We start from the raw sequence: 56,284 nt of genomic DNA, 5'->3' as shown, positions 1-56,284 counted from the left end.
AGCCTTCTATGGCGGTGTATTCGGCTGGAATTTCGTCGACTACGGCCCGACCTACACCGAATTCAGCGACGGTCGCCTGACCGGTGGCTTCACGACCGGCGAACCGGTGCGCCCGGGCGGCCCGTTGATCATCCTGTACGCGGATGACCTTGAAGCCACTCAATCCAGGCTCGAAGCCGCAGGGGCGACCATTTGCCGTGAAGTGTTCGCTTTCCCGGGTGGCCGACGTTTCCACTTCATCGATCCGGATGGCTATGAGCTGGCGGTGTGGTCGGCTTCCTGAACGGCTGATCGACAGGAACGGCCCCTTTGCCACGTCAGGTCAATCAACCCAAGCACCGCATCAGCTACCGACATCCGCCAGCATAAACGCCAAGCGAGGGTCGGCCTTGGATGGGGTCACCGCCACGATGTCGGCCTGCACAACATCTTCCACGACGAAAGGGTCGCTTTTGACGCGTTCTTCCAGCTGGGCCAGCGTCACCCCTTTGGCCAGGATCATCCCTCCAGCCTGTGGTTGGATGCTGCCAGCCAAAAGGAAAACACCCTCATCGAACCCGCGCTGCAGCCACTCTTTATGCGCCTGCATCAGTCGGTAGGCTTGCTCGCGTCCAGCTGAAAATCTTAGAAAAACGACGTACATGGTTGTCCTCCTCGAGAATCATTGTGGTTGTCTGATCTAAACCCTTACTTCACCAGCGATGTCGTCAAGCCATGTACACATGCGAGCGGCCTCGCGCTGGATGAAATGCTCGTCTTGAAATGCTTGTGCAAGCAAGGCAGTACCCTGACTGAACGTCAATACATGCATCGCCAGTGAATCCGCGTTCGTTTCATACCCGAGCAGGACGAACTGTTGGTACAACCAAGTGCGAAACAACGCGAAGAGCTGGCTGGATTGGGGCTGTGCTGGATGAACGATCTTGGCCAGCTCGCTGCATAACGTGCCAACCGGGCAGCCATGGCGAATGATCTGCGCTCGGTTCGTGACCACGATAAGGATGAAACTTCTGATGCGCTCGACGGGTGAATTACTTTGGGTCTCCCATGCCTCCAACATCCCAGAAGTGCTCATCATGCGTTTCCCTATGACGGCATCCAGAATCTCGTCCTTGCTCTTGAAGTGGTAGTAAAAGTTGCCACGAGAGATGCCAACGGCATCGGCAATGTCCGAGAAAGAGGTCAGTTCAAAGCCCCTTTCATAGAACAGCCTGTCCGCCTCCGCGACAATACGCTCGCGGGTAGTCATGTCAGTCATCCAGATGTGCCCGATTGCATTAACGTGGGATTAGGACAACTGACCTAATCGTTGGGACAGATCGTAGGACGATCATCCTAATCGGTCAAGGGCGGGCAAACTTGTCAGAGAGTGACATCATGCGAAAAAACCACGAACAGGCGTAAAACCTCAATCACGTCCATGATTAAGGGCCTGCGATATTGGCGACGTTGAGATGGCAACGTCATTTCCAACTTCATTGACTTCCTATGGTCCATTCATCAAGGAGTCCCCCTCATGAACATCGACTTCACCGGACGTCACGTCCTGGTCACCGGTTCCACCAGCGGTATCGGCTTTGCGACCGCCAAAGGCTTCCTGGAAGCCGGCGCCCACGTGGTCATCAACGGTCGCAGTGAGAGCAGCGTGGAGGATGCGTTGCAACGCTTGGGCACCCTCTCTTCAAGGGCGACTGGCTTTGTCGGCGATCTTAGCCATGAGTCCGGCTGCCAGGCACTCGTCACCAAGCACCCAAGCTTCGATATCGTCATCAACAACCTGGGCATTTTCAAACAGCAAGACTTCTTCGAAACGCCAGACAGCGAATGGCAGCGCTTCTTCGAAACCAACGTAATGTCCGGCGTGCGAATTTCCAGGGCCTACGCCCAGGGCATGGTCGAGCGCGGTTGGGGGCGGATTGTGTTTATCTCGTCGGAATCGGGCGTGAACATTCCTGCCGACATGATCCACTACGGCTTCACCAAAACCGCCCAACTGTCCATCGCTCGCGGCCTGGCCAAGCGCCTCGCCGGCACGGGTGTGACGGTGAACTCGGTGTTGCCAGGGCCGACTCTTTCCGAAGGCGTTGCCCAGATGCTCCAGGCAGACGTTGAGCGCAGCGGGGAAAGCCTGGAAAAGGTCGCGGCAGATTTCGTCAACGAGCACCGCAGCACCTCGATCATCCAGCGCGCGGCGCGTGTCGAGGAAGTCGCCAACATGATCATCTACGCCAGCTCGGAGCAGGCCTCGGCCACCACTGGGGCGGCGCTGCGCGTCGATGGCGGTGTGGTGGATAGCATCGTTTAGGACTTATGCCACATTGAAAAAAAACGCCGCTTCCTCGTGAGAGATAAGCGGCGCTTTTGTTTTGGAAGCAACATGGGTGGGTTCGACCGGCTTTCGGAGTGGTGAAGGGATCGTTCAGCTCACTCTGTTTTCCATCAGACGATCCGAGCCGCCTTCGGCCACGCGGTTTTCGATCAGTCGATCCGAGCCACCTTCGGCGACACGGTTTTGGATCAGTCGATCCGAGCCGCCCTCGGCTATGCGGTTCTGGATCAGTCGATCCGAGCCGCCTTCAGCGACGCGGTTCTGGATCAGTCGATCGGAGCCGCCTTCAGCGACGCGGTTCTGGATCAGTCGATCCGAGCCACCTTCAGCGACACGGTTTTGGATCAGTCGATCCGAGCCGCCTTCAGCGACACGGCTTTCGATCAGGCGATCCGAACCACCCTCAGCGAACGTAGGTTGAACAAAAGTAGTCGCAAACGCGTTGCTGAGCGACAGAGCCAGAAGCGAGCCAACGAGAGTTTTGCCGAGAGTGTTCATGTCCTGATCCTTTTTATTCGTAGATGAAGTGAGTTAGACGGTGACGTGCAAACGGACGTCGACGTTGCCGCGAGTCGCGTTGGAGTACGGGCAAACCTGATGAGCCGCGTCGACCAGCGCTTGAGCATCGGCTTGATCCAGGCCTGGCAGGCTGATGTGCAGGTCGATGTCCAGGCCGAAACCGCCAGGGATCTTGCCGATGCCGACGTGCGCCGTGATCGAGGCGTCAGCAGGAATGCTGCGTTTGCTCTGGCTGGCGACAAACTTCAATGCGCCGATGAAGCAGGCCGAGTAGCCGGCGGCGAACAACTGCTCAGGGTTGGTGGCTTCACCACCAGCGCCGCCCAGGGCTTTTGGAGTGGCCAGTTTCACGTCGAGAATCTTGTCGCTGGAAACAGCACGGCCATCACGGCCACCGGTGGAGGTTGCGACTGCGGTGTAGAGAACGTTCATGGTGTTTCCTCGCTTGCTGATGGGTTTGATCGATTTAGGTTTGCACTAAATGTTTGCGCGCTAACCAGTTGCGATAAAGTTAACGGATGAATAATTAGCGCGCAAGATAAATTTTCAAAGATTTGTCGTTTTTTGATTAAACAATTGATCTAAAAGGAAATTTATTTTTTAGGCTGTGCGGTATCGCTAGCCCGCGTGGGCCGCGAGGTAAGCCAAGGAGAAGGAGTTTCCAGAGAAATCAGCAGGGCCAGCGCAGTGGCAGGCCTTCCTAGAGAGTAAAATTCATAAAGCAGAATGATGGGTTTTTCGATCGTTCTCACGCTCTACGCAGGAGTGCTGCCAGGGACGCTCCGCGTTCCGCTTCTGAAGGGTGACGCAGAGGCGCCACGGGATGCATGCCCACGCAGAGCGTGGGTACGATCAACGCCCGACCACCACGCCTCCACCAGCCCACACATCCTTGCGCCTTTGCCTACAACCACACCAGAACCCACCTGCTTGTGTGCCTCGCCCACGGACTCTATTGTCTTTTTTGCCCTGTCCATCATCGTATTCACCCCATGAAACGACCACGCATTAGCAACTTCAAGCATCAGGTGTTCCGCTCGACCGCAATGCAGCTCGCTAAAGAGTTTCTGGTGGATGATCCTAAGGCACTGTCGGAGAAAGGTATCGATGCTGAGCGGATAAGGTACGAGCCGATAACCCAAGAGGCACTCAACCAATGCTATCTATGGGGCTCAGAAGCCCAACTTTATCCATGGGAGGAAATACCTGTCTGGAAGAATCGTGACGGGAAAGCGTTTGATCTTTCTCTGTGGTATGACCAGGAGTTATGTGGGCTTTGCTTTGCCACGCCCAAATCAAGCACCTTGTCCATCAAGGTTGTCCTCCTGGAGGGCAAGCCTGACGCGACTCACCCTTTAAAGGGAGAAGTGGCCGGTTTAGTCTTGATCGCGATCAGCCGATATGCGCGAATGCTGAAGCTTCGCGAGATTGAGATTTTTGAGGCTGACCCTGGCGCCGTCCAGTGGTATCGGTATCTGGGCTTCGATTTCGACGACCAGCGGCGCCTTGTTATAGCGGTGAACGAGGCATAACATTAGCCCCAATTATATTGTGAGTTTTCCATGAAGGCTTCCAAGCGCACTCCAAAATCATCGCTTGCAACTCAATACCAAGCGGAGGCCCGCCGTCTGGCTGGCTGCGCGACCACTATTGAGCGCCAGTTCTTGTCGGTTAGCCTTGCCAAGGGTAAGGAGCTTGAACCCGTGGGCCGTATGGCCGGTGCCACAACCTGATTTTCTGCTGATAAAAAAACCGCCGAATTGTCGGTTCTTTTTTGGTTTCGCTCTGGGCAAAGCCAACCCAACTAAGCAACCGCCACTCGATTACGCCCCAACGCCTTCGCTCGATACAGGGCCTTATCCGCATCGTTCATCAAGCTGTGAAGGTCCTTATTACAGGCCCCCGTCGACGCCACGCCAAGGCTGGCGGATATGCCCTGAACAGGCTCGATCATCAAACCCGAAATCGTATCGATGAGCTGTTCTGCAATTTGGGTAGCGACTTCGATGGACGTATCCGGCAGCAGAATGGCGAACTCTTCCCCACCGAGTCGTCCGTGGATATCGGTTGCCCGAAACGATGAACTGATCACCGTCCCCATCTCGCGTAAAACCTGATCTCCCACTTGATGGCCGTAGGTGTCGTTGATGTGCTTGAAGTGATCCATGTCCAACATGACGGCGCACAACCCTAACCGGCTGCTCTTACATTCGTCATAAAGCTGCTGGGCGTGCTCGAAAAAAGCCCGCCGACTCTTCAGGCCGGTCAGTTCATCGGTTTGTGCGGCACGGGTCGAAATGCTGTTCGCCTGTTCCATTTCACGGGTGAGTCGAAAGGCGATTTCCAGTGCCTGGGACATTTTGTGCGTGGCCCGGACGGCAAATGCCGCAAACACCAGGATCGAAAGGGCCATGCCGACTTGTATCGGCGACGGTTGAAACAGCAGCCAGGCGGTGCACGGGAACAGCACCACGCCAATGGAAGCCAGCGTCATGTCGCGGTAAGCCGAATAGCAGGATACCGCGCTGACGGACATTCCGACGGTGAAGAGCATGACCAACGCCTGGGACAACAGATCATCCGCCGGCATGAGCACAAACGCCCCGCCGCCCCAGATGCTGGCGGACAGCACCAGCGTGACCCAGTATCGGCGCTCCCAGCGTTGCGGTGTACGCTCACTTTCGTCGCTGCGGAAATAGGCGACAAACATCGCGATACGCAACAGCGTCGATGCGGTCAGGATGGCAATCCACCAAAGAATGACGCTGTGCTCAAACCGGTCCCAACACAGCCAACTCAGCATGATGGCAGCCAAGTAACTGCCGAAAACCGCAGAAACGGACTGGCGAAACAGTTGCTGCAATCGGTCCGTTCGCACTTGCTCGGCTATGAAAGAAGCCTGGCCGTTCCGAGATCTTGGGCCATCCATTTGATCCACCTGATCGTGACGCAACGAAAACGGCGATTGTGGCACCCTGCCACCAACGCAAACAACTGAATTACACCCAAGGCCCCGATTGAACCGAAACCCCGTGGCGAGGGAGCTTGCTCCCGCTGGGCTGCGCAGCAGCCCCAACCATTCTTACAGACAAACTGCATCATCTTCTTTACAGGAATCAGGCCGGAATCAATCCTGCCTCCCGGTAGCTCAAAATCAGATCATCGAACAGACCGACATCCGCCCGAGTCCGCGCGATTAACTGAGCACCCGCCACAGCGGTGTAAATGGCCAGGGCTCTACGTTCACACTCCGCTGCGCTGCCCATTCCGGCATCCGCCAACACCTGGGCGAGCCACGTTACGTTAACGTCCGCAAATGCCCGGATTTCCCGCAAGACTTCACCGGGAAGGTCCTCGTATTCAGCGGCCATGAAGCTGGACAGACACAGCCTGTTGCCGTCCTCAAGCGATTTTCGAAAAAGGGACGGGTACAGCTGCAAGCACACTTTTGGCTCGGCATTGGCGGCGCGTATCTCGTCTAGCGCCCGCTGCACGTCCTGCCAATAGCGTTCCGCGACCGCAGCAGCCAACCCCGCCTTGCTCGGAAAGTGGTAGTAAATGCTGGCGTTCTTGATGCCTACCTGGTCGGCAATGCTACGGAAATTGATCCCGCTGTAACCGTGCAGTTGGGCAGCGGATTTCGCCGCCGCCAAGATGGCTTCTCGAGCATTTTCGTTCACGTTGCAGCCTCGTTTACCTAGTCGATGCACTCATTTGAATGCGATTCTACGCCCAGATTCGCTTGCCTGCCAATTGTCAGGTAGGGGATTGACAGTGCCAAAATATCGGTCCAGTCTTTTACCTACCAATTGACAGGCAGGTACTACAATCATGTCTTCTTCACATCCACACGCTGACGTTTCCACGGTTCCTGAAATGAAAATCTACGATTGGTTCAACGGCCCCTATCCCGCCCGCGTGCGTATTGCACTGGCGGAAAAAGGCCTGTTGCCAAAAATCGAATTCATTCCAGTGAATCTCTGGACCGGTGAGCATAAGAAACCGGAATTTCTCGCCATCAACTACTCTGGGACATTGCCCGTCCTGGAGCTGAGCGATGGGACGCGGATCGCCGAATGCACGGCGATTACCCAGTACCTGGACAGCCTGGTCGGCGAACCGACGCTGACGGGCGAAACGCCTGTTGAAAAAGGCCTCATCCACATGATGACCAAGCGTGCCGAGATCGAGTTTCTCGACGCCGTCAGCACATACTTCCACCATGCCACGCCGGGCCTCGGCCCAGAGGTCGAGTTGTACCAGAATGCCGAGTGGGGCGGCCGGATGCGCGAAAAGGCGATCAGAGGCATGCGCTATTTCGACAACTTGCTCAAAGACCAGCCCTTTGTGGCGGGCGACAGGTTTTCGATGGCCGACATTACGGTACTGGGCGGCATGATCTTCGCCTCGCTGGTGCAGCTCCCCGTGCCTGATGAATGTGCCGCACTGCGCGCGTGGCACGCCAGGATGCAGGAGCGTCCTAGCGTCCAGGCATGGCGCGCGATGGTCGAGCGTGGCGCTGCGTAGCACGGATCACAAAGAAAAAACCCGACGCTTAAAGTCGGGTTTTTTCTTGGAGTACGACGGCAAGTCCGACGTGCTTATCGGTTACTCGACTTGCGACAGCTTGGCATCGTCGCAACCGGCAGCACGGCACTCGCGCTCGACAGCCTTGAGAATGACGATGCGCGCCTCGGTCTTCTCGTTGGCACAGTCCAGATAGAGCAGGCCATCGTTGGAGCAGGCGCTGTCACGATTTTTGATCCACTGGATTTGAGCGGCTTTCACTTTTTTCTTTTGATCCGGGTTCAGGGCACTCATCGTCTTCTTGTATTGATCGTTGATGTCCTGATCCGACTGAACCATTTTCAGCGACGCGCAATAGGTTCTGTCATAGGCGTTTCTAGGGTTATCGCAACTCATCGCGGATGCCGATGCGGATGCCATTGCCAGCAACGCCCCAACCAACAAAGACTTGATCACTGATTTCTCTCCCTGAATGCCCTCTATCGATTAGAGGTCGCGGCGGGAATTTATCATGAGGGTCGTAGAACAATGAAGCAGATCCTAGGGTTCATTCGGCCCGAACACTGGGCAAATGCGGATAGAGGTTCGGGAGCCAGTGATTGCTGAAAAAGCCTGCGTCGTTCCCGCCGCCCTCGCCGAATTCCCAACCGGTCAAACGTGGCGAGGGAGCTTGCTCCCGCTGGGCTGCAAAGCAGCCCTCACCCACCCCGAAAAATACCTACAGACAAAACCGTATCACTCACTTCGCACCCCAACCGCCAACCCGTCCAGCCCGATTTACGGGCCAAAACCAAGCCCTGTTTATTCCGCTGGCGCGATCCTTCCATCAAGCTACGAATCCTTGCGCCATTGCCTACAACTACGCCAGAATCCGCCCGCTTGTGCGCCTTGACCATGGGTTCTATTGTTTTCCTGCCACTGCCCATCAGTGGTCGGGTTTAGTAGCTCGGTTAGTCATCTACGGTTGCATGAGTGTCATCCAGTCAGGCGTTTGCCTGCACTTGATGGTGGCTGTGCGCGAGGCGCCTTCGGGCGCGCCGGGTTTGGTGACTTTACCGGTCTACTAACTTGCGCACAGCTGCCTCCTTTCGTTTAGTAGCGAGATGGTGGCGGCCCTATATAGGAAAGTCCCAATGTTCAAACCTACTCCGAACCCTCCAGAGACAGGCCACGCCAAATCCAAGGCAAAAAAGCACGACGAAGCCACCAATCGCGCCTTGGATTACTACCTGCTACCTAAACCGGAAAAATCCGAAGATACGTCCCAACCGGACCAGCTCTTCACCGTCACAAAAAACGCCGACAACGAATCCCTCCTCGCCAACCTCAGCGAAACCCTGGCGGCAGCTGATGCGATGGTCAGCAACTTGGCTTTCGACCTGGAAGGCCCTCGCCGTCACATCCTCCTCGGCATCCAGCAACTGATTGAGCTGAGTTCATTGCTGGCGAATCGGGTGTTGGATAACGTTGATCCGCGATAGCCCGTGATCTTGCGGGTCTTTCCGTGACGCCACACATTTCCGAGCATAAAAAAACGGGCCTGCATTCCCACGCAGCCCCGTTTTTTCACCACCTAATCAGCTCAAAACGCCGGCAAAACCGCCCCTTTGTACTTCTCAAGAATAAAAGCCTTCACTTCCGGCGTATGCAGCGCCGCTACCAGCTTCTTCATCGCCTCGCTGTCCTTGTCGTCCGGACGGGCCACCAAGATGTTCACATAAGGCGAGTCGTTACCTTCGATCACCAGCGCATCCTTGGAAGGATCAAGCTTGGCCTCCAACGCATAGTTGGTATTGATCAACGCCAGATCCACCTGGGTCAGCACCCGCGGAATAGTCGCCGCTTCCAGCTCACGGAATTTCAAATCCTTCGAGTTCTCGGTGATGTCCTTGGTCGTCGACAGAATGTTGTTCGAATCCTTGAGCTTGATCACCCCAGCCTTCGCCAGCAACAACAGCGCACGGCCGCCGTTGGTGGCGTCGTTCGGGATCACCACGTTGGCGCCGCCCGGCAGTTCGGTCAGTGCCTTGTACTTGCTGGAATACGCGCCCAGGGGTTCCAGGTGCACACCCGCCACGCTCACCAGGTGCGTGCCCTTGGCCTTGTTGAACTCATCCAGGTACGGCTGGTGCTGGAAGAAGTTGGCGTCCAGGCGCTTTTCCGCCACCTGTACGTTGGGCTGGATGTAGTCGGTGAAGACTTTGACCTTGAGGTCCACGCCTTCCTTCGCCAAGGCCGGCTTGATGAATTCGAGGATTTCCGCGTGCGGCACGGGCGTGGCCGCGACGGTCAGGGTCTCGGCGGCGTGGGCAGAGAACGCTGCGGCGGCAGCGAAGGCAACCAGTAGTTTTTTCATTCAGCTAACTCCTTTTGGGGCGCCTGCTCTCGGCGCCTGCCAGCGAATGGCCGGCTCATGTTTATTGGCCCGAGGGCTTTATTTTCTAGAGAAATGCACAACCAGTTTGTCGCCCACGGTCTGTAGGAGTTGCACCAGCACCAGCAGCAACACCACCGTGACCACCATCACATCGGTCTGGAAGCGCTGGTAACCGAAGCGGATCGCCAGGTCACCCAAGCCCCCGGCGCCGACCACACCGGCCATGGCCGTGTAGGACACCAGCGTAATCGCTGTCACCGTAATCGCGGCAAAAATGCCTGGGCGGGCTTCTGGCAGCAAGGCGTTTACGATGATCTGCCGCGTGGTCGCGCCCATGGCTTGGGTGGCTTCGATGATGCCGCGGTCGACTTCGCGCAGGGCGGTTTCCACCAGGCGGGCGAAGAACGGTGTCGCGCCGACCACCAGCGGTGGAATCGCGCCGGCCACGCCCAGGGAGGTGCCGGTGATCAACACCGTGAACGGAATCATCACGATCAACAGGATGATGAACGGCAGCGAACGCAGGATGTTGACGATCAGCGACAGCAGCGCATAAACGCCGCGGGCTTCGAGCAACTGGCGCGGGCTGCACAGGAACAACAACACGCCCAGGGGCAGGCCGAGCAGCACGGTGAACAGCAACGAGCCGAACAGCATCAGGAAGGTGTCGCCGGTGGCTAGCCAGATTTCCAGCCAGTCGACGTTTGCAAAAAATTCCATCAGCGCAGCACCTCCATGTGGACATCGGCCGCGGTGAAGCGGGCAAACGCCGCCTCCATGTCACCGCCGGTGATGGCGAGGGTCAGTTGCCCGTAGGGGGTGTCTTTGATGCGGTCGATGCGACCGGCCAGGATGCTGTAGTCCACACCGGTTTCCCGGGCGACGGTGCCGAGCAATGGCGCGTAGGTCGCGTCGCCCTGGAACGTCAGACGCACGATGCGTCCTGGGACGTGGGCGAAATCGTCGCGTTGTTCGCTTTCGTCGATCTGCTCGTCTTCCTGGACGAAACGCTTGGTGGTCGGGTGCTTCGGATGCAGGAACACCTCGGCCACCGGGCCTTGCTCGACGATCACGCCAGCGTCCATCACGGCCACTTGGTCGCAAACGCGGCGGATCACGTCCATTTCATGGGTGATCAGCACGATCGTCAGCTTCAGTTCGCGGTTGATCTCTGCCAGCAGTTGCAGCACCGAGGCAGTGGTCTGCGGGTCGAGGGCGCTGGTGGCCTCGTCGCACAGCAGGATCTTCGGTTTGGTCGCCAGGGCGCGGGCGATGCCGACGCGCTGCTTCTGGCCGCCGGACAGCTGCGCCGGGTATTTGCGGGCGTGGTCGGACAGCCCTACCCGCGCCAGCAACTCGGCGACGCGGCGGTCGATGTCACTACGGGACAACTCGCCGGCCAGGGTCAGCGGCAGTGCCACGTTGTCGGCCACGGTCTTGGACGCCAGCAGGTTGAAGTGCTGGAAGATCATCCCGACTTGCTGGCGGAAGCGGCGCAGGCCGCTGGCGTCCAGGGCGGTGACTGCTTCGCCGTCGACAATGATCTTGCCGCCCGTGGAATCTTCCAGGCGATTGATCAGGCGCAGCAGGGTACTTTTTCCTGCACCGGAATGGCCAATCAGGCCGAAGACCTGACCGTTCTCAATCGTCAGACTGGTCGGATGCAGGGCGGGGATATCCCTACCGGCAACCCGGTAGGTTTTATGGACGTTTTGAAACTCGATCACGTAGCGAACCTTGTGGGGCGCGTTGGAAAAGGATCAGCGGTTAGCCGGGCGCGCATTTTAGCCTGTCCGTATAGAGGTTCTTAGCATTTATTTGCGATCGGACCAGTCATTTGGCAATAACGCGATCAAAGGCCATAAAAAAGGAACACAGCCAAACGGCATGGGTCACTCATTAAGCCACTCCAAATGCCCGGGTCCTGCACCTGCGGCATCGAACTCAAGAGTCCTGGCCACAGCGAGGAACGCAAAGAGGAGTCATGCCTGATGAGTATCAACAAGCCCACGGTCGACAAGAGCCAACTGGCCGGGACCGACACCCTGGACCGCGGTAACACCAACGCCAAGCTCGAAAGCCTGGAACAGTTTCGCTCCGACGCCACTGAACAGGCGCTGCGCACCAACCAGGGCGTGAAGATCGCCGATAACCAGAACACCTTGCGCGCCGGCCCACGCGGGCCCTCGTTGCTGGAAGACTTCATCATGCGTGAGAAAATCACGCACTTTGACCATGAACGGATCCCGGAGCGCATCGTTCACGCCCGCGGCACGGGTGCCCATGGCTACTTTCAGGCCTATGAATCCCATGCGGCCCTGACCAAGGCTGGTTTCCTACAAGACCCGAGTAAAAAGACGCCAGTGTTCGTGCGCTTTTCCACCGTGCAAGGTCCACGGGGTTCCGGTGACACCGTGCGGGACGTGCGCGGCTTTGCCGTGAAGTTCTTCACCGACGAAGGCAACTTCGACCTGGTGGGCAACAACATGCCGGTGTTTTTCATTCAGGACGCGGTGAAGTTTCCAGACTTTGTCCACGCGGTAAAACCCGAGCCCCATAACGAAATTCCTACGGGCGGCTCGGCCCACGATACGTTCTGGGATTTTGTCTCGCTGGTGCCGGAATCAGCTCATATGGTGATCTGGGCGATGTCTGACCGGGCCATTCCAAAAAGCCTACGCACGATGCAGGGCTTTGGGGTGCACACCTTCCGTATGATCAATGCGGAAGGCCGCAGTAGCTTCGTCAAGTTTCACTGGCGACCCAAGGCCGGGACCTGTTCCCTGGTGTGGGACGAAGCCCAGAAACTCGCGGGCAAGGACACCGACTACCACCGTCGCGACCTGTGGGAATCCATTGAGATGGGCGACTACCCGGAATGGGAGTTCGGCGTGCAGATCGTTGCCGAGGAGGACGAGCACAAATTCGACTTCGACCTGCTTGACCCGACCAAGATCATTCCCGAAGAACTTGTGCCTATCACCCCGTTGGGCAAGATGGTGCTGAACCGCAACCCGGACAACTTCTTCGCCGAAGTCGAGCAAATCGCCTTCTGCCCTGGGCACATCGTGCCAGGCATCGACTTTTCCAACGACCCGCTGCTGCAAGGACGGCTGTTTTCCTACACCGATACGCAGATCAGCCGACTCGGCGGGCCGAACTTTCATGAGCTGCCAATCAACCGTGCGATTACGCCCGTGCACAACGGCCAGCGTGACGCGATGCACCGCACCACCATCGACAAGGGGCGGGCGTCCTACGAGCCGAACTCCATCGACAGCGGTTGGCCGAAGGAAACCCCGCCCGGCCCGCAGGACGGCGGCTTCGAAAGTTACCCAGAGCGTATCGATGCCTACAAGATCCGCCAACGCAGCGATTCGTTCGCCGATCATTTCTCCCAGGCGCGGCTGTTCTACAAGAGCATGAGCCCCCATGAGCAAGAGCACATCATCGCCGCCTACAGCTTCGAGCTGGGCAAGGTCGAGCGGGAGTTCATCCGGGCGCGGCAGGTCAATGAGATCCTGGCCAACATCGACCTGGAACTGGCCGGGCGGGTAGCGAAAAACCTCGGCTTGCCGGCACCGACCGCTGGAACTGTCGATGTTCCGACGCCATCGCTGGAGCAATCCCCGGCCTTGAGCCAGGCGAACCTGCTGTCCGGCGACATCAAGACGCGCAAAGTGGCGGTGTTGGTGGCCAACGGTGTCGATGGCGCGATCATCGATGTGCTCAAGCAGGCTCTGGAGGCTGAGGGCGCCCTCGCCAAAGTGCTGGGGCCGACCTCGGCGCCGGTCACCACGGCCGATGGGAAAACCCTGGCGGTGGATGCGTCCATGGAAGGCTTGCCGTCGATTGCCTTTGACGCGGTGTTCGTGCCCGGTGGCGCGGAGTCGATCAAGGCCTTGAGTCGCGACGGCGTGGCGTTGCATTACGTGCTGGAGGCCTACAAGCATCTGAAAGCCATCGGGCTTCATGGTGAGGCCCGGCAGTTGTTGGTGGAATTGAAGCTGGAGGTGGATGCGGGGTTGATCGAGGATGCGGATGCGAGCGGTTTTTCGCGGTTTTTTGCGGCGATTGCTCAGCATCGGGTTTGGGCGCGGGAGCCCAAGGCGAAGGCGGTTCCGGCCTAAAGAGGTTTGTTGTCTGGTAGGGCGCTATCGCGGGCAAGCCTTGCTCCCACAGATCAGCTCCACAGGATCAACTCTCACAGGTGTTAGCTCTCACAGGGTCAATTCTCACAGGGTCAGATCTCACAGAGAACACATTGACCTATGGGAATTGCCCTGTGGGAGCAAGGCTTGCCCGCGATGCTTTTAGGGTTTGCGAGGTGTCAGCACCATCTGCGCCGACACACTGCGCAAAATCTGCTTCTGCAGCTTCAGGTCAAACCCCGGATCCAGTTTCTTGACCCGCTTGCTCAGCAACGTCGCCAACCACGGATAATCATCGGTACGCGGCGCCTGGATGCTGACGTCGCACTGATAATTCACCACATCGGCGGCGATAGCGTCCAATTGCCGACGCATTTGCTGGATATCGGCTATGTTGAGCGCAACCGTGGTGCTGGGTGCGCTCGGGTCGATCACCTTGGCGACCGGTTTGGCTTCGGCGGCCTTGAGATCGGCCTCGGCTTTTTCCAGGTCGGCCTTGCGGGCTTCGGCGATGGCGCTGTTGACCTCACCGGTCAGGGCCGGGGCCTTGGGCATCAACGCTCGGGCACGGCTCAGGGCGGTGGCGGCGGCGTTGACATCGCCTTTTTGCAGGTCGATCTGGCTGCGGCGTAGATACGCCTCGGCCAATTGCCGCTGGTAGGGCTCCAGCGTCGGGTCTTCGGGCGACTGGGCCTGCAAGGCGGCCAACTGACCTTCAGCGGTGGCCAGCTCATTGCTGGCCAGGCTTTGTTCGAGCTGCGCGATGGCCGGGCCCCGCGTATCGGGGGCCTGGGTGACCGGCGGAGTACTCTGGCACGCGCCCAGCAGCAGGGAAAATGCGACAAGGAGCAGATAACGGGAGGCGAACGGCTTCATTCCTGCGACTCTCTATTTGCGCAAAAAGCGAGCAAGTCTACACCCCTCGACGGGGCAGGACAAAACTCAGCAGAAACAACGCCGCGGCGCTGACCACGATCGACGGGCCGGCCGGGGTGTCCTTGAACCAGGAAAGGGCCAGGCCACCACAGACCGCGAGCATGCCCAGCAGGCTCGCGCCCAGGGCCATTTGCTCGGGTGAGCGGGCGTGACGCTGTGCCGCAGCCGCCGGGATGATCAGCAATGAAGTAATCAGCAACACACCGACGATTTTCATCGCCACGGCAATGACCACGGCGATCAACAGCATCAGCGCCAAGCGCAGGCTGACCACCGGCAAACCCTCGACCCGCGCCAGTTCTTCATGGACGGTGACTGCCAGCAATGGTCGCCACAGCGCCACCAGCAGCAGCAACACCGCCGCGCTGCCGCCCAGGATCCAGGCAAGGTCCGTCGGACTGATTGCCAGCAGATCGCCGAACAGATAGGCCATCAGGTCGATCCGCACGTCACGCATGAAGCTCAGCACCACCAGCCCGAGGGACAACGTGCTCGGCGCGAGGATGCCCAGCAGCGTGTCGGACGCCAGCGGCTGGCGCTGTTGCAGGGTGACCAGCACCACCGCCAGCAACAGGCAGCCAACGGTCACCGCGATGGCCGGGCTGACATCCAGCAGAAACCCCAGGGCCACGCCCAGCAGTGCCGCGTGGGACAAGGTGTCGCCGAAATAGGCCATGCGCCGCCAGACCACGAACGAACCCAGCGGACCGGCGACCAGGGCGAGGGCCAAGCCTGCGAGCAGGGCGTACAACAGAAAATCAGCCATGCTTGCAGCCGTCTCCATGAACATGATTGGAAGCAGAAGGGGCGCTGACCACCGAGCCATGCAGGTCGTGGGCGTGGTCATGATGGTGGTGATAAATCGCCAGGCTTTGTGCGTTCTTTCCGAACAGCTCGACGAAGGCCGGATCGCCGCTGACCTGCTCGGGATGCCCGGAGCAGCAGACGTGGCGGTTGAGGCAGACCACCTGGTCGGTGGTGCTCATCACCAGATGCAAATCGTGGGACACCATCAACACGCCGCAGCCGTGGCGGTCGCGCAGACGGGTGATCAGGCTGTACAGCTCGGCCTGCCCCGCCACATCGACGCCTTGCACCGGCTCATCGAGCACCAACAATTCAGGTTCGCGCAGCAGGGCGCGGGCCAGCAGCACGCGTTGCATCTCGCCACCGGACACACTTTGCACCGGGCTGTCGATCACCTGTTCGGCGCCGACCTCGTTGAGCGCCGCCAAGGCCCGTGCGCGATCTACTCCAGGCACCAGGCGCAGAAAGCGCAGCACCGACAGCGGCAACGTCGGATCGACGTGAAGTTTTTGCGGCATGTAGCCGACGCGCAACCTGGGCTTGCGCCAGACACTGCCACTGTCGGGCTTGAGCAAACCCAGCACGGCGCGCACCAGGGTGGTCTTGCCGGCGCCGTTGGGGCCGATCAAGGTCACGATTTGCCCCGGCTCGACGCTCAAGTGAATATTGTCCAGCACGTTCTGCCCGGCGAACGTCACGGCCACCTGCTCGAGGCGGATCAGCGCGTTGCTCATCAGGCCCCCTGGCAGCCGGAGCAAAGGCCGACGACTTCGACGGTCTGGGTGTCGACCACGAAGCCGACTTCCTTGGCGCTGGAGACGATGGCATCGCTGATGGATTTCTGTTCCAGCTCGATGGCGGCATGGCATTCGCGGCAGATCAGGAACTGGCCTTGGTGGGCGTGCTCCGGATGGTTGCAGCCGACGAAGGCGTTGAGCGACGAAATGCGATGCACCAGGCCGTTTTCCAGGAGGAAATCCAGCGCCCGATAGACGGTTGGCGGCGCGGCGCGGCGGCCGTCCTGCTCGCTGAGCACCGCGAGAATGTCATAGGCGCCCAGTGGCTTGTGGCTTTGCCAGACCAGTTCCAGGACGCGCCGACGCAGGGCGGTCAGGCGCAGCCCTTGGCGTGCGCAGATGGCGTCGGCCTCGGACAGCGCGCTGTGCACGCAGTGGGAGTGATCGTGGGGACGACTGGCAAGGGGTGTAATAGGCATGGGCAGCGACGAGTTCAGTGAGAGACGTTATTATGTTACCCGTTCTCGCCTCTACGAGTGGTCATCGTGTCCCGATTTTTTTCGCTCTTTGTCGCTTTTGTCGCAAGTTTTCTACTGATCGGCCCGGCCCAGGCCGACGTCAAGGTGCTCACCAGCATCAAGCCGCTGCAACTGATCGCCGCCGCCGTGCAGGACGGCGTGGCCGTTCCAGAGGTATTGCTGCCGCCAGGGGCTTCGCCGCATCACTATGCCTTGCGGCCCTCGGATGTGCGCAAGGTGCAGTCGGTGGACCTGCTGTACTGGATTGGGCCGGACATGGAAGGTTTCCTACCACGGGTGTTGAACGGTCGTACGCTGCCGTCGGTCGCGGTGCAGGAGCTGCCGGGGCTCAAGTTGCGTCACTTCGCCCAGGACAGCGTGTCCCACGAGGATCATGACGATGATGGGGGCGATGATCACAATCACGACCATCGCCCCGGCACCGTGGACGCCCACCTGTGGCTGTCGCCGCACAATGCGCGGGTGATCGCCGCCAGGATGGCAGCTGACCTGAGCGCGGCGGATCCGGCGAACGCGGCCCGCTATCAAAGCAACCTCACCGGCTTCAACCAGCGCCTCGATGCCTTGGACACGCGCCTCAAGGCGCGCCTGGCCGGGGTCGCGGGCAAGCCGTATTTCGTCTTCCATGAGGCGTTCGACTATTTCGAAGACAACTACGGCCTCAAGCACGCCGGGGTGTTCGCCGTGGCCGCCGAAGTCCAGCCCGGTGCCCAGCATGTGGCGGCGATGCGCACGCGCTTGCAGGCGGTGGGCAAGACCTGCGTCTTCAGCGAACCGCCGTTGCGCCCGCGCCTGGCTGAAACCCTGGTGGCCGGATTGCCGGTGAAACTGGCGGAGCTGGATGCGCTGGGCGGCTATACCCCGGCGACGGCGCAGGGGTATGAGCAGTTGTTGGAGAAGTTGGGCAATGATTTGGCGGGGTGCCTGGAGTCGCTATAGCCTGCCTGCCAACGCAGAACCTGTGGCGAGGGAGCTTGCTCCCGCTGGGCTGCGAAGCGGCCCTAAAAATCTTGCGGTCGCTGCGCAACCGAGCGGGAGCAAGCTCCCTCGCCACAAAAGCCTTGTGCTTGTCGGTTGTTACAGGGCAAAAGGCAACAACGCGTGAACCGTCTGCCGCTGCGCCAACCGCTGCTGGAACTCCTTTGGGTCATGAATCAACACATCCTGCCCGGCAAACGATTCGGCGGCGATCAACCGCGACAACCAGAACCGCACGCATGCCACGCGCAACAGGGTCGGCCATAGCTCGGCCTCGGCAGCCGTGAACGGCCGCAACGCTGCATAGGCACCCAGCAACGCCCGCGCCCGGGCGCCATCGAGCACGCCGTCGTCATCCGAGCACCAGTCATTCAGGGCGATGGCGACGTCATACAGCATCGGCCCGGAGCAGGCGTTATAGAAGTCGATCAACCCGGTCAGGTGCGTGCCTTCGAACATCGCATTGTCGCGGAACAGATCGGCGTGGATGTTGGCCCGGGGCAGCGCCAGGATGCCGACCTTCTTCAAGGAAATTTCTTCCAGTGCAGCTTCCAGCAACTGACGTGGCTCGGCGTCGAGGTGCGAAAGCAGTTTGCCGCCCTCCTCCTCCATCCAGTCCAGGCCGCGATCGGTCTTGCGCTTGATCATGTTGTCGCGGGTCGCCAGGTGCAGATGGGCGAGCAATTCGCCGACCTGGGCGCAATGCTGGGCGTTGGCCTGCTTGATGTGCTTGCCGGCCAGGCGCGGTTGCAGCAGCGCCGGTTTGCCCGCCAGCTCCCGCAGCGCGACGCCGTCGGTGGTGCGCAAGGCGTAAGGCACCGGCAGGTTGGCGTCGTGCAGCACGTCCAGCAGTTCGATGAAGAACGGCATTTCCTGCACCGGGCCGCGCTCGACCAATGTCAGGACGAATTCGCCCTGCTCCAGGCTGATAAAGAAATTGGTGTTTTCGCTGCCAGCGGCGATCCCCTGGAAATCAAGCAAGCGGCCGAGCCCGTAAGGGGCGAGAAAGGTTTCCAGCTCGGGCCGAGCCAGGGGCGTGAACACAGACATGGTTAAAGCTGCCAGTACGGGCGCCCTTCAGCGGGCGCCGGTTGAAGTCGCGAGCGGTATTACCACTCAAAGATTTTCCACGAAGGGATCAGCATATCCGGCTGGTCCGAGCGGATGAAGTTTGCATCAGTGCCGTCGGCGCGTACCAGGAAATAAGGCTTGCCGTTCTTGGGCGTGACCTTGATCGCGTACAAAAAGCCGTTTTGCCGATATTCCTGAATGGTTTTATCGCCTTCGGTGCGGATGGTGACATCCGGGTCCGCCGAGGGCGCGTCATCCGCCGCCATGACGGCCAGCGGGGTGAATGCAAACAAGCCAGCCAGTAACAGGCGATTTAGTGTACGCATGATAACCTTGTCCCTTTGTCGTCAACGGTCCCGCTATTCTAGCCCCGGACCCGCCGAAAAGGTTGATCCTGCTCATGAGCCAAGCCCCCCTCGTCCTGGTGGACGGTTCTTCTTATCTGTACCGCGCCTTTCATGCGCTGCCACCGCTGACCACGTCCAAAGGCCTGCCGACCGGTGCGGTCAAGGGCGTGCTGAACATGCTCAAGAGCCTGCGCAAGCAGTATCCGGACAGTCCGTTCGCCGTGGTGTTCGACGCCAAGGGTGGGACGTTTCGCGATGCGCTGTACGCCGAATACAAGGCCAACCGCCCGAGCATGCCCGACGACATGCGCGTGCAGATCGAACCGCTGCACGCCAGCGTCAAGGCCCTGGGCTTCCCGCTGCTGTGCGTGGACAACGTCGAAGCCGATGACGTGATCGGCACCCTGGCCCGCAGCAGCGCGGCAGCCGACCGTCCGGTGGTGATCTCCACGGGCGACAAGGACATGGCGCAGTTGGTTGATGGGCACATTACCTTGGTCAATACCATGACCGGTAGCGCCCTGGACGTGGCTGGCGTGAAGGAGAAGTTTGGCGTCGCTCCGGAGCAGATCATCGATTACCTGGCGTTGATGGGCGATTCGTCCGACAACATCCCGGGCGTTCCGGGTATCGGACCGAAGACCGCTTCCGGCCTGCTGGTGGGCGTCAATGGCGGCCTGACCGAGCTGTACGCGCAACTGGACATCGTCGCCACCTTGCCGATACGTGGTGCCAAGACTCTGGCCGCCAAGCTCGAAGAGCACAAGGAAATGGCATTCCTGTCCTACGAACTGGCGACCATCAAGACCGACGTGCCATTGGATGTCGGCCTCGACGACCTGCAAATGGGCACGCCCGACCACGAAAAACTGGCCGAGCTGTATACGTTGCTGGAGTTCAAGAGCTGGTTCGAAGAAAACCAGCGGGACGCCAAGCGTGCCGGCCAGGAGATCGTCGAAGTGGCCGATGAACAGCCCGGCGCTGCCGAGGCCAAGTACGAAGTCATCCTCGACCAGGCGCGCTTTGACGCGTGGCTGGCGAAACTGGAAAAAGCGCCGCTGTTTGCCTTCGTCACCGAAACCAACGGCGGCGATGCCCAGCATTCGCAACTCGTTGGCCTGTCGTTCGCCGTGGCCCCGTTCGAGGCGGCCTACATCCCGCTGACCCATTCCTACATGGGCGTGCCGGAGCAACTGGACCGCGACACAGTGCTCAAGGCGCTCAAGCCGCTGCTGGAAAACCCGGACAAGCTCAAGGTTGGCCAGCACGCCAAGTTCGAAACCAACATCCTGGCCAACTGCGCCATTGGCGGTGACCAGAACAACGGCATCCTGGTCCAGGGCATCGCCTTTGACACCATGCTGGAATCCTACGTGCTGGACTCCACTGCGACCCGTCACGACATGGACAGCCTGGCGCTCAAATACCTGGGCCAAAGCAAGACCGATTTCCAGGACATCGCCGGCAAAGGGGTCAAGCAACTGACTTTCGACCAGATTTCCCTGGAATTGGCCGGCCCTTACGCCGCCGAAGACGCCGACGTGACTTTCCGCCTGCACCAGGCCTTGCAGGAAAAGCTGGCCGCCACGCCAAGCCTGGGCCCGGTGCTCAACGACATCGAAATGCCGCTGATGCCGGTCCTGGCGCGCATCGAGCGCCAGGGCGCGCTGGTGGATGCCAACCTGCTGGGCGTACAAAGTGTCGAGTTGGGCGAGAAGTTGGTGGCGCTGGAGCGTGAGGCGTTTGCCATCGCCGGTGAGGAATTCAACCTCGGTTCGCCGAAGCAATTGGGCGTGATCCTGTACGAAAAGCTCGGCTTGCCGGTACTCAGCAAAACCGCCAAGGGCCAAGCCTCCACTGCCGAAGCGGTGCTCGCCGAACTGGCGGAGCAGGATTACCCGCTGCCCAAGGTGCTGATGCAGTACCGCTCCCTGAGCAAGCTCAAGAGCACCTACACCGATCGCCTGCCGGAACAGATCAACAGCCGCACCGGCCGCGTCCATACCAATTACCAGCAAGCCGTCGCCGCGACCGGGCGGCTGTCGTCCATCGATCCGAACTTGCAGAACATTCCGATTCGGACCGCCGAAGGCCGACGGATTCGCCAGGCGTTCATCGCGCCGAAAGGCTACAAGCTGCTGGCAGCGGACTATTCGCAGATCGAACTGCGGATCATGGCGCACCTGGCCAAGGATGAAGGGTTGCTCCACGCCTTTCGCAATGACCTGGACGTGCACCGGGCCACGGCGGCCGAGGTGTTCGGCGTCGACCTGGAAGCCGTCACCCACGACCAACGCCGCAGCGCCAAGGCGATCAACTTCGGCTTGATCTACGGCATGAGTGCGTTCGGCCTGGCCAAGCAGATTGGCGTCGATCGCAAGCAATCCCAGGCCTACATCGACCGCTACTTTGCTCGCTACCCGGGTGTCCTGGCCTACATGGAGCGCACCCGCGCCCAGGCGGCCGAGCAAGGTTTCGTCGAAACCATTTTCGGTCGTCGCCTGTACCTGCCGGACATCAACGCGAAAAACCCGGCCCTGCGCAAAGGCGCCGAGCGCACCGCCATCAACGCGCCGATGCAAGGCACGGCGGCTGACATCATCAAGAAAGCCATGGTTGCCGTGGATGGCTGGCTGACGGCGTCAGGGCTGGATGCGAAAGTCATCCTGCAGGTCCACGACGAACTGGTGCTGGAAGTGCGTGAAGATCTGGTCGACCAGGTGCGCGAAGAGATCCGCCAGCACATGAGCGCCGCCGCCAAATTGGACGTGCCGCTGCTGGTGGAAGTGGGCGTGGGTAATAACTGGGACGAGGCGCACTGATCCCCATGTCCTGAGGCCTAGGGCTCTCGTGGCGAGGGAGCTTGCTCCCGCTCGGCTGCGCAGCAGTCGCAAACCGGGCGATGCAGTCCGCCTGGAAAAATGCAGGGGGAGCAAGCTCCCTCGCCACAGGGAGTCACCGCAATGCCAGCGATGGCTTCGTTAGCTCGGAAAATTCCTACGGTTATTTCCAAAAATAATCTGAACTAAACCCGTGAATCGCCACTCAGAGATTCTGAATGGCTGGTGAAGCCCTTCAATGCTCCTATGTTGTGTTAAGTGTTGGCAGATATCTGGACCCCGCCCTAGCGGTCCGGAACTTGGACCCCGAACTTCCCCCTCCCCATAAGAAGTCCGGGGTTTTTTTTGCCTGCGATTTGGCTTATTCGGCCTCTTCGCTGCCCTTGTCCGCCAATTCCATCCAGTCCGCCAGCACGGTATAGGCTTCTTCCAAGCCCATGCGCTTGGGTGCCGAGAACAGTTGGATGGTGATCGCGTCGCCCCAGCCCTTGCGAATCTCCGACTGCACTTTGAGCAAAGTATTTTTCGCCGCGCCGTAGGTGAGCTTGTCGGCCTTGGTCAGCAGGATGTGCATCGGCATGCCGCTGGCGACCGCCCAATCGAGCATCAACAGGTCGAAGTCGGTCATCGGATGGCGAATGTCCATCATCAAAATCAGACCTTTCAGACTCTCGCGGCTGCCCAGGTAGGCTTCCAAGTGACGCTGCCAGTGTTGCTTGAGCGGGATCGGTACCTTGGCGTAGCCGTAGCCGGGCAGGTCGACCAAACGCCGTTCATCGTCTAGCTTGAAGAAGTTCAAGAGCTGCGTGCGACCCGGGGTTTTCGAGGTGCGTGCCAGGCTCGCATGGGTCAAGGTGTTCAGCGCGCTGGATTTGCCGGCGTTGGAACGGCCGGCAAACGCCACTTCGAAGCCTTCGTCGTCTGGGCATTGATCGACTTTGGCGGCGCTGAGCATGAAGGTGGACTGTTGGCACAGGCCAAGGATGGGGTTCTTCAGTTGCATGGGATTTCCGATGTGGGCGGCGTCGGGAATGGACGCGGCAAGCTGTGTCGTTTCCGTTTCAGTGACGCCAGTATATAATGCCGCAGATTTTGTGTGCGCTTTGTCCCAGCGTAGGATGAAGCTCACGGGAGCGATCGACCGAAATTGCGCATTAGAACGCAGCTCGTTCCCAACCCTGAAAAGGTCGTTTTATGACGAAATGGCTGCTAGCTGCCGGTGTCTTGATGCCGCTTTACAGCGCTCAGGCTACACAGGATCCGGAAGCTGTGTACAACCGTGTTTGTGGTGCCTGTCATTCCGGCCAACTCCCCATGGCGCCCCGCAAGGGCGATCAGGAAGCTTGGACGCCGAGGTTGGCGAAAGGTATGGAGACGCTGGTGCAACACGTGACCCAGGGTTTCAAGGCGATGCCGCCGCGTGGTTTGTGCATGGACTGCAGTGCCGAGGATTACCGAGCCATCATCCAGTGGATGAGCGAGTGAACCCGGTCCATAACTCTTTAACCCTTAGCCGTAGTTGGATTAGCTGATGAACAAACTGATCGTGAGTCTGCTGTTGACCTTGGGGATATCCGGCGTAGCCCACGCCGCTGGCAACGCCGCTGCCGGTCAGGCGAAAGCGGCTGTATGTGGGGCCTGCCACGGCCCGGATGGCAATAGCATGGCGCCCAACTTTCCGAAACTGGCGGGCCAGGGCGAGCGCTACTTGACCAAGCAGCTGAAAGAAATCAAGGACGGCAAGCGTGTCGTGCTGGAAATGACCGGCCTGCTGACCAACCTGAGCGATCAGGACCTGGAGGACATCGCGGCCTACTTCGCCAGCCAGAAGGGCAGTGTCGGCGCCGCCGATCCAAAACTCGTGGCTCGTGGTGAAGCGCTGTTCCGCGGCGGCGATCTGGAAAAAGGCCTGCCAGCCTGCACCGGCTGCCACTCCCCTGACGGCAAGGGCAACGCCGCTGCCGGTTTCCCACACTTGGGCGGCCAGCATGCCCAGTACATCGGCAAGCAACTGACCGATTTCCGCAAGGAAGAAGGCGGACGTGCCAACGACGGTGACGCAATGACCATGCGCACCATTGCCCGCAAGCTGAGCGACGAAGATATCGCCGCCGTTTCCAGCTACATCCAGGGCCTGCACTAAGGCCGTTGCAAGGGGATACACCTCTTGCAACGTTAACGCTCGATTAATCTGTCGATGCGAGCATCAAAAGGGTGGCTTTGGCCGCCCTTTTTTGTGGCCGCTGCCGTTACACTACAGAACTTGAACCCGCCACGGTCTGTCTTAGAAACAGGCCTTGCCGGGGCCCCTTATTGTCCAGGAGTAAAGCATGCGTAATCTGATCATCAGCGCCGCGCTCGTCGCCGCCAGCCTGTTCGGCGTGACTGCCCAAGCGGCTGAAAAGCCCGCCGCCCCCTATGTCGAACTGGCCAACCCCGTTCCGGTGGCAGCGCCTGGCAAGATCGAAGTCGTGGAGCTGTTCTGGTACGGCTGCCCGCATTGCTACGCATTCGAACCGGTGATCAACCCATGGGCTGAAAAACTGCCTTCGGACGTCAATTTCGTCCGCATTCCCGCCATGTTCGGTGGCCCATGGGACGCCCATGGCCAGATGTTCCTGACCCTCGAAGCCATGGGCGTCGAGCACAAGGTTCACGCGGCGGTATTCAACGCGATCCAGAAAGAAGGCAAGAAGCTGGTCAAGAAAGATGAGATGGCGGACTTCCTCGCCACCCAGGGCGTCGATAAGGACAAGTTCCTCGCCACCTTCGATTCCTTCGCTATCCAGGGCCAGATCAAGAAGGCCCGCGAGCTGGCGAAGAAATACGAAATCACCGGCGTACCGACCATGGTCGTCAACGGCAAGTACCGCTTTGACATCGGCTCTGCCGGCGGTGCCGAACAAGCCCTGCAACTGGCCGACCAGTTGATCGCCAAAGAGCGAGCGGCCACCAAGGCTGCTGCCAACTAAGCGCGGCCCCCGCCCATGGCCCGCTGGAGTACCGAACGCATCGTTGGCCTGCATGAACCACGGGTCAACGAGCATCATGCCACGTCCGCGGGCCTGCCTGGCGACAGCCGCTTGCGGCTGCTCAGCTTCAATATCCAGGTGGGCATCAGCACCGAACGCTACCGGCATTACCTGACCCGCGGCTGGCAACATTTGCTGCCGCACACCGGGCGTGCCGGCAACCTGCAGAAAATCGGCGATCTGCTCAAGGACTTCGATCTGGTGGCCCTGCAAGAGGCCGACGGCGGGAGCTTGAGGTCAGGCTACGTCAATCAGGTGGAACACTTGGCCCAATTGGGCGCCTTCCCCTACTGGTACCAGCAACTCAATCGCAACCTCGGACGCCTCGGCCAGCACAGTAATGGCGTGTTGAGTCGCCTGCGGCCGTGGGCGATCGAAGACCATCCGCTGCCGGGCCCCAAGGGCCGCGGGGCGATCCTGGCGCGTTTCGGCGAAGGTCCGGAGGCGCTGATCGTGGTCATGATGCACTTGGCCCTCGGGGCGCGTACCCGCACAATGCAGCTGGCCTATATTCGCGAGCTGATCGGCGGTTACAAGCATCAGATCCTGATGGGCGACATGAACACCCACGCCACCGACTTGCTGCAGACCTCGCCCCTACGCGATCTCGGCTTGCTCGCCCCGCAACTGGAAGCGACATTCCCCAGCTGGCGCCCCCAGCGCTGCCTGGACCATATTCTATTGAGCCCGACCCTGACCCTCGAACGCGTCGAGGTACTGGCCCAACCCATTTCCGATCACCTGCCGGTCGCGGTAGAAATTCGTTTGCCGGGTTCGCTCACGGCCGATGCATTCCCCGCGCTGAATACTGCCCCTCGCGGATCCGATGAATGAGCGACGACGCCGAACGCTGGAGAGAGAAATACCTCAAGAGTATCGAACAGCAGGAAAAGCTCGAGCGCCGTTGGGATGCTCGGCTCGACTTGCTGCGTCGTGGCCTGGTGCGCAGCACCCTGGCCGCCGAGGGCACTGACCGGGCTGTCGATCAATGCATGAAAGAGATGCGCGAGGTGGTGCGCACCGATGACATGGATGCCGGCCTCGCTGCCCTGCTGCCGCGCCTGGAGAAAGCCGTACTCGATTCCGAGCAGCGCCGCGAAACCCGGGTCGAGCAGACGAGCGCCGCGTTGACGGCCCTGGTCGCCCAGTTGCAGAGGCTGCCGTTGCCGAAGGACGTCAGTCGGTCGCTGAAGAAGTATGCCAAGCAACTGGAGGATCGAGCCAGCCAGGCCCGGGAGATTCCGCTGCTGCTCAGTGAACTGAGCGGCTTGCAAGGCAAGGCACTGAGCGCCCTGGACGCCCCTGTCGAACCGAATCGACCTGGCCTGTTGCAACGGCTGTTTGGTGGCCAAGGCCATGAGGAAGCGACACCGCAGCCCCACGCGCCTGCCCAGGCCAGCGTTGCGCCTCCATCAGAAACGACCCTGCCGGTAGCCGTTGAGCCGGCAGCTGATGCAGTCTCCGTCGCACCAGCGCCAGCGCTGCAGCCATTGGCCGTGGAGCAAGCACCCGAGGCGACGCCCGAACCGCTCGGCCCGGTTGCGCCGCCGATCCAACTTGCGCCCACTCCGACACCCGTAGCTGAAGTGGTTCAGCCAAACAGCGCACCGGAGGAGGCAACCGAGTCCGCCCCGCCGCAAGCACCGGTCGCCGACGAGCTCCCGGTAGCGGCGTCCACCCCGGAAAATCCCGACGAACTGATGCCCGAGGAGGCGCCACAGGCCCTTCCCGACCTCTCGCTGCCTCCAGCAGAAGCCGAGCCTGACGAACCCCTGGGCGCAGCCGATATCGTAGACGCCCAGTACGCCCTGCCCGACTCGCCGGAACCTTCCTACAGCTCAGTCGCCAAGCACATTGAAGACACCTTGTTGGGCCTGTTGGGCGACCTGACCTTGCCCGAACGCCATCGCCCACAAGCCGAAGCCATGCGTGAACGGCTGCGAAACGGGCTGAATTGGTACGAACTGCTGCCGATCCTCGATGATTTGGCGGTACTGATGCTGGCCATTACTGACTCCGGCCAGCATGAATTCGAAGCGTACTTGCAGCGCCTCAACGATCGGCTGGAGTCCTTCCAGAGCAGCCTGCAAGCTGCCAGTGAAGACCACGCTGACAACCTGTCGGCCTCCCGGGAAATGGACACCCAGATTCGCGAACAGGTGGACGGGCTGCAAAGCAGCGTGCAACAAGCCGATGATTTGGAAGGCCTCAAGCAGGTGCTGGAGAATCATCTCGAAGGCTTGCTCGGCACGATGGACCAGCACCGCCAACAACGGGATCAGCGCGAGCAGGAAGTCTCGGCGCGCCTGAAAAGCCTGGCCGATCGCGTTGCGCTGATGGAGCAGGACGCTCAGGTAGTGCGGGAGAATCTCGAAGAGCAGCGGCAAAAAGCGCTGGTCGATCCGCTCACCGGGCTGCCCAACCGTGCCGCTTGGTCCGAGCGGCTGGAACATGAAGTCGGCCAGTGGCAGCAGCACGGCAACAGCTTGCTGCTGGCCATGCTCGACCTCGACCATTTCAAGCGGATCAATGACAACTACGGCCATTTGGCCGGGGACCGGGTGTTGAAATTGATCGCTTCGGTCCTGCGCAAGCGACTGCGCGGCGGCGATTTCATTGCGCGTTTCGGTGGCGAAGAATTTGTGCTGCTGGTGCCGGATACGCCCCTGGCCGCCGGCGCCAAGCTGGCTGATGCACTGCGGCTGGCCATCGAAGCCTGCCCATTCCATTTCAAGGGCGAGCCGGTAACCGTGACGGTATCGGTAGGCATGACAGCCTTCAAACCGGGCGAACACAGCGATTCGGTGCTCAAAAGAGCCGATCAGGCGCTATACCGGGCGAAAAATGCCGGGCGCAACCGCGTGGAGCTGGGCTGAGGGCTAATTGTTCCAATTTGTTTATTATCGTCCCGCGCACCGGATCATCGCGGGGCGATACGTTACACTGTTGCATTACTTCCAGCGCGTAATGCCTTCCGCCATGAAATTTCTTTCGCTCATCGTTGCTTTAATTGTCCTGGCCGGCTGCACCAGCGGCCCGCGATTCGACACCAGCCACCCTTCCGTCAACCATGACAACCGCATCCAATTCGTGGTGGTGCATTACACCTCGGCTTCCCTGGAGCGTTCGCTGGCGCTGCTGACCCACGGTGAAGTCAGTGCCCATTACCTGATTGGCGACGATAAAGACGCAACCATCTACAAGTTGGTGGATGAAAGCCGACGCGCCTGGCACGCCGGGGAAAGTGAATGGGAAGGTCGGACCTGGCTCAATTCCAGCTCCATTGGCATCGAAGTCGTCAATCCGGGTTTCATCGACACGCCCACCGGGCGTCTCTGGTATCCCTACAGCGAAGCCCAGGTCCAGGCGCTGACCGTCTTGCTCAAGGACATCCTGAAGCGCAACGGGCTCACCCCGCGCAGCATCATCGGCCACAGCGACATCGCGCCCTTGCGCAAGCTTGATCCGGGGCCGCTGTTTCCATGGAAGCGCCTGGCACAAGCGGGCCTGGGGGTGTGGCCGGATGAGCAGGCCGTCGCGCGCCAGCAGGCCCTCTTCGCGGCGCAATTGCCGCCCGCCAGTTGGTTCCAGGCCGAACTGGCTCGCCTGGGTTACCCAACGCCCCAGACCGGCGAATGGGATGTGGCCACTCAACATGTGCTGGCCGCCTTCCAGATGCACTACCGTCCGACCCGCTTCGACGGCACACCGGACGCCCAAAGCGCGGCGATTTTGCAGGTGCTCAACCAGACAAAATAATGACGCCCGTCCGACGGATCGGGCCAAATCCAAATCAGAAGCTATAACTCATTGGTAACTTTCGGATTACCGATGATGACGGCTACCCGCGACACCCTACAGAGCTGGCTCCATCGCCCCCTTTTCCTGGCGATGGTGGCGGCTGCCCTGAGTACCGTCCTGCTGTTGGCGGGCAGTCTGTTCGTGGTCGTGCAGCAGATCCAGCAGCGTGAAAGCGACCAGATGAATGCCCAGGGCGAGCGCTTTCTGCTGCGGCTGGAACAGCTCTTCGGGCAACTGCGTGAAAGCCTCGACGACCTGCAAAACCAGCCATTGCGCGGCTGCGACGATGACATGATCGCGACCTTGCGCGAGGTCAGCTTCAACTACCGTTTCGTTTATGAGGCGGTGTACATCGATGGCAGTGGCGTCTGTTCCAATCGCCCGCGCCAGACCGGATTGTCGGTGACCCGCCCGCCCGACCTCCGGGGCCCGACTTACAGTTATTGGCTCAATACCACCACGGAACCCAACGAAGATCGCGCGGCGTTGATGCTGGGGCGTGGCAATTTCCGGGTCGCCACCTCCCGTGGACATTTGGCCGACGTGGTCGACCTGCCACCCGGTAGTGCCCTGCTGGTGGTCCTGGATCGAGGCGAGCGAGCGATTCCCGTGTTGGGCAGTCCACAGCGCTGGCCTCCCGCCGAACCTTGGCCACCGAAAAGCCAGAATGCCTTGCAGGTAACCCCGACCCGGTTGATTTATCGGATGCCCACCGATAGTCCGGAATATCAACTGGTGCTGATCGCCCAGCGCAACGGCTTCAAGGTTCCGGCCTATGCTTGGTGGATGCTGCCCATCAGCCTGGTGCTGGGCCTGGGAATTGGTTTCCAAGTGTTTCTGCTCGCGCGCCACCGCCAATCCATGGACGCCGAACTGCACGGGGCCATCCGGCGCGGTGAATTACAGGTGCTTTACCAGCCGATTTTCGACCTGGACAGTCGCAACTGCGTCGGTGCCGAAGCCTTGCTGCGCTGGCGACGACCGGACGGCACCCTGACCAGCCCGGACTTGTTTATCCCGATGGCCGAGAACACCGGGCAGATCCGCCAGATCACCGATTTCGTGCTGCAGCGGCTGTTCGATCAATTGGGCCAGCTGCTGCGGGCCAATCCGCAGCTATATATCTCGGTGAACCTGGCCGCCTGCGACGTGATGGTGCCGCGCATCGGCGAAGTGATCGCTCGCCTGCTGGCGTTGCATCGGGTCTCGGCGAACCAGATTGCCTTCGAGGTGACCGAGCGCGGGCTGGTCGATGTGTTGGTCGCCCGGGATAACCTGCAATCGCTGCGTGATGTCGGCCACCAGGTGCTGATCGATGATTTTGGCACCGGTTATTGCAGCCTGGCTTACCTGCAAACCCTGCCGGTGGACTGCCTGAAAATCGACAAGGCCTTCGTTGATGCCTTGGGCCACGATGCCGCCAGTAGCGGTGTGGCTCCGCATATCATCCGCATGGCCCATGCGCTGCAACTCAAAGTGATCGCCGAAGGCATCGAGCATGAAGCCCAGGCCTCCTATTTGAGCAGCGAAGGGGTGAGATTCGGCCAGGGCTGGCTGTTCGCCCATGCCCTCAGCGCGGTGCAGCTCATCGAGTTGATTACCCGCGGCCGACGCCTGCGCGGACGTCGCCTCGATGATGAAGCCTAAGCCGTGAGTCAGACCGTCAGCGCCATGTAGAACTGCGTGCCCTGCCCCGGCCTTGAATACACGCCCATGCGTCCGCCGTGGAGCTGGACGATCTCCTTGCACAGGGCCAGGCCGAGGCCGGCGCCACCCTTCTTGCGTCCGACTTGGACGAAAGGCTCGAAGATCCGTCCCTGTTGGCCGTAGGCAATGCCTTCACCATTGTCTTCGACGCTGATAATCACCCGCTCGCCATGGCGTCGGGCCTGCAAGCGGATCTGCCCGTCCTCGCCGGTGTGGCGCATGGCGTTGTCGATCAGGTTGTCGAGCACGCGATCCAGTTGCCCGGCGTCAGCATGCAGCCGCGGCAGCGGACCCTGGATCGCCACGAGCAGCTCGATACCCTTGGCTTGGGCCTGTTCGGCGAACCGCAACCGGGCGTCCTCCAGCAAGTCGTCGATGGAGCAAGGCGCCAAGGTCAGCTTTTGCAGGCCGTTCTGGTAGCGAGAGAAATTCAGCAGGTCATTGATCAGTTGCATCAGCCGCTGCATTTCTTCCGTAACGGTATTGAGCAGGTCCGCCTCGCGGGACTCCGGCGGGAAGTGCAGGCGCTCCTGCAACAGGCCGAACGCCATGTGCATGCCCGTCACCGGCGTGCGCAGCTCGTGGGAGGCGCGCAGGACGAACTCGCTGCGCACCCGTTCGAAGGCGCGCTGTTCGGTGACGTCATGCAGCACCATGACCGCGCCGAGGATGTGGCCCTGGGTATGACTGACCGGCGTGAGGCTGTAGGTCAGCACCCGCGACTCGCCATCGACTTCGATGCTCAGGTCTTCCGGCGCGCGCTCCAGGGTTCCACCGCGCAATACCAGGTGCAATTCCTCATCCAGTTCCAGGCGTCCCAAGGCCTCGCCCAGCCCTTGGCCCAGGCGCGCCTCATCCCAGCCCAATTGGCGCTGGGCCACCGGGTTGAGGTGCTCCAGCCGGCCTTGGCGGTCGATCATCAGCAAACCGTCGTCGATGCTGTCGAGCACGGCTTGCAAACGTTGCTGGCCGGCGAGCAATTCATCGACGTTGGTGGCCTGATGCTCGCGCAAGGCCTGGGCCATGACCCCGAAACGACGGGTCAGCAGATTCAACTCGGCGGCGGAAGAAACGGGCAGCGTGACCTCGAAATTGCCCTGGCCGATGTCATCCGCCGCCGCCGCCAGCGCCTCGATCGGCGCGCCGAAACGCCGGGCAATGCCGTGGGCCGTGATAAAACCGATGATCAGCACTGCCAGCCCCACCAGACCCAGCAGCCCGGAAATCCACATCGCCCGTTCGCGGGCGCGGTCCTGGGTTTCACTGATGTTGGTCAAGGCCTCGCGATAACCCTCGATCAACCCGTTACGCAGCACGTTGAATTTCTCGGTGAGCGCCTTGATACCGGTGAGCTGGCTCGCCTGTTGGCGAGACGCGGTGAAAGCCTCGAAAAACTCGACATAGTCCGCCTTGGCCCGGCTGAAGCTGACACCTGCATCGTCGAGTTTCCGTTCGTGGGCAATCCCCTCGTCGATCAACGCCAGGTATTGCTGCTTGGACGCCTCCAGCGCAGCCAGGTCGGGCTTGTCGTCGAGCATGATCATCAACTGATCGCCCAGGGTCTGGCGCAACTTGAGGCCCAGGTCCAGCAGGATGAAGTTGTCGCGTACCGATTGTTCCTGGGTGTTGGCCATCTGCATCACGCTGACCAGGCCAAGCACCAGTCCCAGCAAGGCCACGGTGATCAGCGCCGAGATGCTGAGAAACAGTCGTGTGCGCAGCTTCATCGCCAGTTTCATAAGATGTCGCTCACAGGTTGTACTGCTTGCGTTTGCGATACAGCGTGGAAGCATCGATACCCAGGGTCTTGGCCGCCTGGTCGAGGGTGTCGGCCGTGGCCAGCACCGCACCGATGTGGGCTTTTTCCAGTTCATCGAGGCTCAATGCGGCACCAATGCGCGGCGCATTGTTGGTAGGCTGCTCGGCCATGCCCAAGTGACTGATTTCGACTTTTTCCTGTGGGCAAATGATGCTGGCGCGCTCGACCACGTTGCGCAGTTCGCGGATGTTGCCGGGCCAGCGATAGCCTAGCAGCGCTTCGCGCGCCTCGTCGCTGAAGCCCCGGGCCGGGCGCGCGTATTCCTTGACGAAGCGGGCCAGGAAGCGATCGGCCAGGGTCAGGATGTCTTCGGCGCGTTCACGCAGCGGCGGCAGATGCAGGGTGATGACGTTCAGGCGATACAGCAGGTCTTCGCGAAAACGCCCATCGCGCACCATGTCTTCGAGGTTGAGGTTGGTGGCGGCGAGAATTCGCACATCGGCGCGGCGAGTGACCGGATCCCCTACCCGCTCATATTCCTTGTCCTGGATGAAGCGCAACAACTTGGGTTGCAAAGTGAGGGGAAAATCGCCGATCTCGTCGAGAAACAGCGTACCGCCGTCGGCCTGGTTGACCCGTCCCAGGGTACTTTCGCTGGCACCGGTGAACGCCCCTCGGCTATGGCCGAACAATTCGCTTTCCATCAATTCAGCGGTCAGTGACGGGCAATTGATGGTGACGCAGGATTTCTTCGCGCGCTTGCTCCAGCCATGGATCGCTCGAGCCAACTCGCCTTTACCGGTGCCTGATTCGCCGAGGATCAGGATGTTGGCGTCGGTGCTGGCCACCTGGCGCGCGGTCTCCAGCACGACTTTCATCGCCGGGCTATGGGAGTCGAGGCCGTCCTTGGGTTTGCGCACTTCCCCTTCCAGGGCTTCGAGCCTTGCGGATAGCTGGCGCACTTCCAACTGCTTGGCGGTGGCCAGGCGCAGTTGATCCGGGCTGCAAGGCTTGACCAGGTAATCGGCTGCGCCGGCCTGGATGGCATCGACCGCCGTGTCGACGGCCGAGTGGGCAGTGACGATTACGACCCGCATCCACGGGGCTTGGATACGCATTTGGGCCAGGACATCCAGGCCGTTGTCTTCCCCCAGGCGCAGGTCGAGAAAACACAGGTCGAACACCTGGCGTTGCAGCAGTGCGTCGGCTTGGGCAGCGCTGTTGGCAGTGGCGACGGTATAGCCTTCGTCTTCCAGGCAGTAACGGAAGGTACGCAGGATGGCAGACTCATCGTCTACCAGCAGAATGCGGCCTTGGTGCTCAGTGGCGGATTCCATTTTTCCTACGCTCCTTTATGAATGATGTTGGTTAGTGTCAGAAAAATCGGGCAAGTTGCATGGTCGTTTCTGAGGGAATATTACCCACCGAGAATGCCTCTGTGGACGTCTGACTCCTAAAAGACTGATTTGAGTTCCTTTTTTTATGATTCCTACGGGTCGGACGGTTCGTATCGCTGATTCCGACGGCTGTTTCTGACAGGCCATTCCAAAACAACCTAACGTCTTTTTCCTTCCAGTCGTGCAATACGCACGACGTACGCGTGGGGCATCGTGCAGGATGCGCTCCCCATGTCTCGCGCCTATTTCATAACGTATTGATTTTAAAGGTATTTTAATCACAAAAAATCCTGGCACGGCGGCTGCAATGCTCTGGTTAACGTTGGCGTATGAGCGCCTCAACCAGATCACCACACCCGGGTGGGGAGGAATTTCAGGATGAATCGTCAAAGTGCCGCCCAATTTAAAAGCGCCGCCCAATTTCGACTCTCTTCTCTGCACCTCCAGCAGGGCTTATGGGCTGCCCTGGCCCTGCTGGTCACGCTCGTGATTGGCCAGCAGTGGTTGCTCTGGCAGGAGCGCCAGCAACCAGAAGCGCCGCAAGTATCGATTCATCGTGCACCACAAACCCATTTCAGCGCCGTCAGCAACCTCAACGAAGCGGCCGCTGCCATGCGCATGATGGATGTCGATCAGGTTCAGCCAATGACCGACATGCCGCGTGAAGAGCGCTGGGTGTTTTAACCCGATGTATCGGTCGTCCACTGCGCCGGAACCATCACCGCCAGACCCTCACTAAATAGAAAAGCGTAAGGAGAATCACCATGTTGAGCTGGGCAATTACCTTCCTGATCATTGCCATCATCGCCGCCGTACTGGGCTTCGGTGGTATCGCAGGCACCGCCACGGGCATCGCCAAGATTCTCTTTGTCGTGTTCCTGGTGATGTTTATCGCTTCCTTCTTCTTTGGCCGTCGTGGCCGAGGCTGACCATGAGCGTTTCTTTAAAAGGACTGGCCGCCGCCCTGTTACTGGGCGGCAGTGCCATGGCAATGGCTGCCAATGACGGACAGATGCGCGTCAACCAAGTGCTGCAGGCGGACCCGCAATACCGCGAGACTTGGCAGCACGTCGTGAAAAAAGAAGAACGCCTGCCGGAATGGGTGATGAACCTCTCAGGCAAGTCGGAACAACAGATGAATGCGGTCGAGGAAGACGGCGACAAGTATCTGGTGGGCCCGCTCTGTGAGCTCGAGGCGTCGTGTCTTAATCAGCGTCTGATCGTTGTCTTCAGTTTCGACAAGGACGAGGCCTATGCCATGTTAGTGGAAGTCCCTGCTGGACTGCCCGCCGACAAGTCGCCGACCCGTCATGCCGACTACCGTTTCCTTGGTAACCCCAACGAAGGTATGCAAGAGCTGTTAATGGAACAACTCAAGAAAGATCCGAACTGGTACTGATTCTGAAAATGGGAAGAGCAGCTCTGCTTTTTCCTGCTGCACAGCCCGAGGAGGGCCGGTGCATGACCAGGGGGCCGGGACGTTCTGACGGATGAGCGTCGGAGTGACCTACGGGCACAAGGGGTGCCTGCGAAAGGGCCGGGTCAGGTAAAAGCTGCGACGCAAGTTCGCAAAGCCCTCACGGCTTGGCGAACTTGCGTAGAGCTTCGTGTCGCCAGCCGGTCCGTGATGCGGCATTTTGTCTCCTACCACTCATTTATTCCCCTTTCCCTGACCGTATATCGGAGAATGCCGAGACGATTTATCTCGTGAATCGCACCTCGAAGCGTTGCCGTTTCATCGGTTCCCCAGCCTTGGCTGAGAAAGCCCAGCTGCGCTGAAATGGCCGGCTCACGGCACTTATGCCGGCACAAATGGCGCATTCGAACCGCTTGCAAGGCGGGTTTCGTTTGGAAAATCTCATGCCGATTCGGCATGGGGTAGGCGTTTACGGCATTAGACGATCCCCCCTGGCATCGCAATAGTTGCGCCTTTTTTCGCCTGCCAGTAAGCCGCTCGCGCGTGCTCGGGGTGACCTTATACGGGGATAGGGGCGCGAATGTTTTTCGTCATCGACGAGCCATTCGCGCCACTGTCCGAGTCCAACTGAAGTAAGGGTAACGATATGAAGAAGGCACGACTAAGCCTCGCCTGGCAGATCCTCATCGGTCTGGTGCTGGGGATTGCATTGGGCGCGCTGCTCAACCATTTCAGTGCCGAGAAGGCCTGGTGGATCAGCAACGTGCTGCAACCGGCGGGCGATATCTTTATCCGTCTGATCAAGATGATCGTGATCCCGATCGTGATTTCCTCGCTGATCGTCGGCATCGCCGGAGTGGGTGATGCCAAGAAGCTCGGGCGTATCGGTCTCAAGACCATCCTTTACTTCGAAATCGTCACCACCATCGCCATCGTCGTCGGCCTGCTGTTGGCCAACTTCTTCCAACCAGGCAGTGGCATCGACATGAGCACCCTGGGCACGGTGGATATTTCCAAGTACCAGGCCACGGCAGCGGAAGTCCAGCATGAACATGCGTTCATCGAGACCATCCTCAACCTGATCCCGTCGAACATCTTTGCCGCCGTCGCCCGTGGCGAAATGCTGCCGATCATTTTCTTCTCCGTCTTGTTCGGCCTGGGCCTGTCCAGCCTGCAATCGGACCTGCGCGAGCCGCTGGTGAAAATGTTCCAGGGCGTATCGGAGAGCATGTTCAAAGTCACCCACATGATCATGCAATACGCCCCAATCGGTGTGTTTGCCCTGATCGCGGTGACCGTCGCCAACTTCGGCTTCGCCTCCCTGCTGCCGTTGGCGAAACTGGTGATCCTGGTTTACGTCGCCATCGCCTTCTTCGCCTTCGTGGTGCTGGGCCTGATCGCTCGCCTGTTCGGCTTCTCGGTGCTCAAGCTGATGCGCATCTTCAAGGATGAGCTGGTGCTGGCCTACTCCACCGCCAGTTCCGAAACCGTGCTGCCGCGCGTGATCGAGAAGATGGAAGCCTACGGTGCGCCAAAAGCCATCTGCAGCTTCGTGGTGCCGACCGGTTATTCCTTCAACCTCGATGGCTCGACCCTGTACCAGAGCATCGCGGCGATTTTCATCGCCCAGCTGTACGGCATCGACCTGTCCATCAGCCAGCAATTGCTACTGGTGCTGACTTTGATGGTCACGTCCAAGGGTATCGCCGGCGTGCCGGGCGTGTCGTTCGTGGTGCTGCTGGCCACCTTGGGCAGCGTGGGCATTCCGCTGGAAGGCCTGGCCTTCATCGCCGGTGTCGACCGCATCATGGACATGGCCCGTACTGCGCTGAACGTTATTGGCAACGCCCTCGCGGTGTTGGTCATCGCGCGTTGGGAAGGCATGTATGACGATGCCAAGGGGCAGCGCTACTGGAACTCCCTGCCGCACTGGCGCAGCAAGGAGCCGCTGCCGGCGGGGGAAACTTCGAGCAATTGATGCCTGCCTTGAGGCCGCCATCGCGAGCAGGCTCGCTCCCACACTGACGAGTGTTCCCTGTGGGAGCGAGCCTGCTCGCGATGGCGGCGGCACATTCAACATCAAGCCAAGCAAACCCCGGAGAAATCCGGGGTTTGTCGTTTCTGCCAGCCCCGCTATCATTCGCGGCATCTTCCGGGGGACTTAACCGATGCTCAATGGCCTGTGGCTTGGCTTCTTTATCGTCGCAGCCGTGTCGGCGCTGGCGCAGTGGCTGATTGGCGGCAACGCCGGGATCTTCGCCGCCATGGTGGAAAGCATTTTCGCCATGGCCAAGCTGTCGGTGGAGGTGATGGTCCTGCTGTTCGGCACCCTGACCCTGTGGCTGGGCTTCCTGCGCATCGCTGAAAAGGCCGGCATTGTCGACTGGCTGGCCAAGGCCCTCGGCCCGCTGTTCTTGCGCTTGATGCCGGAAGTGCCTGCCGGCCATCCGGCGATCGGCCTGATCACCCTCAACTTTGCCGCCAATGGCCTGGGTCTGGACAACGCCGCCACGCCCATCGGCCTCAAGGCCATGCGCGCCCTGCAAGACCTCAACCCCAGCCCGACCATCGCCAGCAACGCGCAGATCCTGTTCCTGGTGCTCAATGCCTCGTCGCTGACGCTGCTGCCGGTGACCATCTTCATGTACCGCGCCCAGCAAGGCGCGCCGGACCCGACCCTGGTGTTCCTGCCGATCCTGCTCGCCACCAGCGCCTCGACCCTGATGGGGCTGCTGTCGGTGGCGTTCATGCAGCGCCTGCGCCTGTGGGACCCGGTGGTGCTCGCTTACCTGGTTCCGGGTGCGCTGGTACTGGGTGGTTTCATGGCGCTGCTGGCAACGCTCTCGGCTACGGCACTGGCGGGGCTGTCATCGATCCTCGGCAACCTGACGCTGTTTGGCTTGATCATCCTGTTCCTGGTAGTGGGCTCACTGCGCAAGGTCAAGGTGTACGAAACCTTTGTCGAAGGCGCCAAAGAAGGGTTCGACGTTGCCAAGAGCCTACTGCCGTACCTGGTGGCCATGCTCTGCGCTGTCGGCGTGCTGCGGGCTTCGGGCGCGCTGGATTTTGGCCTCGACGGTATCCGCCACCTGGTGCAGTGGGCGGGCTGGGACACACGCTTCGTCGATGCCTTGCCGACCGCCATGGTCAAGCCGTTCTCCGGCAGTGCCGCCCGGGCGATGTTGATCGAGACCATGAAGACCTCCGGCGTGGACAGCTTCCCGGCCCTGGTGGCGGCGACTATCCAGGGCAGCACCGAGACCACGTTCTACGTGCTGGCGGTCTATTTCGGCGCCGTGGGCATCCAACGCGCGCGCCACGCCGTGGGGTGTGCGCTACTGGCGGAATTCTCCGGGGTGGTGGCGGCCATCGGCGTTTGCTACTGGTTCTTTGGCTGACCGGTGGGAGCAAGTCTGCTTGCGATGGCGGTGGTTCAGTCAACAGCTCTGCTGAATGTGCCGCCGTCATCGCGAGCAAGCTCAGCTCCCACAGGAATTGTTGCCAGGCGCAAAGCATCTGAAGGCCCCGGCCATTGTGGGAGCCGAGCTTGCTCGCGATGGCGTCGGATCAGTCAGCATTGAGGTTGGCTGACACACCGTCATCGCGAGCAAGCTCGGCTCCCACAGGTCAGGTGTGCTGCCCTGGATCATGAACGCCGCTAATCCCCTGTGTGAGCGAGCCTGCTCGCGATAAGGTCCGCAGGACCTTCAGTCCGTCACCTCGAAGCGCAGCACGCCGATCATCTGGCCGTTTTCCGTGAGCACCCGAACTTGCCATTTGCCGGTCGGGTTGTCCGGGAAGTTCTGCTTGTGGGTCCAGGCGCGATAGCCTTCCTTGCGCCCGCCGTGGATGTCCAGGGCGATGCGGTCGACTTCTTTGCCGTTGAATTGCCAGACGTGATAAATCCGCTCATCGAGCCCACGCGGCGCATTGATGGCCGTGTAGGCATACAGGCCATTGCCGCGGATCTGCGCCGCGCTGACTTCCTTGAGGCTGGCGCCCGGCGTGCGGTCTTCCACTTGGGTGCTGATCGCCACTTCGGTCATCCACAGCGTGGCCGGCGGCACCCAGGAGCGCATCACCCAGCCGGCGGCGCCAATCCCCACCGTAATGCAGAGGATCGCCAAGGCGTTGCGCACGGTGCGGATCGGGAAGATCGAGGCCAGGCTGGGAAACGACAGCAGCATGGCCGTGCCCAGCGCCAGCTTGAAGCTCTGGTCGGTGGTCAGGTGCAGGATCACCGGCAATGCGGTGAGCAGGGCGGCGAACAGCGTCAGCGTATGCAGCGCCAGGAACGCCCAGCGCCGGGGCGCCAGCCATTTGTAGTACAGCGGATCGGTGATCGAAATCAGCGCCGCGATGGTCAGCAGCCCGGTGAAAAGCAGCTGGCTGCTGTTCCAGGTGGTGGTGATGAAGAAAAACGGCAGAACGAAAAACAGGCTTTCCTGGTGAATCATCTGCGTGGCATAGCGCAACAGCGGCTGGGGGATTTCCCGTTTGAAAATCCGCGTGAACAGCCGGGTCATGCTGTTCTCCACCATCAGCCAGAGCCAGCTCACCAGCATCATGATGGCGATCCAGGTCGCCAAGCCCTGCTGGCGATCCACCAGCATGAAACTGCCGACCCCGGAGATGAAACCACCGAGCGCAATGACCCCTGGATAGCGCTTCATCAATTCAAGGATGCGCTGGATATAGACCGTCAGGTTTTGCATTCAGTGGTTTCACAATAAGTCGTAGGAAATATCCCTGACAGAGTATCGCCAGGACATCGATGTGACGAGCATTGTTGTGGCGAGTGGATCCTCTGTGGGAGCAAGGCTTGCCCGCGATGGAGGCGATACGGTCCTCAAGAAAATCGAGGCGCCTGTTTCGCGAGCAAGCTTTGCTCCCACAGAAGATCCCTCCCTACAAGTCATTCTTCGTTCGGTCGGGCCCGCCGGCGCACCTGCCACACCACCAACCCGATTAACAACAACCCCAGCAAACCGCCCAGCCCCCAGACGAGTTCATCATCACTGAGCAACGGCTTCTCGATGCGCAAATAACCCGGGTCCTTGAGCAGTTCGCGCAGGGCCACGTTGGCCTGTTCCAGGCTTACGTCCTGCAGGCGCAGGGCCGGGTTGGCGAAGCGGCCGTCTTCATAGTCGCCCAGGGCGCCCCAGTAGTAATCGGCCAGTGCGCTGTTGCCTTGAACCGCCCAGGACTGATGGGCGATGGCCGCGCGTTTGATGCGCACGAAATCGGCGGGGTCCAGGCCATCCTTGAGCAAGGTCCTGCGCAGCTCTTCCAGCGCCTGTTCGGCTTCGGGTAAGTCCTCGCGGGACAGGTCGGCGTTCAGGCTGAAGAAGCCAACGCCGCCGAACACTTCGCGCTCGGTCCACGGCCCGTAGGACAGGCTGCGGGCCAGGCGCAATTGGCGATAGAGCGCCCAATCCAGGTAATCCTTGAGCAGGTCGAACGTCTCGTCATGTTGCTCGTCCAGCACCGGCTCCGGGAACAGCCAATGCAGCTTGGCACTGTCGCCGACAAGGCCCCGGATCAGGTTGCGCTTGGTGACCGCCTTGTAGCGGATCTGCGGCAGCGCCTCGTGGGCACTGGGCTCCACCGGTTCGAGTTCGCCAAAGGCGCGTTCCAGATAGGCCGGCAGCAGTCGGTCGAGATCGCCGACCACGATCAGCGTCATGTTGTTTGGCGCATACCAGTCCTTGCGCACTTGTTCGAGGCGGGCGAGGGTATGGTGCTGGACCTCGGGCCGTTCCGCGCAGCGCAGGCCCAACTCAACCGCCAACTGATTGCTGGCCTTGTGGCCCAGGTCTTGGCGGTCGAGCCAGCGTTGCAAGTGGGTGTAGTGGCCGCCGTCTTCGCGTTCCACCACCCGCTTGGCCGCTTCCAGGGCTTTTTCATCGATGCGGGTGCGGGTCAACAGCGCCAGCAGCAGGTCCAGAACCTTACGTTGATTGCGTGCCGGGGCCTCGATGACGAACGTGGTGTCGGCGTTGCTGGTGAACGCATTCCACTCGCCACCCAAGGCTTGCATGCGTTCTTCGAGGCCGCCTTCACCACTGTCATCGACGCCGCTGAACAGCAGGTGTTCGAGCAGATGCGGCAGTTCCTTGTCGGCGCAACTGAAGTCGTCCAGGCCCACGCCCACCACCAGCCGGATCGCCACATGCCCGCGCTCGGTGCCGGGCTTGAGCAGCAGTTGCAGGCCGTTGGGCAGCATATAGCCTTCGACCTGGAACCGGTCCAGGGCGACAACGGGCAGAGAGCCAAGCAAAAGAACGGCGAGCAACAGACAACGCATAAGGGCTTCCTGGCGGCTGAGTGAAGATCCATGGTGCCGGGCGGGCTGTCATCGGCGCAGCATCGCCCGGAGTTGGCTCGCTCCCCTGACGAATCTATGCGGTGTTCATGACAACGGGAGCAGGCGGGCCGGTGAACGGTTTCAGGCCCGAGCCATTGTTTTTGACTGACGTTTTTGACCGACATTGTTACTGACTGACCAATGGGCCAGTCGTTCACGGCGAATGGGTGATGTCGGAAATTTCATCGGCCGCCAGCGCGCCGATCTCCGACGTCTCCAGCACCACATAGGCGCTGCCGCAGAACAGCGAATTGAGGCGTCGCATGTCAGCGATCAGCTCCAGGTGCAGGGAACTGGTCTCCAGGCTTTGTACGACTTTGCGTTGCAAACGGCTGACATGGGCGTGGGCCATGCGCCGTTCCTGCGCCCGAAAGCGCCGTTTCTCACGCAGCAACTGCCGGGCGCTTTCCCGGTCGGCGCTGAGGAATACCGACAACCCCAGGCGCAAATTGGCGATCAGATGGCTGTGCAGCCCCGCCAACTCCTCCAGGCCGACCTCGGAAAAGGAGCGGCGTTGCGAGGTCTTCTGCTGCTGGACCTTGCGCAACATGCGCTCGATGAGGTCGCTGGCCAGCTTGAGGTTGATCGCCAGTTCGATGATCTCCGCCCAGCGGCGGCTGTCCTGTTCGCTGAGGTCCTCACGGGGCATCTGCGCCATGTACAACTTGATGGCACTGCACAGCGCTTCGACGTCATCGCTCATGCGCCGGACGTCCTGCGTCACTGCCGTTTGCGCACCGCGTAGCACGTCCAGCATGGCTTCGAGCATGTTTTCGATCAGGTCGCCAATGCGCAGGGTTTCCCGGGCCGCGTTCGCCAGGGCCAGGCTCGGGGTGGCGAGGGCGGTGGGATCGAGGTGGCGGGGCTTGGCCGTGCCGTTGGTCTCGGGCCGCTCCGGCAGTAGCCAGGCACAGAGCTTGGCCATCGGGCCGACGCTGGGCAGCAACACCAGGCACCGTACGGTGTTGTAGAGCAGATGGAAGCCGATCACTGTTTCCTGGGGGCTGAAATCCAGGCTGTCGAGCCAGCCCACCAGCGGATCGAGCACCGGGATGATCAACACCAGCCCGATCAGCTTGTACAACAAGCTGCCCAGCGCCACTTGGCGGCCGGCGGTGTTCTGCATGCTGGTGCTGAGGAACGCCAGGATGCCGCTACCGATGTTGGCGCCGATCACCAGGCCGATGGCCACCGGCAGACTGATCACCGCGGCGCCGGCCAGTGTCGCGGTCAACAGCACGGCGGCCAGGCTGGAGTAGGAGATCATTGCGAACAACGCGCCGACCAGCGCATCGAGCAGGATGTCGCCGGTCAGTGAGGCGAAGATCACTTTCACGCCTTGGGCGTGGGTGATGGGCGCGGCGGCTTCGACGATTAACTGCAAGGCGAGGATGATCAGGCCCAGGCCGATGCTGACCCGGCCCATTTGCCCGACGCGGGTCTGTTTGCGCGAGAGGAAAAAAATCACCCCGAGGAAAATCAGCAGCGGCGACAGCCACGACAGGTCGAGGGTCAGCACCCGCGCCATCAGCGCGGTACCGACATCGGCGCCGAGCATGGTCGCCAGGGCCGGAGTCAACGCCATCAGGCCCTGGCCGACGAACGAGGTGACGAGCATGGCCGTGGCGTTGCTGCTCTGGACCATGGCCGTGACCATGATGCCGGCGATAAACGCCAGCCAGCGCCGGGACATGTTCTGGCTGATGACATGGCGCAGGTTCGAGCCATAGACCCGCAGGATGCCGGTACGCACGATATGCGTGCCCCAGATCAGCAGGGCCACGGCGGAGAGCAAATTGAGCAGGGTCAGCATGAGAGGCCCCCTGTTAGCGTCCCAAAGGAACAAATGGGTGATGCCACATTCTTCGTTCTTGTACTTAAGCTGTAGTTGTCGAACGGTTCGGGCGCCAGCATTGCACAGCTAAAGAATCGATTGAAACAAAACTGTCATGAAAACATATTCCTCAAACACACCAAAAACCCTTGTGGGAGCGAGCCTGCTCGCGATGACGGCAGCACACCCACCATCACCGGTTCAGGCACACCGCTTTCGCGAGCAGGCTCGCTCCCACAGTTGTGCACTTCAAGCTGGTTGAGCAGCCATTTCTTGCAGGCATGAAAAAGGGGCTCCAAGAGCCCCTTCCATTCACTGCCCTATACCTTACTGACCCGGCATGTCCTTGCGCAGTTTCACCGGATCCTGTTGCTTGCGCTTGCGTGCAATCGCGGTGCGCATCTTGATGTTGACCGCTTCCACCGCCAGGGAAAACGCCATGGCGAAGTAGACGTAGCCTTTTGGCACATGCACGTCGAACGACTCGGCGATCAGCACGGTACCGACCACCAGCAGGAACGACAGCGCCAGCATCTTCAGCGACGGGTGCTTGTCGATGAACGTGCTGATGGTGCCCGAAGCCAGCATCATTACCAGTACGGCGACGATGATTGCCGCGACCATGACCGGTACATGGGACACCATGCCGACCGCGGTGATGACCGAGTCCAGGGAGAACACGATGTCGATGATCGCGATCTGGATGATGGTGTAGATGAAATTGCCGCCCTTGCCCGAAGGCTCGTCGCTGGTTTCATCTTCGCCTTCCAACGCGTGGTACATCTCCTGGGAGCTTTTCCACAGCAGGAACAGGCCACCGAAGAACAGGATCAGGTCACGACCGGAGATGCCCTGGCCGAACACTTCGAACAAATCGGCCGTCAGGCGCATGACCCAGGTGATGGACAGCAGCAACAGGATCCGCGTGATCATGGCCAGGGCCAGACCGAAAATCCGGGTGCGCGCCTGCATGTGCTTGGGCATGCGGCTGACCAGGATCGAGATCATGATGATGTTGTCGATGCCCAGGACAATTTCCAGGGCGGTCAGGGTAAAGAAGGCAACCCAGATTTCCGGGTTGGTCAGCCATTCCATGTGAGTTCCTTTGAGCGAGTGTTAGGCCGCGCCGCGCCTTCGGTGATCCGACAGGGCGACGCAGCGGGCGTTGCTTTTATAGAGTGCTGAACAGCGGAAAAATCCCCATCAGCAAGGCGGCGAACATTATGCACAGGCAAACCAGTACTGCCCACTTCAAGGTGAAGCGTTGGTGATCGCCGAACTCGATCCCGGCCAGGGCCACCAGCAGATAAGTCGACGGAACCAGCGGACTCAGCAGATGCACGGGCTGGCCAACGATGGAGGCGCGGGCCATTTCGACGGCGGTGATGCCGTAATGGCTGGCGGCTTCGGCGAGAACCGGTAACACCCCGTAATAAAATGCATCGTTAGACATGAAGAACGTGAACGGCATGCTCACCAGCGCGGTGATGACCGCCAGGTAAGGGCCGAGGAATTCCGGAATCACCGCCAGCAGGCTCTTGGACATGGCGTCGACCATGCCGGTGCCGGACAGGATGCCGGTGAAAATCCCCGCCGCGAAGATCAGCCCGACCACCGCCAACACACTACCGGCGTGGGCCGCGACGCGGTCTTTCTGCTGTTGCAGGCATGGGTAGTTGACGATCATCGCGATACTGAAGGCCACCATGAACAGCACCGGCAATGGCAACAGGCCGGCGATCAGGGTGCACATCAGGGCCAGGGTCAGCGCGCCGTTGAACCAGATCAGCTTCGGACGGCGGGCGTCCGGGAACTGGGACACGCTGATTTCGCTGTGATCGATCTCATCGCCCGCCAGGTGCAATTCACCCAGGCGCGCACGCTCGCGTTTGCCGTACATGTAGGAAATCGCCAGGATCGCCACGACGCCGGCCAGCATCGCCGGGATCATCGGCACGAAGATGTCGGACGGGTCCACATGCAGCGCACTGGCTGCCCGGGCCGTCGGGCCGCCCCACGGGGTCATGTTCATCACGCCGCCGGCGAGGATGATCAGGCCGGCCATAATGCGCGGGCTCATGCCGATGCGGCTGTAGAGCGGCAGCATCGCGGCCACGCAGATCATATAAGTGGTCGCGCCGTCACCATCGAGGGAAACGACGAGCGCCAGAACGGCGGTACCGACCGAAACTTTCAACGGGTCGCCCTTGACCAGCTTGAGGATCTTGCGAACGGCCGGGTCGAACAGGCCGGAGTCGATCATCAGGGCAAAATACAGAATCGCGAACATCAGCATCACCCCGGTCGGGGCGAGCTTGGTGATGCCTTCGAGCATCATCGGACCGATTTTCGGCGCGAAGCCACCGAACAGGGCGAACAGGATCGGGATGATAATCAGGGCGATCAGCGCGGACAGGCGCTTGGTCATGATCAGGAACATGAACGTGATGACCATGGCGAAGCCAAGGAAAGTCAGCATGGGAAATACTCCAGGCGTGGTGCGGCTGTGAAAGGCGAACCGGACAGGTCAGCGCAGGATGCAGAGCACGGGACGAACGGATGGAGTGGGTGCAGCGGGACGGGTAGCAGCGGACATCAGAATCACCATTGTTGTTGTTAAAAGGGCCGAACGAGCCTTGAAAACTCGCTTTTGGCCGACCGGTCTCTTGCCGGAAGTGGGGTGATCCTAATCGCGCAAGCTTTCAGTCAGCTTTCGTCGCAGACAATGGAGTTTTTTCTGTGGGGCAAGGCTCACCTGTGGGAGCAAAATTTATCTGTGGGGTAAAGCTCACCTGTGGGAGCAAAGCTTGCTCGCGATGAAGCTGACACATTCCCACTTGAGAGCCGCGGCGTCTTTATCGCGAGCAAGCTTTGCTCCCACAGATAATCTGCGCTTTCGTCGCTAGATCAAAAGGCTGAAAGATTCAACGGCCGCACCGCGCCCATCCAGATCGCATGGTCGGTGTGATCGGCCAGGTCATCGCCGGTCTCCGGGTGCAGGAAAATCACCAGCCCCTTGCGATTCAGGGCCAGCCACGGCAGGACCACGCCGATGTACTGCGGATCGAAGGCCAGCTGACAACTCCAGTCCGGGTGCGGGCCGACCGGGCGTTGATGGACACTGCCCATTTTCAGCGGGAACAACTGCGCCGCTTCCTCACACAGCGCCCGCGCCTGGTCGAGGGTATTGGCGTCGAAATACACATGGGCGTGGTAACCCTTGATCCGTTGCATCGGTCACTCCTTGATAAACAGGCGAACCCTCTTGGTTCCCCGCGGGTCAGAGCCTTTACAGGCGGGACAACGAGGAAAACAGCCATGAAAAACGCCGAAACCCCGGTCATCAAAGTGGTGCTCTATGGTGCCATGAGCAGCCTCGGCAGTGCGTTGATGGCTGAACTGCTGCGGCGCCAGCATGAGGTCATCGCCATTCTCGACGATCTTACCGCCCTGGCCCCACGCCCAGGCTTGCGGACCAAGACCGGCGATCTGTTCGACCCGGAGCGGGTCAAGCAAAGTGTCGCCGGGGCCAGCGCCGTGGTGTGCCTGTTGAACGCGCCAGGGTTGCCGATGAACAGCGAACAGGTGGAGCGCACCTTGATTCCCGGCCCGGTGGAGCAAGTCCTGGCGGTGGACGCCCTGATCGCCGGCATGCACGCGGTGAACATTACACGGCTGTTCCTGGTGGGCGACTTTGCGATGCTCGACGAAGAACAGGCCGACGACGATTTGCAGCGCCATGCCGCCGAAGAAATGCTCGATGCCCTGAAGAGCAGTACCTTGCAGTGGACCTTGATCAACGCCCCCTATGCTGCGCCTGGCCTGGGCATCGAACACTTCAGCCAGGTCAGCACCAGCCTCGAACCTGGCATGGCTGAAACCCTGGAGCGGCTCAACCGTGTGGCCGTCGGCATCGCCGATGAGCTGCGCCTGAACCTACATGTGGGCGAACACGTCAGCTTCGTGGCCGCCCACTAGCTATGGACTCCACATCCCTGTGGCGAGGGAGCTTGCTCCCGCTGGGCCGCGTAGCGGCCCCAAAAAAACGATGCCACAACTCAAACAGCAATCGACGGCAACGGCAGCCCCGTGAGCGATTCGGCGCTGTTGGCCTGTTCGTCCATCAGCCAATCGACGAATTGCCGGATCAACACACCGCGCCGTTTACGCTGGGGCAAGACTACGTAATACCCCAGCCGCGACAGCACCGTTTCCGCGATCGGACGACACAACAGGCCCTGGGCCAATAAGTTATCCACAAGGTGCCGCCAGCCGATGGCGACGCCCTGACCGCCAATAGCCGCCTGGATGAGCAGCGTGTAGTTGTCGAAGCGCAACTGCCCGGGGGCCGGCGGCGAGGTGATACCCAGCTCGCGAAATACGCCGCTCCAGTCGAACCAGCTGTTGCTGTTGCCCGCCCGCAAATGCAGCAACGGAAATTCCGCCAAGGCCTGGGCGGGCAAGGGCAGGGGACGCTCCTTGAGCAGCAGCGGGCTGCACACCGGGAAGACTTCTTCGCTGAATAGCCAGTGACTTTCGCCTTGTTTGAAGCGACCGTCGCCGAACAGCACGGCAACGTCGATATCGGTGCGGAGCATGTTGTGGTTGCGTTCGCTGGTCACCAAACTCACATCCACCTGCGGATTGGCCGCGTGAAAGCGATGCAGGCGCGGCATCAGCCAATAGGCCGCGAAGGCGAAGTCCGTGGCGACTTGCAGCACCTCATGCTGGTGCTGGGCGGTGATGGCGCTGAGCCCGGCATCGATGCTCTGCAAACCGGCCTGCACCTGCTCGAACAGGATCGTCCCGGCCTCGGTCAGTTCGATGCCGCGGTAGATGCGGTCGAATAACCGCGTACCCAGTTGCTCTTCCAGGCGCTTGATCTGCTGGCTGATGGCCGGTTGCGTGGTGCCCAGCTCAATCGCCGCCGCCGTAAAACTCTGGTGGCGGGCCGCGGCTTCAAAGGCTCGGAACAGTTCCAGGGACAGGTTGCCCAGGGCGTCATACATAAGCTGTGCTTATCCTAGTCATTATCCTGCATGGGCTTTACCCCAAAACCCGGGGGCTACATGCTCAATCGCAGCAATGTCGCATAACTGCCTACTATGGAATGCCGCAAATACGTGAAGCGCAAGAACATTCTTTTCATCATGGCCGATCAAATGGCCGCGCCAATGTTGCCGATCTACGGTCCTTCGCCGATCAAGCTGCCAAACCTGTCGCGCCTGGCCGCCGAGGGCGTGGTGTTCGACGCCGCCTATTGCAACAGCCCGCTCTGCGCCCCGTCGCGCTTCACTTTGGTGAGCGGCCAGTTGCCGAGCAAGATCGGCGCCTACGACAACGCAGCGGATTTTCCGGCGGACGTGCCGACTTACGCCCATTACCTGCGCCGCCTCGGCTATCGCACGGCGTTGTCCGGCAAGATGCACTTTTGCGGCCCTGATCAACTGCACGGTTACGAAGAGCGCCTGACCAGCGACATTTACCCGGCCGACTACGGCTGGGCAGTGAACTGGGACGAGCCGGACGTGCGGCCGAGTTGGTACCACAACATGTCGTCGGTGTTGCAAGCCGGGCCTTGTGTGCGCACCAATCAGCTGGATTTCGATGAAGAAGTGGTGTTCAAGGCCCAGCAGTACCTGTTCGACCACATCCGCGAGGACGGTGACCAGCCGTTCTGCCTGACCGTGTCGATGACCCACCCACACGACCCGTACACGATTCCCAAGGCCTTTTGGGATTTGTATGACAACAACGACATCCCGCTGCCGCAGACGCCAGCGCAAACAACCCTCGATCCACATTCCCAGCGACTGCTGAAGGTCTATGACCTGTGGGACAAGCCACTGCCTGTGGATAAGATTCGCGATGCCCGTCGCGCCTATTTCGGCGCGTGTAGCTACATTGATAGCAACGTCGGCAAGCTGCTGCAAACCCTGGAAGACACCGGTCTGCTGGACGATACAATCATCGTGTTCTCCGGCGATCATGGGGACATGCTCGGCGAAAAGGGCCTCTGGTACAAAATGCACTGGTTCGAAATGGCCGCGCGCGTACCGTTGCTGATCAGCGCACCGGGGCAGTTCGCCAGCGGCCGGGTGGGCGCGGCCGTGTCCACCGCCGACTTGCTGCCGACTTTGGTGGAACTGGCCGGCGGCACGCTGGAACCGGGCTTGCCACTGGATGGCCGTTCGCTGGTGCCGCACCTGCAAGGGCAGGGCGGCCATGATGAGGTTTTTGGCGAATACATGGCCGAAGGCACCATCAGCCCGTTGATGATGATCCGCCGTGGCCCGTGGAAATTCATCTACAGCGAAGATGACCCGTGCCTGCTGTTCGACGTGCGCAACGATCCCAAGGAATTGGAAGATCTCAGCCAGTCTGCGGAGCATCAATCCCTGTTCACCGATTTTCTCGCCGAAGCCCGCGCCAAGTGGGATATCCCGGCGATTCATCAACAGGTGCTCGCCAGCCAGCGCCGCCGCCGTTTCGTCGCCCAGGCGCTGACCCTGGGCAAACTCAAGAGCTGGGATCACCAGCCGCTGGTGGACGCCAGCCAGCAGTACATGCGCAACCACATCGACCTCGACGACCTGGAGCGCAAGGCACGTTATCCACAACCCTGCCAAAACCAATAACGTAAGGGGCAAGCCATGCAAAAGTTATCCACAGTACTGACCGCTGGGCTGTTGGCGTTGAGCAGTGTTTCGGCCTGGGCCGAGCAGAGCTGCGAAACGGTGAAGATGGCCGATCCGGGCTGGAGCGACATTGCCGCCACCAACGCCATCACCGGTTTCCTGCTGGACGGGATGGGCTACAAGGCCAAGGTTGACACCCTCGCCGTGCCGATCACCTTTGGTGGCCTCAAGGACGGCCAGGTGGATGTGTTCCTGGGTAACTGGATGCCGGCGCAGCAGGGCTTCTATGACAAATTCGTGGCCAATGGCGACGTCACGCAACTGGCCAAGAACCTGGACGGCACCGAATTCACCCTGGCGGTCCCGGATTACGTCTGGGACGCGGGTGTGCATAACTTTGCCGACCTGAACAAATTCGCCGACAAGTTCGACAAGAAAATCTACGGCATCGGTTCCGGCGCCCCGGCCAACCTTTCCCTGAAAGAAATCATCAAGACCAATGACTTCGGCATGGGCGAATGGAAACTGGTGGAATCCAGCGAGCAGGCGATGTTGGCGGAAGTCTCCCGGGCGGTGAAAAAACAGAAGTTCGTGACCTTCCTCGGCTGGACGCCGCACCCGATGAACGTGCAATTGAAAATGCACTACCTCAAGGGCGGCGAGAAATACTTCGGCGACACCGGCAGCGTCTACACCCTGACCCGCAAAGGTTATGCACAGGCCTGCCCGAATGTGGGCAAGCTGCTGACCAACCTGAGCTTCACCCAGGAAATGGAAAACAGCATCATGGCCGAGGTGGTCAACAAGAAGGTCAGCAACGCCGATGCGGCCAAGGCCTGGATCAAGGCCAACCCGGCGGTCCTGGATAAATGGCTGGACGGTGTGAAGACCCTGGATGGCAAGGATGCGTTGGCGGCGGTGAAGGCCAAGCTCTGACGGCGGAGCACTGTCGCCAGGGGACTTTTGTGGGAGCAAGGCTTGCCCGCGATGAAGACGACTCGGTCTCAGACCGAGGTGCCTGTTTCGCGAGCAAGCTTTGCTCCCACATATATCCCCTCAGCACAGGGAGAACAGTGCCTTGTCCTGATACCCTTGCTTGCAAACCCCATCCCTGAGGCCCCATGGCAATCCCCACGCGCCATTCACTCTTTCCCTTCCTGAGCTGGCTGCCCCGGCAGACCCGGGCCAGTGTCGGCCGTGACCTGATCGTCGGCCTGAGCGGTGCGATTCTCGCGTTGCCGCAGTCCATCGCCTACGCTCTGATTGCCGGTCTGCCCCCCGAGTACGGCTTGTACGCGGCGATCGTGCCGGTGCTGATCGCCTGCCTGTGGGGTTCGTCGTGGCACCTGATCTGCGGGCCAACGGCGGCGATTTCCATCGTCCTGTACGCCACCGTCAGCCCGCTGGCCGTGCCCGCATCCCAGGACTACATCACCTTGATCCTGCTGCTGACGGTGCTGGCGGGTATTTTCCAGTGGTTGCTGGGCTTGTTGCGTTTCGGGGCGCTGGTGAATTTCGTCTCCCACTCGGTGGTGCTGGGGTTCACCCTGGGCGCGGCGGTGGTCATCGCCCTGGGGCAGTTGCCGAACCTGCTGGGCCTCGACCTGCCGAACGAAGCCACGGCGTTGAGGGGCCTGCTGATGCTGGTCGACCACATCGGGGCTGTGGATAAGCCATCGCTGCTGCTGGGATTGGGCACTTTGATTCTGGGTGTCGTGCTCAAGCGCTTGCTGCCGCGCTGGCCAAGCCTGTTGATAACTTTAGTCATCAGCAGCCTGGTGGTCTGGTTGTGGCCGGCGATGTTCGGGCATGTGGCGCTGGTCAGTGCCTTCGCCGGGCGCCTGCCGCCGCTCACGCTGCTGCCGTTCGACCTGGAACTGATCCTGCGCCTGCTGCCCGGCGCCGTCGCGGTGGGCATGCTCGGGTTGGTTACCAGCCTGTCTATCGCTCGTTCATTGTCGGTGCGGTCCGGGCAATTGCTTGATGCGAATCAGGAGGTGAGGGCGCAGGGGCTTTCCAACATGGTTGGCGGATTTTTCTCCGGCTCGTTGTCAGCCGGTTCCTTTACCCGTTCCGGCCTGAGCTATGAAGCCGGGGCCTGTTCGCCCCTGGCCGGGGTGTTCTCGGCCCTGTGGGTGGCGTTGTTTGCGGTGGCCGGGGCGAAACTGATCGCGCACATCCCGATTCCGGCCATGGCTGGCAGCATTTTGCTGATCGCCTGGGGGCTGGTGGATCACCGGGGTATCCGCGCGTTGTACCGCGTGAGCCGCGCCGAATTCGTGGTGATGAGCCTGACCTGCCTCGCCACGTTGCTGCTGGAACTGCAAACCGCCATTTATGCCGGCGTGCTCGCTTCGCTGTTCTTTTACCTCAAGCGCACCTCGCAGCCCCGGGTGCAGCATTTTCGCGAAGGGGAGGCGGAGATTTTGCGGGTCGGCGGCTCGATCTTTTTCGGCGCCAGCCATTACCTGCAAGTGCGCTTGCAACGGTTGCAGGCGCAGCGGGTGGTCATCGATGCCCAGCAGATCAACTTCATCGATTATTCCGGGGTGGAAATGCTCCACCAGGAAGCCCGGCGCCTGCGCAGCCAGGGACGGAGCCTGACCTTGCGCATGGCCCGGCCGCAGGTGGTGGAGGAGTTGTTGAAGTTGGAAGGGGCGCAGGCGTGCCCGATTCATTTCGAAGACTAGGGCTCAAGGCAGACATCCCCTGTGCTCAAGGCAGACATTCCCTGTGGCAAGGGCGCTTGCTCCCGCTGGGCTGCGAAGCAGTCCTAGAGGGCTTGCCAACCTTAAATGTCGTGCGGTCAGTCAGGCGGGCGCTTCGCACCCGAGCGGGAGCAAGCTCCCTCGCCACAGTTCACAGTTCACAGTTCACAGTTCACAGGTTCAGTTCACCGTTCATAGCGCCAGCTGGCGGCGCAGCTCGGCCAGCACCGGCGCGGTGTCCGGGCGTACTCCGCGCCACAAGTAGAACGCTTCGCCCGCCTGCTCGGCGAGCATGCCCAGGCCATCCATCGCCACCGCCGCGCCGTGTTCCTTGGCCCAACGGCAAAACGACGTTGGTTCCTTGCTGTACATCATGTCGTAGCAGACCGTCTTGCCGGGCTCGATCAGGCTGGCGGCAATCGGTGGCACGTCCCCTGACAGGCTCGCGGAGGTGGCGTTGATGATCAGGTCCACCGGCTCTTGCAGCCAGTCAAAGCCACTGGCCGACACCGGGCCCAGGTCGGCGAACAACTCGGCGAGCAATTCGGCTTTTTCCACCGTGCGATTGGCGATGATCACCGAGGCCGGCGCCTCGGCCAGCAGCGGTTCCAGGGCGCCGCGCACCGCGCCGCCGGCGCCAAGCAAGAGGATGCGCTTGCCCTTGAGGCTGAAGCCGGCGTTGACGGTCAGGTCGCGGACCAGCCCGGCGCCGTCGGTGTTGTCACCCAACAGGCGACCGTCGGCCAGCTTGCTCAACGTATTGACCGCCCCGGCCCGCTGGGCCCGCTCGGTCAGGCTGTCGGCCAAGCGAAAGGCGTCCTCCTTGAACGGTACCGTGACGTTCGCCCCACGCCCCTCGCGGAAAAATGCCTGGGCGCACCCGGAAAAATCCTCCAACGGTGCCAGCAGCGTGCTGTAGTCCAGGCGTTGCCCGGTCTGCTCGGCAAACAGGCGATGGATCAACGGCGACTTGCTGTGGCCGATCGGGTTACCCATTACAACGTAGCGGTCCATGGATAATCCCCGTTCAGGCCGTCGCCAGCCAATCGCGATCCTGCAGGAAATACTCGGTCAGCCGCGCTTCTTCGCTGCCCGGTTCGGCTTTCCAGTCGTAGCCCCAGCGCACTTGCGGCGGCAGGGACATCAGGATCGATTCGGTACGCCCGCCCGATTGCAGCCCGAACAGGGTGCCGCGGTCGTAGACCAGGTTGAATTCCACGTAGCGCCCGCGGCGGTATTCCTGGAACTCCCGTTGCTGGGCGGTGAACGCATCGTGCTTGCGACGACGCACAATCGGCAGGTAGGCATCGATGTAGGCGTCGCCGATGGCGCGGATGAAGGCGAAGCAGGTGTCGAAATCCCACGCATTCAGGTCGTCGAAAAACAGGCCGCCGATGCCCCGGGGCTCGTTGCGATGCTTGAGGTGGAAGTAGCTGTCGCACCAGGCCTTGTAGCGCGAATAGACATCCGGGCCGAACGGCGCGCAGGCTTGCTCGGCGACGCGGTGCCAATGGACGCAATCTTCTTCCACGCCGTAGTAAGGCGTCAGGTCGAAGCCACCGCCAAACCACCAGACCGGCTCTTCGCCTTCCTTCTCGGCGATGAAAAAGCGCACGTTGGCGTGGGAAGTCGGCACGTGGGGGTTGTGCGGGTGGATCACCAGCGACACACCCAGGGCTTCGAAGCCGCGACCGGCCAGTTCCGGCCGATGGGCGCTGGCCGACGGTGGGAGGCCGCTGCCGAAGACGTGGGAAAAGTTGACGCCGCCCTTTTCGATCACCGTGCCGTTTTCGATCACCCGCGTACGACCGCCACCGCCGGCAGGCCGGGTCCAGGCGTCTTCGACGAAGCGCGTGCCGCCGTCCTCGGTTTCCAGGGCGGCGCAGATACGGTCTTGCAGGTCGAGCAGGTAGGCTTTCACGGCCTCAGTGCGAGTGGACATGACATCACCTTGATCAGGGCTACGCTACGCGGCGTATAGCGGGCCGGTGGCAAATGGGCGCACAGGATACCACCGCACTTGCCCATGCCACAGTTGACGACGGTCAAGCTTAGGAGTCCGATAGCAGGCTTGGTAAAAGTCCAAGATAAGGTAATGCGGTTCACTCAAGGTATCGACATTCCCGTGGCGAGGGAGCTTGCTCCCGCTGGGCTGCGTAGCGGCCCCAAAACCTGCCGACTACGCAGCATCAAACACACTGTATCCGCCGGAATACGACTGCTTCGCAGCCGAGCGGGAGCAAGCTCCCTCGCCACAGGTACGTTGTTTTTCATAAGTGAACAGCATTACCACGACAAGGAGAAAGTGAAGATGGCCAAACGTATCCAGTTCAGTTCCCACGGCGGTCCCGAAGTGCTCGAGTACGTCGATTACTCGCCTGCCGAGCCCGGCCCGCAGCAGGTGCGCGTCAGCAACAAGGCGATCGGCCTGAATTTCATCGACACCTATTACCGCAGCGGCCTGTATCCGCCACCGGCGTTGCCATCGGGCCTGGGCGCCGAGGGCGCTGGCGTGGTCGAGGCGGTCGGCTCCGATGTTACGCGGTTCAAGGTCGGCGACCGGGTCGCGTACGGCAGCGGCCCGCTGGGGGCCTACAGCGATGTGCATGTGTTGCCCGAAGCCAACCTGGTGCATTTGCCCGAGTCCGTCAGTTTCGAACAGGCGGCTGGCGTGATGCTCAAGGGCCTGACCGTGCAATACCTGTTGCGCCAGACCTATGAACTCAAGGGCGGCGAAACCATTCTGTTCCACGCCGCCGCCGGTGGCGTCGGTTCCCTGGCCTGCCAATGGGCCAAGGCCTTGGGCGTGAAGCTGATCGGCACCGTCAGCTCGGCGGAAAAAGCCGCCATCGCCAAAGCCCACGGCGCTTGGGAAACCATCGACTACAGCAAGGAAAACGTCCCGCAGCGGGTGTTGGAATTGACTGACGGCAAGAAGGTGCCCGTGGTGTACGACGGCGTTGGCAAGGACACCTGGCTGACCTCCCTGGACAGCGTCGCCCCCCGTGGCCTGGTGGTGAGCTTCGGCAATGCCTCGGGTGCGGTGGAGGGTGTGAACCTGGGGATTCTCTCGGCCAAGGGCTCGTTGTACGTCACCCGCCCGACCCTGGCGACTTACGCCAACAACGCCGAAAACCTGCAGCGCATGGCTGATGAGTTGTTCGGGATGATCGCCAGCGGCAAGCTCATGGTGGATATCAACCAGCGTTATCCACTGGCGGAAGCGGCCAAGGCCCATACCGAGTTGTCAGCGCGGCGCACGACGGGGTCGACCGTTCTCCTGCCTTGAGATTAGGTACCCAAGGGTGCAGTACCTGTGGGAGCGGGCTTGCTCGCGAATTCGGTGGGTCAGCTTGCATCAATGTTGAATGTGCCGACGCCTTCGCGAGCAAGCCCGCTCCCACGCTTGCTCTGTGGTGCTCATAAATACTGGGTACAACACAAAACCTTTTGAAGGCGAGTTCGA

General features: G+C 60.7%; 53 protein-coding genes (1 of these 53 only partly in view). 25 read left to right on the top strand and 28 right to left on the bottom strand.

Going from position 1 to position 56,284, the window contains the following annotated elements:
* Positions 1-283, top strand: the 3' portion of a protein-coding gene (locus J3361_RS07220; protein ID WP_207963579.1) for a VOC family protein. Its footprint begins 71 nt before the window's first position; the window shows 283 of its 354 coding nt (coding positions 72-354); the start codon falls outside the window, past its left edge; it ends in the stop codon at positions 281-283.
* A gap of 60 nt (positions 284-343) precedes the next feature.
* Here the strand turns inward: J3361_RS07220 and J3361_RS07215 are convergent, their stop codons facing one another.
* Together J3361_RS07215 and J3361_RS07210 are read right to left on the bottom strand one after the other, a co-directional pair.
* The gene (locus J3361_RS07215; protein ID WP_207963577.1) at positions 344-643 is read right to left on the bottom strand and encodes a YciI family protein; all 300 of its coding nucleotides are present in this window, start codon (positions 641-643) and stop codon (positions 344-346) included.
* A 36-nt stretch (positions 644-679) separates the two neighbouring features.
* Complete coding sequence (locus tag J3361_RS07210) at positions 680-1,249, bottom strand: TetR/AcrR family transcriptional regulator (protein ID WP_207963575.1); 570 nt, start codon at positions 1,247-1,249, stop codon at positions 680-682.
* Positions 1,250-1,516: 267 nt separating this feature from the next.
* On the opposite strand from J3361_RS07210, the gene J3361_RS07205 reads away from it, so the two are divergent.
* The gene (locus J3361_RS07205; RefSeq protein ID WP_186706446.1) at positions 1,517-2,305 is read left to right on the top strand and encodes an SDR family oxidoreductase; all 789 of its coding nucleotides are present in this window, start codon (positions 1,517-1,519) and stop codon (positions 2,303-2,305) included.
* Between the two features lie 114 nt (positions 2,306-2,419).
* Here the strand turns inward: J3361_RS07205 and J3361_RS07200 are convergent, their stop codons facing one another.
* Both J3361_RS07200 and J3361_RS07195 read right to left on the bottom strand, forming a co-directional pair.
* Positions 2,420-2,827 carry a hypothetical protein gene (locus J3361_RS07200; RefSeq protein ID WP_207963573.1) on the bottom strand — a complete coding sequence of 136 codons (408 nt, stop codon included), beginning with the start codon at positions 2,825-2,827 and terminating at the stop codon, positions 2,420-2,422.
* Positions 2,828-2,860: 33 nt separating this feature from the next.
* The gene (locus J3361_RS07195; RefSeq protein WP_207963571.1) at positions 2,861-3,280 is read right to left on the bottom strand and encodes an organic hydroperoxide resistance protein; all 420 of its coding nucleotides are present in this window, start codon (positions 3,278-3,280) and stop codon (positions 2,861-2,863) included.
* Between the two features lie 560 nt (positions 3,281-3,840).
* Between J3361_RS07195 and J3361_RS07190 the strand changes: the two genes are divergently transcribed.
* A complete protein-coding gene (locus J3361_RS07190) occupies positions 3,841-4,380 on the top strand; it encodes an N-acetyltransferase (protein ID WP_207963570.1) in 540 nt (179 codons plus the stop codon).
* A 272-nt stretch (positions 4,381-4,652) separates the two neighbouring features.
* Here J3361_RS07190 and J3361_RS07185 read toward each other — a convergent pair whose 3' ends face one another.
* A complete protein-coding gene (locus J3361_RS07185) occupies positions 4,653-5,777 on the bottom strand; it encodes a diguanylate cyclase (protein ID WP_207963568.1) in 1,125 nt (374 codons plus the stop codon).
* A gap of 187 nt (positions 5,778-5,964) precedes the next feature.
* Positions 5,965-6,528 carry a TetR/AcrR family transcriptional regulator gene (locus tag J3361_RS07180; RefSeq protein ID WP_207963566.1) on the bottom strand — a complete coding sequence of 188 codons (564 nt, stop codon included), beginning with the start codon at positions 6,526-6,528 and terminating at the stop codon, positions 5,965-5,967.
* 196 nt (positions 6,529-6,724) lie between these two features.
* Here J3361_RS07180 and J3361_RS07175 point away from each other — a divergent pair, with 196 nt between their 5' ends.
* Positions 6,725-7,375 (top strand): glutathione S-transferase, encoded by a 651-nt coding sequence (locus tag J3361_RS07175; protein WP_207963564.1) that lies wholly within the window; start codon positions 6,725-6,727, stop codon positions 7,373-7,375.
* 81 nt (positions 7,376-7,456) lie between these two features.
* On the opposite strand, the gene J3361_RS07170 is transcribed toward J3361_RS07175, so the two are convergent.
* The gene (locus J3361_RS07170; RefSeq protein WP_033062452.1) at positions 7,457-7,831 is read right to left on the bottom strand and encodes a lysozyme inhibitor LprI family protein; all 375 of its coding nucleotides are present in this window, start codon (positions 7,829-7,831) and stop codon (positions 7,457-7,459) included.
* A 677-nt stretch (positions 7,832-8,508) separates the two neighbouring features.
* Between J3361_RS07170 and J3361_RS07165 the strand changes: the two genes are divergently transcribed.
* Positions 8,509-8,856: a DUF6124 family protein gene (locus tag J3361_RS07165; protein ID WP_207963562.1), complete on the top strand. Its 348-nt coding sequence runs from the start codon at positions 8,509-8,511 to the stop codon at positions 8,854-8,856.
* 101 nt (positions 8,857-8,957) lie between these two features.
* Here J3361_RS07165 and J3361_RS07160 read toward each other — a convergent pair whose 3' ends face one another.
* The 3 genes from J3361_RS07160 to J3361_RS07150 form a co-directional block, all read right to left on the bottom strand.
* Positions 8,958-9,731, bottom strand: a complete 774-nt coding sequence (locus J3361_RS07160) for a MetQ/NlpA family ABC transporter substrate-binding protein (protein ID WP_207963561.1) — start codon at positions 9,729-9,731, stop codon at positions 8,958-8,960.
* A gap of 78 nt (positions 9,732-9,809) precedes the next feature.
* Positions 9,810-10,472, bottom strand: coding sequence for a methionine ABC transporter permease (locus J3361_RS07155; protein ID WP_207963560.1), 663 nt, complete (start codon positions 10,470-10,472; stop codon positions 9,810-9,812).
* Positions 10,472-11,479 (bottom strand): methionine ABC transporter ATP-binding protein, encoded by a 1,008-nt coding sequence (locus J3361_RS07150; protein ID WP_207963559.1) that lies wholly within the window; start codon positions 11,477-11,479, stop codon positions 10,472-10,474. Before J3361_RS07150 ends, J3361_RS07155 begins: the two co-directional genes overlap by 1 nt.
* A 186-nt stretch (positions 11,480-11,665) precedes the next feature.
* Between J3361_RS07150 and katE the strand changes: the two genes are divergently transcribed.
* Positions 11,666-13,882, top strand: coding sequence for a catalase HPII (gene katE, locus J3361_RS07145; RefSeq protein WP_279382060.1), 2,217 nt, complete (start codon positions 11,666-11,668; stop codon positions 13,880-13,882).
* Between the two features lie 183 nt (positions 13,883-14,065).
* On the opposite strand, the gene J3361_RS07140 is transcribed toward katE, so the two are convergent.
* The 4 genes from J3361_RS07140 to zur are packed head-to-tail and all read right to left on the bottom strand — an operon-like array spanning position 14,066 to position 16,862.
* On the bottom strand, positions 14,066-14,779 hold the full coding sequence (locus J3361_RS07140) for a PA5502 family lipoprotein (protein ID WP_207963557.1): 714 nt from the start codon (positions 14,777-14,779) through the stop codon (positions 14,066-14,068).
* A 37-nt stretch (positions 14,780-14,816) separates the two neighbouring features.
* Entirely contained in the window at positions 14,817-15,605 is a 789-nt protein-coding gene (gene znuB, locus J3361_RS07135; protein ID WP_186728483.1) for a zinc ABC transporter permease subunit ZnuB, read from the bottom strand.
* The gene (gene znuC / locus J3361_RS07130; RefSeq protein ID WP_060739886.1) at positions 15,598-16,380 is read right to left on the bottom strand and encodes a zinc ABC transporter ATP-binding protein ZnuC; all 783 of its coding nucleotides are present in this window, start codon (positions 16,378-16,380) and stop codon (positions 15,598-15,600) included. The genes znuB and znuC overlap by 8 nt, the downstream gene beginning before the upstream one ends.
* Positions 16,380-16,862, bottom strand: a complete 483-nt coding sequence (zur, locus tag J3361_RS07125; protein ID WP_207963556.1) for a zinc uptake transcriptional repressor Zur — start codon at positions 16,860-16,862, stop codon at positions 16,380-16,382. The genes znuC and zur overlap by 1 nt, the downstream gene beginning before the upstream one ends.
* Before the next feature lie 66 nt (positions 16,863-16,928).
* Here zur and J3361_RS07120 point away from each other — a divergent pair, with 66 nt between their 5' ends.
* Positions 16,929-17,861, top strand: a complete 933-nt coding sequence (locus tag J3361_RS07120) for a zinc ABC transporter substrate-binding protein (RefSeq protein WP_207963555.1) — start codon at positions 16,929-16,931, stop codon at positions 17,859-17,861.
* A 138-nt stretch (positions 17,862-17,999) separates the two neighbouring features.
* Here the strand turns inward: J3361_RS07120 and J3361_RS07115 are convergent, their stop codons facing one another.
* Entirely contained in the window at positions 18,000-18,950 is a 951-nt protein-coding gene (locus J3361_RS07115) for a homoserine kinase (protein ID WP_207963554.1), read from the bottom strand.
* A 59-nt stretch (positions 18,951-19,009) separates the two neighbouring features.
* Positions 19,010-19,297: a DUF2782 domain-containing protein gene (locus J3361_RS07110; RefSeq protein ID WP_053126892.1), complete on the bottom strand. Its 288-nt coding sequence runs from the start codon at positions 19,295-19,297 to the stop codon at positions 19,010-19,012.
* 74 nt (positions 19,298-19,371) lie between these two features.
* Between J3361_RS07110 and polA the strand changes: the two genes are divergently transcribed.
* Positions 19,372-22,140 carry a DNA polymerase I gene (gene polA, locus J3361_RS07105; protein ID WP_207963552.1) on the top strand — a complete coding sequence of 923 codons (2,769 nt, stop codon included), beginning with the start codon at positions 19,372-19,374 and terminating at the stop codon, positions 22,138-22,140.
* Between the two features lie 379 nt (positions 22,141-22,519).
* Here the strand turns inward: polA and yihA are convergent, their stop codons facing one another.
* Positions 22,520-23,161, bottom strand: coding sequence for a ribosome biogenesis GTP-binding protein YihA/YsxC (yihA, locus tag J3361_RS07100; protein ID WP_003196227.1), 642 nt, complete (start codon positions 23,159-23,161; stop codon positions 22,520-22,522).
* A 191-nt stretch (positions 23,162-23,352) separates the two neighbouring features.
* On the opposite strand from yihA, the gene J3361_RS07095 reads away from it, so the two are divergent.
* The 7 genes from J3361_RS07095 to J3361_RS07065 all read left to right on the top strand — a co-directional run bounded on the left by J3361_RS07095 (position 23,353) and on the right by J3361_RS07065 (position 30,638).
* Positions 23,353-23,643, top strand: a complete 291-nt coding sequence (locus tag J3361_RS07095) for a c-type cytochrome (RefSeq protein WP_003196231.1) — start codon at positions 23,353-23,355, stop codon at positions 23,641-23,643.
* A 46-nt stretch (positions 23,644-23,689) separates the two neighbouring features.
* Positions 23,690-24,301 carry a c-type cytochrome gene (locus J3361_RS07090; protein ID WP_207963550.1) on the top strand — a complete coding sequence of 204 codons (612 nt, stop codon included), beginning with the start codon at positions 23,690-23,692 and terminating at the stop codon, positions 24,299-24,301.
* Positions 24,302-24,488: 187 nt separating this feature from the next.
* The gene (locus tag J3361_RS07085; RefSeq protein ID WP_186706427.1) at positions 24,489-25,130 is read left to right on the top strand and encodes a thiol:disulfide interchange protein DsbA/DsbL; all 642 of its coding nucleotides are present in this window, start codon (positions 24,489-24,491) and stop codon (positions 25,128-25,130) included.
* A 15-nt stretch (positions 25,131-25,145) separates the two neighbouring features.
* Positions 25,146-26,024 carry an endonuclease/exonuclease/phosphatase family protein gene (locus tag J3361_RS07080; RefSeq protein ID WP_207963548.1) on the top strand — a complete coding sequence of 293 codons (879 nt, stop codon included), beginning with the start codon at positions 25,146-25,148 and terminating at the stop codon, positions 26,022-26,024.
* Positions 26,021-28,066 carry a GGDEF domain-containing protein gene (locus J3361_RS07075; RefSeq protein WP_207963546.1) on the top strand — a complete coding sequence of 682 codons (2,046 nt, stop codon included), beginning with the start codon at positions 26,021-26,023 and terminating at the stop codon, positions 28,064-28,066. The genes J3361_RS07080 and J3361_RS07075 overlap by 4 nt, the downstream gene beginning before the upstream one ends.
* A 103-nt stretch (positions 28,067-28,169) precedes the next feature.
* Positions 28,170-28,949, top strand: a complete 780-nt coding sequence (locus J3361_RS07070) for an N-acetylmuramoyl-L-alanine amidase (protein ID WP_207963544.1) — start codon at positions 28,170-28,172, stop codon at positions 28,947-28,949.
* A gap of 75 nt (positions 28,950-29,024) precedes the next feature.
* Positions 29,025-30,638, top strand: coding sequence for an EAL domain-containing protein (locus J3361_RS07065; RefSeq protein ID WP_207963712.1), 1,614 nt, complete (start codon positions 29,025-29,027; stop codon positions 30,636-30,638).
* An 8-nt stretch (positions 30,639-30,646) separates the two neighbouring features.
* Here J3361_RS07065 and J3361_RS07060 read toward each other — a convergent pair whose 3' ends face one another.
* Together J3361_RS07060 and algB are read right to left on the bottom strand one after the other, a co-directional pair.
* Positions 30,647-32,437 carry an ATP-binding protein gene (locus J3361_RS07060; RefSeq protein ID WP_207963542.1) on the bottom strand — a complete coding sequence of 597 codons (1,791 nt, stop codon included), beginning with the start codon at positions 32,435-32,437 and terminating at the stop codon, positions 30,647-30,649.
* A gap of 10 nt (positions 32,438-32,447) precedes the next feature.
* Positions 32,448-33,794 (bottom strand): sigma-54-dependent response regulator transcription factor AlgB, encoded by a 1,347-nt coding sequence (algB, locus tag J3361_RS07055; RefSeq protein WP_207963540.1) that lies wholly within the window; start codon positions 33,792-33,794, stop codon positions 32,448-32,450.
* 438 nt (positions 33,795-34,232) lie between these two features.
* On the opposite strand from algB, the gene J3361_RS07050 reads away from it, so the two are divergent.
* The 5 genes from J3361_RS07050 to J3361_RS07030 all read left to right on the top strand — a co-directional run bounded on the left by J3361_RS07050 (position 34,233) and on the right by J3361_RS07030 (position 38,669).
* A complete protein-coding gene (locus J3361_RS07050) occupies positions 34,233-34,538 on the top strand; it encodes a hypothetical protein (protein ID WP_207963538.1) in 306 nt (101 codons plus the stop codon).
* Positions 34,539-34,618: 80 nt separating this feature from the next.
* Positions 34,619-34,783, top strand: coding sequence for a DUF1328 domain-containing protein (locus tag J3361_RS07045; protein WP_003177151.1), 165 nt, complete (start codon positions 34,619-34,621; stop codon positions 34,781-34,783).
* A 2-nt stretch (positions 34,784-34,785) separates the two neighbouring features.
* Complete coding sequence (locus J3361_RS07040; RefSeq protein WP_207963536.1) at positions 34,786-35,253, top strand: inhibitor of vertebrate lysozyme family protein; 468 nt, start codon at positions 34,786-34,788, stop codon at positions 35,251-35,253.
* Positions 35,254-35,917: 664 nt separating this feature from the next.
* Entirely contained in the window at positions 35,918-37,249 is a 1,332-nt protein-coding gene (gene gltP / locus J3361_RS07035) for a glutamate/aspartate:proton symporter GltP (RefSeq protein ID WP_186706419.1), read from the top strand.
* A 190-nt stretch (positions 37,250-37,439) separates the two neighbouring features.
* The gene (locus J3361_RS07030; RefSeq protein ID WP_207963534.1) at positions 37,440-38,669 is read left to right on the top strand and encodes a spore maturation protein; all 1,230 of its coding nucleotides are present in this window, start codon (positions 37,440-37,442) and stop codon (positions 38,667-38,669) included.
* A 309-nt stretch (positions 38,670-38,978) separates the two neighbouring features.
* On the opposite strand, the gene J3361_RS07025 is transcribed toward J3361_RS07030, so the two are convergent.
* The 6 genes from J3361_RS07025 to J3361_RS07000 all read right to left on the bottom strand — a co-directional run bounded on the left by J3361_RS07025 (position 38,979) and on the right by J3361_RS07000 (position 46,706).
* Positions 38,979-39,986, bottom strand: a complete 1,008-nt coding sequence (locus tag J3361_RS07025) for a DUF5924 family protein (protein WP_207963532.1) — start codon at positions 39,984-39,986, stop codon at positions 38,979-38,981.
* 200 nt (positions 39,987-40,186) lie between these two features.
* A complete protein-coding gene (locus tag J3361_RS07020; protein WP_207963530.1) occupies positions 40,187-41,578 on the bottom strand; it encodes an insulinase family protein in 1,392 nt (463 codons plus the stop codon).
* 214 nt (positions 41,579-41,792) lie between these two features.
* Positions 41,793-43,451: a Na/Pi cotransporter family protein gene (locus tag J3361_RS07015; RefSeq protein WP_207963528.1), complete on the bottom strand. Its 1,659-nt coding sequence runs from the start codon at positions 43,449-43,451 to the stop codon at positions 41,793-41,795.
* A 348-nt stretch (positions 43,452-43,799) separates the two neighbouring features.
* Positions 43,800-44,567 carry a TerC family protein gene (locus J3361_RS07010; protein WP_207963526.1) on the bottom strand — a complete coding sequence of 256 codons (768 nt, stop codon included), beginning with the start codon at positions 44,565-44,567 and terminating at the stop codon, positions 43,800-43,802.
* Between the two features lie 76 nt (positions 44,568-44,643).
* The gene (locus J3361_RS07005) at positions 44,644-45,951 is read right to left on the bottom strand and encodes a CitMHS family transporter (RefSeq protein WP_060739862.1); all 1,308 of its coding nucleotides are present in this window, start codon (positions 45,949-45,951) and stop codon (positions 44,644-44,646) included.
* Between the two features lie 428 nt (positions 45,952-46,379).
* A complete protein-coding gene (locus J3361_RS07000; RefSeq protein WP_207963524.1) occupies positions 46,380-46,706 on the bottom strand; it encodes a DOPA 4,5-dioxygenase family protein in 327 nt (108 codons plus the stop codon).
* Positions 46,707-46,790: 84 nt separating this feature from the next.
* Here J3361_RS07000 and J3361_RS06995 point away from each other — a divergent pair, with 84 nt between their 5' ends.
* Positions 46,791-47,450 carry an NAD(P)H-binding protein gene (locus J3361_RS06995; protein ID WP_207963522.1) on the top strand — a complete coding sequence of 220 codons (660 nt, stop codon included), beginning with the start codon at positions 46,791-46,793 and terminating at the stop codon, positions 47,448-47,450.
* Positions 47,451-47,530: 80 nt separating this feature from the next.
* Here J3361_RS06995 and J3361_RS06990 read toward each other — a convergent pair whose 3' ends face one another.
* A complete protein-coding gene (locus tag J3361_RS06990; protein ID WP_207963520.1) occupies positions 47,531-48,481 on the bottom strand; it encodes a LysR family transcriptional regulator in 951 nt (316 codons plus the stop codon).
* 96 nt (positions 48,482-48,577) lie between these two features.
* On the opposite strand from J3361_RS06990, the gene betC reads away from it, so the two are divergent.
* The 3 genes from betC (at position 48,578) to J3361_RS06975 (ending at position 52,800) form a co-directional block, all read left to right on the top strand.
* The gene (gene betC, locus J3361_RS06985; protein ID WP_207963518.1) at positions 48,578-50,110 is read left to right on the top strand and encodes a choline-sulfatase; all 1,533 of its coding nucleotides are present in this window, start codon (positions 48,578-48,580) and stop codon (positions 50,108-50,110) included.
* A 15-nt stretch (positions 50,111-50,125) separates the two neighbouring features.
* Positions 50,126-51,046, top strand: coding sequence for a choline ABC transporter substrate-binding protein (gene choX / locus J3361_RS06980; RefSeq protein WP_207963516.1), 921 nt, complete (start codon positions 50,126-50,128; stop codon positions 51,044-51,046).
* 185 nt (positions 51,047-51,231) lie between these two features.
* Positions 51,232-52,800 (top strand): SulP family inorganic anion transporter, encoded by a 1,569-nt coding sequence (locus tag J3361_RS06975; RefSeq protein WP_207963514.1) that lies wholly within the window; start codon positions 51,232-51,234, stop codon positions 52,798-52,800.
* Positions 52,801-53,010: 210 nt separating this feature from the next.
* Here J3361_RS06975 and aroE read toward each other — a convergent pair whose 3' ends face one another.
* On the bottom strand, positions 53,011-53,832 hold the full coding sequence (aroE, locus tag J3361_RS06970) for a shikimate dehydrogenase (protein ID WP_207963512.1): 822 nt from the start codon (positions 53,830-53,832) through the stop codon (positions 53,011-53,013).
* A 13-nt stretch (positions 53,833-53,845) separates the two neighbouring features.
* Positions 53,846-54,760 (bottom strand): oxygen-dependent coproporphyrinogen oxidase, encoded by a 915-nt coding sequence (gene hemF, locus J3361_RS06965; protein ID WP_207963510.1) that lies wholly within the window; start codon positions 54,758-54,760, stop codon positions 53,846-53,848.
* Positions 54,761-55,129: 369 nt separating this feature from the next.
* Between hemF and J3361_RS06960 the strand changes: the two genes are divergently transcribed.
* A complete protein-coding gene (locus J3361_RS06960) occupies positions 55,130-56,107 on the top strand; it encodes an NADPH:quinone reductase (RefSeq protein WP_207963508.1) in 978 nt (325 codons plus the stop codon).
* Positions 56,108-56,284: the final 177 nt, after the last annotated feature.

It is taken from the genome of Pseudomonas sp. OA65, from assembly GCF_017498305.1.
In the GTDB taxonomy this organism is placed as follows: domain Bacteria; phylum Pseudomonadota; class Gammaproteobacteria; order Pseudomonadales; family Pseudomonadaceae; genus Aquipseudomonas; species Aquipseudomonas zanjanensis.
Note: the sequence above shows the minus strand (reverse complement) of the source record. Positions and strands in the feature narration are given on the sequence as shown.

Excerpts from the sequence above, each read along its gene's own strand:
- J3361_RS07175 (WP_207963564.1), top strand. The coding sequence starts at position 6,725 with ATGAAAATCTACGATTGGTTCAACGGCCCCTATCCCGCCCGCGTGCGT.
- J3361_RS07075 (WP_207963546.1), top strand. The coding sequence starts at position 26,021 with ATGAGCGACGACGCCGAACGCTGGAGAGAGAAATACCTCAAGAGTATC.
- J3361_RS07190 (WP_207963570.1), top strand. The coding sequence starts at position 3,841 with ATGAAACGACCACGCATTAGCAACTTCAAGCATCAGGTGTTCCGCTCG.
- J3361_RS07000 (WP_207963524.1), bottom strand. The coding sequence starts at position 46,706 with ATGCAACGGATCAAGGGTTACCACGCCCATGTGTATTTCGACGCCAAT.
- J3361_RS07045 (WP_003177151.1), top strand. The coding sequence starts at position 34,619 with ATGTTGAGCTGGGCAATTACCTTCCTGATCATTGCCATCATCGCCGCC.
- J3361_RS07015 (WP_207963528.1), bottom strand. The coding sequence starts at position 43,451 with ATGCTGACCCTGCTCAATTTGCTCTCCGCCGTGGCCCTGCTGATCTGG.
- J3361_RS06990 (WP_207963520.1), bottom strand. The coding sequence starts at position 48,481 with ATGTATGACGCCCTGGGCAACCTGTCCCTGGAACTGTTCCGAGCCTTT.
- zur (WP_207963556.1), bottom strand. The coding sequence starts at position 16,862 with ATGCCTATTACACCCCTTGCCAGTCGTCCCCACGATCACTCCCACTGC.
- J3361_RS07210 (WP_207963575.1), bottom strand. The coding sequence starts at position 1,249 with ATGACTACCCGCGAGCGTATTGTCGCGGAGGCGGACAGGCTGTTCTAT.
- J3361_RS07025 (WP_207963532.1), bottom strand. The coding sequence starts at position 39,986 with ATGCAAAACCTGACGGTCTATATCCAGCGCATCCTTGAATTGATGAAG.
- J3361_RS07050 (WP_207963538.1), top strand. The coding sequence starts at position 34,233 with ATGAATCGTCAAAGTGCCGCCCAATTTAAAAGCGCCGCCCAATTTCGA.
- znuB (WP_186728483.1), bottom strand. The coding sequence starts at position 15,605 with ATGGCTGATTTTCTGTTGTACGCCCTGCTCGCAGGCTTGGCCCTCGCC.
- J3361_RS07215 (WP_207963577.1), bottom strand. The coding sequence starts at position 643 with ATGTACGTCGTTTTTCTAAGATTTTCAGCTGGACGCGAGCAAGCCTAC.
- J3361_RS07085 (WP_186706427.1), top strand. The coding sequence starts at position 24,489 with ATGCGTAATCTGATCATCAGCGCCGCGCTCGTCGCCGCCAGCCTGTTC.
- J3361_RS07060 (WP_207963542.1), bottom strand. The coding sequence starts at position 32,437 with ATGAAACTGGCGATGAAGCTGCGCACACGACTGTTTCTCAGCATCTCG.
- J3361_RS07195 (WP_207963571.1), bottom strand. The coding sequence starts at position 3,280 with ATGAACGTTCTCTACACCGCAGTCGCAACCTCCACCGGTGGCCGTGAT.
- katE (WP_279382060.1), top strand. The coding sequence starts at position 11,666 with ATGCCCGGGTCCTGCACCTGCGGCATCGAACTCAAGAGTCCTGGCCAC.
- J3361_RS07095 (WP_003196231.1), top strand. The coding sequence starts at position 23,353 with ATGACGAAATGGCTGCTAGCTGCCGGTGTCTTGATGCCGCTTTACAGC.
- J3361_RS07140 (WP_207963557.1), bottom strand. The coding sequence starts at position 14,779 with ATGAAGCCGTTCGCCTCCCGTTATCTGCTCCTTGTCGCATTTTCCCTG.
- yihA (WP_003196227.1), bottom strand. The coding sequence starts at position 23,161 with ATGCAACTGAAGAACCCCATCCTTGGCCTGTGCCAACAGTCCACCTTC.
- J3361_RS07030 (WP_207963534.1), top strand. The coding sequence starts at position 37,440 with ATGCTCAATGGCCTGTGGCTTGGCTTCTTTATCGTCGCAGCCGTGTCG.
- J3361_RS07110 (WP_053126892.1), bottom strand. The coding sequence starts at position 19,297 with ATGCGTACACTAAATCGCCTGTTACTGGCTGGCTTGTTTGCATTCACC.
- J3361_RS06960 (WP_207963508.1), top strand. The coding sequence starts at position 55,130 with ATGGCCAAACGTATCCAGTTCAGTTCCCACGGCGGTCCCGAAGTGCTC.
- choX (WP_207963516.1), top strand. The coding sequence starts at position 50,126 with ATGCAAAAGTTATCCACAGTACTGACCGCTGGGCTGTTGGCGTTGAGC.
- J3361_RS07165 (WP_207963562.1), top strand. The coding sequence starts at position 8,509 with ATGTTCAAACCTACTCCGAACCCTCCAGAGACAGGCCACGCCAAATCC.
- J3361_RS07185 (WP_207963568.1), bottom strand. The coding sequence starts at position 5,777 with ATGGATGGCCCAAGATCTCGGAACGGCCAGGCTTCTTTCATAGCCGAG.
- hemF (WP_207963510.1), bottom strand. The coding sequence starts at position 54,760 with ATGTCCACTCGCACTGAGGCCGTGAAAGCCTACCTGCTCGACCTGCAA.
- betC (WP_207963518.1), top strand. The coding sequence starts at position 48,578 with ATGGAATGCCGCAAATACGTGAAGCGCAAGAACATTCTTTTCATCATG.
- gltP (WP_186706419.1), top strand. The coding sequence starts at position 35,918 with ATGAAGAAGGCACGACTAAGCCTCGCCTGGCAGATCCTCATCGGTCTG.
- J3361_RS07115 (WP_207963554.1), bottom strand. The coding sequence starts at position 18,950 with ATGTCTGTGTTCACGCCCCTGGCTCGGCCCGAGCTGGAAACCTTTCTC.
- J3361_RS07010 (WP_207963526.1), bottom strand. The coding sequence starts at position 44,567 with ATGGAATGGCTGACCAACCCGGAAATCTGGGTTGCCTTCTTTACCCTG.
- J3361_RS07200 (WP_207963573.1), bottom strand. The coding sequence starts at position 2,827 with ATGAACACTCTCGGCAAAACTCTCGTTGGCTCGCTTCTGGCTCTGTCG.
- J3361_RS07020 (WP_207963530.1), bottom strand. The coding sequence starts at position 41,578 with ATGCGTTGTCTGTTGCTCGCCGTTCTTTTGCTTGGCTCTCTGCCCGTT.
- J3361_RS07080 (WP_207963548.1), top strand. The coding sequence starts at position 25,146 with ATGGCCCGCTGGAGTACCGAACGCATCGTTGGCCTGCATGAACCACGG.
- J3361_RS07155 (WP_207963560.1), bottom strand. The coding sequence starts at position 10,472 with ATGGAATTTTTTGCAAACGTCGACTGGCTGGAAATCTGGCTAGCCACC.
- J3361_RS07065 (WP_207963712.1), top strand. The coding sequence starts at position 29,025 with ATGACGGCTACCCGCGACACCCTACAGAGCTGGCTCCATCGCCCCCTT.
- J3361_RS07205 (WP_186706446.1), top strand. The coding sequence starts at position 1,517 with ATGAACATCGACTTCACCGGACGTCACGTCCTGGTCACCGGTTCCACC.
- aroE (WP_207963512.1), bottom strand. The coding sequence starts at position 53,832 with ATGGACCGCTACGTTGTAATGGGTAACCCGATCGGCCACAGCAAGTCG.
- algB (WP_207963540.1), bottom strand. The coding sequence starts at position 33,794 with ATGGAATCCGCCACTGAGCACCAAGGCCGCATTCTGCTGGTAGACGAT.
- J3361_RS07040 (WP_207963536.1), top strand. The coding sequence starts at position 34,786 with ATGAGCGTTTCTTTAAAAGGACTGGCCGCCGCCCTGTTACTGGGCGGC.
- J3361_RS07160 (WP_207963561.1), bottom strand. The coding sequence starts at position 9,731 with ATGAAAAAACTACTGGTTGCCTTCGCTGCCGCCGCAGCGTTCTCTGCC.
- polA (WP_207963552.1), top strand. The coding sequence starts at position 19,372 with ATGAGCCAAGCCCCCCTCGTCCTGGTGGACGGTTCTTCTTATCTGTAC.
- J3361_RS07005 (WP_060739862.1), bottom strand. The coding sequence starts at position 45,951 with ATGCTGACTTTCCTTGGCTTCGCCATGGTCATCACGTTCATGTTCCTG.
- J3361_RS06995 (WP_207963522.1), top strand. The coding sequence starts at position 46,791 with ATGAAAAACGCCGAAACCCCGGTCATCAAAGTGGTGCTCTATGGTGCC.
- J3361_RS07090 (WP_207963550.1), top strand. The coding sequence starts at position 23,690 with ATGAACAAACTGATCGTGAGTCTGCTGTTGACCTTGGGGATATCCGGC.
- J3361_RS07070 (WP_207963544.1), top strand. The coding sequence starts at position 28,170 with ATGAAATTTCTTTCGCTCATCGTTGCTTTAATTGTCCTGGCCGGCTGC.
- znuC (WP_060739886.1), bottom strand. The coding sequence starts at position 16,380 with ATGAGCAACGCGCTGATCCGCCTCGAGCAGGTGGCCGTGACGTTCGCC.
- J3361_RS06975 (WP_207963514.1), top strand. The coding sequence starts at position 51,232 with ATGGCAATCCCCACGCGCCATTCACTCTTTCCCTTCCTGAGCTGGCTG.